A 57671-nucleotide genomic window follows, 5' to 3' on the forward strand; every position below is an offset into this window, starting at 1 on the left:
GTGGGCGGGCGAGCCGCCGAGGTCGAGGACACGCTGTCTGCAGCCAAGGAGGCGCTGCCCTGGGCCGTGACGTTGCTCGCCGCGGGGCTCGCACTCCTCCTGGCGCTGTTCACCCGCAGCGTCGTCGCTCCCCTCAAGGCGCTTGCCGTGGCCGTTGTCAGTCTCGGCGCGAGTCTGGGAGCGGTGGTCGCTGTCTTCCAGGAAGGGAAGGCTCGTGGCACCCTGGGCGGATTCACGGTCACGGGGACACTTGACATCTCGCTGCTGCTGTTCACCTTGGCCATCGCCCTGGCGCTGTCGGTGGACTACGAGGTCTTCCTGCTGGGGCGGATTCGCGAGGAGTACCAGCGCACTGCGGACAACCGGGCCGCCGTGGTGGAGGGCATCGCCCGCACGGGGCGACTCATGACGTCCGCCGCGCTGGCCGTGGCGATCTCCACGTCAGCCATGGTCGCCTCCTCCGTGTCCGTCATCAAGATGATCGGGGCAGGGGTGGCCCTTGCGGCACTTGTCGACGCAGTCTTGGTCCGGGGCGTTCTGGTACCGGCCGTGATGGCGGCACTCGGTCCTGCCAACTGGTGGCTTCCCGCGCGAGGACGTCGGTGCAGCCACCTGTCTGTCCGGTCGGAAGCAATCTGACCGGAGCGGGTTCTGGTGGTGGGCTTCCTGCCGAAGAGGCGGCTCAGCAGCGTTACCCGGTGTTCTGTATATGGAGGATGCAATGGGTGATGGCGGCCCGCGATGGTCTGCAGCATGTGCACGGATGCGCGATGGCCTTCTCGGCGATCAGACCGAGGCGTGCCCGCTCGTCGTGTCACATGAGAGCCGTGGCGATGGCGAGAGGTGCGCGGCAACCGCCTTCCGTCCTGCCCCGGGCAGGGTGAGCGTGGGCACCGCATGACAACGCACCCAGCTCCTGTCGCCGGGCCCGTGGACCGAGTCCTGTTGGGGACCGGCACAACTTGCGGCTACGTATTGGACTTCGAGGGGCGGGCCCCCCACCCCGAGAGGTTGGTCGAACGTGTGCTTCGGCGGGCGGCTTCGCTCACGTCGCTGCGACTGCTGCCTCCTTCTCCGGGTCGGCACCGGTGGAGGAGGCAGCCGGAGCCGTTGAGCGGGGATGCGCATGTGCGGACGCGTGTCTGTTGCCCGGAGCCGGGCGGACTGACCGAGGCGACCGACGCTCTGATGAACCAGGCGCTCGCTGGATACCCGCACCCGCCTTGGGACGTCTGGCTGCTGCATGCCCCCGGCCGGGAGACGTTCCGTATCGTCTACCGCGTCCACCATGCCCTCCAGGACGGTGCGAGTGCCGCGCATGTCATGCTCGACCTTCTGTCCGACCAGGTGACCGCTGGGCCACGGCCCCACCGGGCCGCGGTACCCACGGTGAGGGGTGCACTCCTCGCCGGACAGTCATTCCTGACCGCTCTGCGTTCCGACGGGACATGGCCGGTTCTGCGCGCGACGCCGGCTCACCGCACCCGCTGGATCCACACGGACGTGAGCGAAGTCCGTCTGCGTGAGCTGGCGGTTCGGCACGATGCCACCGTGAACGACGTGTGTCTGGCCGGACTGGCCTGTGCGCTCGGGCACTGGTACCGCACGGTGTCCGGCGCGCTGCCCGACCCTCGGGAACTGGCGGTGCTGGTACCCATGTCCGTCCGTCAGGACAGCGAGCGGTACGCGGTCGGTTCCCGGGTCACCGCCCACCATGTCGGACTTCCCCTTGGGCTGCCCGACCTGGGGCAGGCCGTCCACAGCGTCCGAGGGCAGACACAGGCCGTGCGCGCCCACCGGGTCCGGGACGCCTCGCGTCTCGCACTGGAACTCCTTCCGCCGGCACTCGGGCGCCGCATGACCGGCATGACCCTCGGCCGGACAGCGGCTCCCGTGCTGGCCAGCAGCATCACCCTGCCTTCTCGGTTCACCTGCTTCGATGGGCGGTTGAGCGCGGCGTCTCTGGTGTGCGACCTCTTCGGGGGTCGCCTGTGTTACGTCTCCTTCACCCGCGCTGCTGGAGTGCTGCGGTGCGGGATCGTCGCCGACGAGGCATTGCCCGAAGCCCAGGATCTACCCGGCCTGTGGCGCGATGCCGTCACCGCCGTGAACAGTCGATCAGATTCGTAATCATGTGACTACACACGGTTTTGACTCAATGTGCACCGATAGATCATGCTGAGCGTCGTGACGGTTCTGCTGACCGGCGCCACCGGGTACCTGGGATCCCGTGTCGCTCATGCCCTGCTCACCACTCGCGACGAACGAGTCATCGCCTTGGGCCGCGGTGCAACCGCGCTGCTACGTGGTCGCGTGCTCGACGCGTTGAGCACGCTCGGCGACGGGGCGGCCGGGGCGAGCCGTTCCGGTCGGCTGCGCTGCGTGAGTGGTGATGTCGCCGAACCGTGGCTGGGCCTCTCTCCGGCGCTTTACGCTCGTATCGCCCGGGAGGTGGACGCGGTGTGGCATTGCGCCGGGGACATCGCCCTCACCGGCGAGCGTGACCGGTTGTTCCGGGTCAACGTCCAGGGCACGGCGAGGATGCTGGAATTGATGGACCTGACGTCGGCCCACTGCCGGTTCGTCCACCTGAGCACCATGGCTGTGGCCGGGGCACGCCCCGACGGACGCGTCATGGAGGACGACCTGTCGGACGAGTACGGATTCGAGACGCACTACGACGCATCGAAGTTCGAAGCGGAAAGAGCAGTACGACAATGGGCCGACCGGCACGGGAGGTCGGCCGTGGTGCTGAGGCCAGGGATCGTCGCCACGGACCGACCGCAGCCGGGCGCCGCGGCCGGTCATCCACTGTCCGTGCTGGGCTCGATGATCGAGGCCGTGGCGCGCGGCGGCGCCCCCGGCATTCCAGCGCAGCGGTCCGACGGCCCGCCGGTGCACCTGCGCCTGGCCGCCTCGCCGACGGCGACGCTCAACATCGTTCCCGACCGTCATGCCACGGAGGCGATGATCCGGATCGGATACGACTCGCCTGACGAGGGAACGGGAGGCGTTCGGACATTCCACGTGGTGCACGGGCGCAACATCACGATCGAGGCCCTGTTCTCCGTACTGGAGCAGCAGTACTCGGGCCTGCGTATCGAGTGTGTCGGGGATGAGCCGCAGGGCGCCACGGAGGCCGAGCGGCACATCGCCACCCATCTCACCGGATTCCTCAGCTACTGCCGTCACCGGCGCACCTACGATCGCTCCCGCGCTCTCGCCGCCACACCCGGGCTGGACGAGCCGGGCCCCATCGACCCGGCGTTCCTCCGCGGGGCGCTCGGCTTCTCGCTGCCGGTCGTCGACTCCGTCTGACCGTACTTGCCCTCCCCGCCGACAGAACACCGTCGCTCCTTCCTGCCCCTGCACGTCTTCGGAGTCGTTTCGTGTCCTTGCACCTGCCCTTCTGGTCGGATGAAGCCGTGGCCGTCGTCGGAGCGGCGTGTCGGCTACCCGGTGGCATCCACACTCTCGACGATCTGTGGGCCGTGCTGTCCGCGGGCCGGGACGTCGTCGGCGAGGTACCCGCCGACCGCTTCCCCGCCGGTGACTTCGTGGATACCGCACGCCGGCCGGGATGGTCGTACACGGCCGCGGGCGGCTTCCTGGAGGACATCGCGGGCTTCGACACGTCGTACTTCCACGGTGTCTCCCCGCGGGAGGCCGCGCGGATGGACCCGCAGCAGCGGCTGCTGCTGGAGATGGCGGTGGAGGCTCTCGACGACGCGGCCGTGGACGCCGGCGAGCTGGAGGGCACCGACACCGCCGTGTTCATCGGCTGTTCCAGCCGGGACTACGGCGAACTCCAGTCCTGCGCACCCGAGTCGGGCAACGCCTACACGGTCACCGGGATGGCCGGTGCCATCGTCGCCAACCGGCTCTCGCACTTCTTCGACTGGCGCGGGCAGTCCGTCATGGTCGACACCGCCTGTTCCTCTGCCCTGACCGCCGTCCACCAGGCATGTGAACACCTGCGCGCCGGACGGGCCAGGACCGCCGTCGCCGGGGGCGTCAACGTCCTGCTCAACCCCCAAGGTTTCACCGGGTTCTCGGCGGCGTCCATGCTCTCGCCGACCGGCCGGTGCCGCGCGTTCTCGGCGCACGCCGACGGGTTCGTGCGTGCCGAGGGCGGGGGGCTGGTGCTGCTCAAGCGGCTGTCGGACGCCCGCGCGGACGGGGATCGCGTCCACGGGGTGATCGTGGCGAGCGGAACCAACAACGACGGCCGTACGCCCGGGCTCGCGCTGCCCAGCAGCGACGCCCAGGAGGCACTGCTGCGCGAGGTGTACGACCGGGCCGGGCTGGTCCCCGACGACCTGTCCTACCTGGAGGCGCACGGCACCGGCACCCCGGTCGGCGATCCTCTGGAAGCGCTGGCCATTGGCAGGGCTTTGGGCACCGGGCGCAGCCGGGGCGCGCTCCCCATCGGGTCGGTCAAGACCAACATCGGTCACCTGGAGGCCGCGTCCGGCATCGCGGGCCTGCTGAAGGCGCTCCTCGTGCTCCGTCACCGGGAGGTCCCCGCCCTGCTGCACGCGGGTGAACTCAATCCGGCCATCGACTTCGACGGGCTCAACCTGCGGCCCGTCACCCGCCCGCAGGCGTTGGGAGGCGGCGGTCTCCCCGTCGCGGGTGTGAACTCCTTCGGGTTCGGCGGGGCCAACGCGCACGTCGTGCTGGCGGCCCCGGACAACGACGGGCCCGGCCGGTCCGACCAGAATGGACACGGCGCGGAACGGCCGCTGCCCGTCGTCGTCTCGGCCCGAACGCCCGAGGCGCTGCGGGCGTCGTGCGAACGCTTCGCGCAACACCTGCAGTTCACCGAGGACGCGGACTTCCCCGATATCGCCCACACCGCCACGGGGCGGCGGCGCCGGCACGAACACCGCGCCGCCGTGCTGGCCACCACTCCCGGCGAAGCGGCGGACGCCCTCTTCGCCGTGGCCGCGGGGCGGGAGAGCGAGCGCGCGGTCATCGACGTGGCAGCTCGGCCGGGCAAGCTGGCCTTCGTGTTCAGCGGCAACGGTGCGCAATGGCCGGGCATGGCCGTGGACCTGCTGCGTGACGATCCCGTCTTCGCCGCGGCGGCACGCCACGTCGACGCGGAGATGGCACCGCTGCTGGGCTGGTCGGTCATCGACGAGCTCGCCGCCGGCGCGCCGCGGCTCCACCTCACCGAGGTCGCACAGCCCCTGCTCTTCACCGTGCAGATGGCACTGGTCCGGTTGCTGGCGTCGTACGGCGTCGAACCGGACGCCGTCACGGGCCACAGCGTCGGCGAGATCGCGGCGGCCTGCACGAGCGGATGCCTGGACCTGGCGCAGGCGTGCCGGGTCGTCGTGGCCCGCAGCACCGTTCAGGCGCTCACCAAGGGGACGGGACGCATGGCAGCCGTCGGCCTCGGTCCCGAGGCGGCACGGAAGGAACTGGCCTCCCGCAACGGACGCATCGAACTCGCCGGCGTCAACAGCGGTCACGACGTCACGCTCGCCGGTGATGCCGCGTCCCTGGCTGAACTGGGACGAGAACTCGCGCACCGCGAGGTCTTTTTCCGCGAACTCGACCTCGACTACGCCTTCCACAGCAGGAGCATGGACGCGGTGCGCCAGGAACTGGCCGACCGTCTCGGGCGGCTCCGTCCCGCCGCGCACCGGTGCGACTTCGTCTCCACCGTCACCGGCGGCCACGCGGAGGGCGAGCTGCTCGACGCCGGATACTGGTGGCGCAATGTGCGCGAGCCCGTGCTGTTCGCCGACGCCGTACGGACCCTGGCCGACTCCGGCTGCACCCGATTCGTGGAGATCGGGCCGCACGCCGTGCTCGCCGGTTACCTGCGCCGACTGGTGGGTGCCGATGCGACAGTGGCACTGTGCCGTCGTGACCAGGACGCCGTCGCTTCGGTGCGCCGTGGAGCGGCCCGTCTGATCGCCGCGGGCGACCGGTCCATGGGTTCCTTCCCCGCGGGCAGCCGCGTCGTGTCGCTGCCGCCCTACCCGTTCCAACGCGAGCGCTGCTACAACGGCAACCCCGACTGGTGGGTGTCCGTCCCCCAGGACAAGACTTTGGTGCACCCGCTGCTCGGCCGGCGTGCCGCGGTCGCCGAACCGTCCTGGCACCAGCACCTCGGCACCAGCCGCCTCGCCTGGCTGGCCGACCACGAGGTGGACGGCAGTGTCGTCCTGCCCGGTACCTGCTACCTGGAAGCGTTTCTCGCCGCAGGCCGCGCCGCCTGGGGCACCGGCTGCGAGGTAACGGACCTGACCATTCTGCGCCCGCTGACGCTTCCTGGTCCCGACGACCCGGGCACCGTCACCGTGCAGACGTCGCTGTCCCCGGATGACGGCATCGTCTGCTTCGCCTCGCGAAGGGGCGCCGCCGGGGACTGGACACCGCACGCCCGTGGGCGGGTCCGGCGCAGTCTGGCACCGGTTCCCACACCGCTCGACACCACCGCGGTGCGGGCACGCCTTTCCGGGCCGACCGTCGAGGCCGCCTCCCACTACGAGGGCACGCGACGAGCCGGACTTGCCTACGGCGCCGGGTTTCAGGTTCTCACCCATGCGTGCCTGGGCGATGCCGAGGTGCTCGGCGGACTCCGCCTGCCCCACATCGCCGACTGCTCTGCCTTCGAGGCACACCCGGTGATCCTCGACGGAGCGCTTCAGGCGCTGGCGCCCCTGCTCGCCGCAACGGCCGGCGAACGGATGTTCCTGCCGACCGGCTTCTCGACCGTCCGGGTGTGGCGGCAACCGCCCCCGGAAGGACTCGTGCACGCCCGGCTTCGCGAACTGGCCGGGCCGGACGCGGTGGCCGACATCAGCGTCACCACCGAGGACGGCACCCTCTGCGTCGAGCTGACAGGGTGCCGCCTGCGCGGGGTCGAGGCGGCAGCCGCGCACCCGGCCGGGCCGCAGGAGCTGACGCAGGTGTTGCGTGCCGCGGGCGGCCACCGCGGACCTGTCGGTGAGTGCTGTCCCTGGCCCGCGACGGGGGAGGTCCTGGCCGCCACCGAGGAGCAGCGGGCGCTGGCCGAGGCGGAGAACGCCGACGGCTATTCCGCCTTCGCCCCGCAGGTGAAGCACGCCGTGGGGCACTGGGCGGCGGAGGCCTTCGCACAACTGCTTCCGCACGGCGGGTCCTTCGGTGCCGACGAACTGCTGGCCGCCGGCGTGCGGCCCCACCACCTGCCGTACACCCGACTGCTGGCCGGACTGGCCGAGCGAGCCGGCCTGCTGGAACGGGTCGACGCGGCGGACCCGCGCGAGCCGCGGTGGCGGCCGGCCGGCCGGGCGGAACCCCAGGCGCTGACCCGGCGCCTGGCCGACCGGTTCCCCGACTGGATCACGGCCATCGCCGTCTACGTCCGGTGCGGCACCCACCTCACCGCCGTGCTCGCCGGACGCACCGACGCGCGCGAGTTGCTCTTCGGTGAAGCCGACCGTCACCTTGCGGAAGCCTTCTACACGGACAGTCCACAGCTGCGCCTGCACGGCCGCTTCGCCGCACTCCTGCTGGAACGCATGCTCCGCGACTGGCCCGAGGGACGGCCCCTGCGGATCCTGGAGGTCGGCGCGGGTACCGGTGGCCTGACCGGCCACCTGCTTCCGCTGCTGCCCGGCCACCTCACCGAGTACGTCTACACCGACGTCTCGGCCGGCTACTTCCCACGCGCCCAGGCCCGCTTCGCCGACCACGACTTCCTCACCTACCGCACCCTCGACCTCGACGCCGATCCGGCGGCCCAGGGGTTCGACACCGGCGGCTTCGACCTCGTGGTGGCCGCCAACGTGCTCCACGCCACCCGCGACGTACGTGCCGCGTGCAGCCGTATCGCCGGCCTTCTGGCACCTGGTGGGCACCTGATGGCCCTCGAAAGCCACGACGAGGACATCCTGGGCCCCTGTTTCGGTCTGCTGAAGGAGTTCTGGTCCTTCACAGACACCGACCTGCGCACGGGACCACTCCTGTCCCGGGACACCTGGCCCGGAGTGCTGGCGGGCTGCGGTTTCGAGGAGGTGAGCCGGACAGGTGCCGGGCAGGCCGAGGCCGATGAGGACTACTCCCTGTTCCTGGCCCGCCGTGCCGCCCCGGCGCAGGTCGCTTCCACGCGGCAGGCGGAGACGCCCGTGCCCGCCGGCGTCGGTACGGGGACCTGGCTGCTGGTGACCGACACCGGCGGACATCCGGTGGCCCACCACGTCCGTCAGGTGCTGGAAAGCTCGGGGGCCATGGCGCGCCTTGCGGAGGCCGGCCCGGAAACGTCTGTCCTGGACGCGCCCCAGGCCGCTCCCGGCCCGGCCCGCGCGGTCGTTTTCCTGCCGGAGCCCGCCAACGACGATGGGCAGGACTCCACCGACCGTATCGCCCGGTACGCAGACCTGATCAAGACGGCTGCCGGCCTGTGCACGCCGGCGCCCGACGGCACCTACGCCCTCTGGCTGGTCACCGGTCCCACCGGGCTCTTCCCGGCCCCCGAGACCAGCGCGCCGACCTCCCCCCTGCACGCCGCCGCCTGGGGCATCGGGCGCGTCCTCGCCAACGAGCGACCGCTCCTGACCGTACGTCGGATCGCCCTGCACGCGGCAGACACCCCTGCCGAGGATGCCGAACGCCTCACCAGCGAACTCCTCGCCTTCGCCGACGAGGACGAGGTGGTGCTCACGGCGCACGGTCGATTCGTGCCACGGGTGACCGCCTGCGCGCCACCGGAGTCCGCCGTCCGCCCGGAAGAGTGCTACCGCCTGCACCTCGAACGCCCCGGCCGCACACCGGTTCTGGCCTGGGTACCCACATCCGACCGCAGCCCCGGGGCGGGCGAGGTCGTGGTGCGTGTCCGGGCCGCCGCCCTGAACTACCGCGATGCGCTGCTCGCCCAGGGCCTGCTCCCGTCCGATGCCGAACCGGCTCATCCCGGTGGCCCGCGACTGGGCCTGGAGTGTGCTGGCGACGTCGTCGCGGTCGGCCCCGGAGTGACCTGCCCAGCCGTCGGCGACCGGGTCTACGCCTTCGGCCACGGCACCCTGGCCTCCCATGTCACCGTGGACGTGCGGCAGACCGGGCACGTTCCCGACACCATGGGGTACGCGCAGGCCGCGACGCTGCCCGCGGTCCACCTCACCGTCCAGCACTCCCTGCAGCGGTGCGCGCGCCTGACAGCGGGAGAGACCGTCCTGGTACACGGCGGAGCGGGCGGCATCGGACTGGCCGCACTGCAGCACGCCCGTCACATCGGCGCCCACGTCATCGCCACGGCGGGCAGCCCCGCCAAACGGGACCTCCTCCGTGCCCTGGGTGTCGAGCACGTCTTCGACTCGCGCAACCTCACCTTCGCGCACGACGTCGCCGCACACACGGACGGAGGCGTCGACGTCGTCCTCAACTCCCTCGCCGGTGAGGCCGTCAGCCGCAGCCTGGAGTGCCTGCGTCCCGGTGGCCGCTTCGTCGAACTAGGCAAACGCGACATCTACGGCAACAGCCCGCTGCTGCTCTCCCCGTTCCGCAACAACCTCGCCTACTTCGCCGTCGACATCACCCGCCTCATCGCGGACACCCCCGACACGGCGGCCGCCGCCTTCGCCGAGGTGACCGCACGTATCACGGACGGCGTCTACCGGCCACTGCCCCACCAGACCTACCCCGCCGGCCGCATCGGCGACGCCCTGTCCGCCCTGCGCCACTCCCGCCATCTGGGAAAGGTCGTCATCACCTTCCCGACGACGGAGCCGATCATGCTCACCCGTCCCGGTGGGGTACCGGAGCTCCAGCCGACGGCGACCTACCTGATCAGTGGCGGGCTGAGCGGACTGGGAGCGGCCACCGCCCGCCACCTCGCCTCGCGCGGCGCCCGGTCCCTGGCCCTCATCGGACGACGCGGGGCCGCCTCCCCCGAAGCCGCCCAACTGCTGGACGAACTACAGCAGCAGGGTGTGGATGTGACCGCGCACGCGGCCGACATCACCGACGGTGCCGCCGTCGCAGCCGTGTTCGACGAGGCCGAGAGGGAGGGACGGCCGGTGCGCGGCGTCGTGCACGCCGCCATGCAACTGGACGACGCCCCCCTGGACGAACTCGACACCCCCCGGGTACGCGCAGTGCTGGCGGCCAAGGTACGGGGCGCTGAGGTCCTGGACGAGCTCAGCCGTCACAGTGTGCTGGACTTCTTCGTCGCCTATTCCTCCGTCGCGGCTCTGATCGGAAACATGCACCAGGCGCCCTACGCCGGCGCCAACCTGCACCTCGAAAGCCTGATGCGTACGCGGCGAGAGCAGGGCCTGCCCGGGCTGGCCCTGGGCTGGGGCGGAATCAGTGACACCGGCTACGTCGCCCGGACCATGCTCGACGACACCATCGCCCGTTCCGGCATCGGGTTGATCAGCCCCCGGACCGCGATGGCCGCACTCGACCGGCACCTCGGCCGCGGCACGGAGGCGGCCGTCGCGATCGGCGTCATGGAATGGGCGCGCCTCGTCGGCATCCTCCCCTCACTGACCCGCCCCCGCTTCAGCACGCAGCTCCGGCGCACCGCCGGCGCAGCCGCTCCCGAAGCCTCCGCGGATCTGCGGCATCGACTCGCGGCGGCGGGCGACGACGCGGAGAGGCTCGCACTGATCACGGAGGCTCTGCGGAACATGACGGCCGCGACACTCCACACCACGCCCGATCGTGTGAACTGCTCGGCCGGACTCGCCGACCTGGGACTCGACTCACTCATGGCGGCCGAACTCAAGGTGCACCTCCAGCAGACCTTCGGCTGCGAGCTCGGGCTCATGGAGTTCATGGCCGCGGGCAACCTGAGCGGCGTCGCCGAACGCATCGACCGCGCCCTGCGCCGGTGACGCCCGGCGCCCACCAGGACGGTTGGACCAGGACATCCGGGGATACCGGGCAGCCCTGGCCGTCTCCTGCCCGGCCCTTGGAAAGCCCCGGCCAACGAACGGCTCCGGCTCACTTACAACATGAGGCCGGACCGGCGCCACCAGTGGTGTTGGCGGCCGGTGATGAGGCCGATCCCGGCCAGGAAGGGGATGAGGCTTTCCCCGAGCCTGGCCTGCGTCTCCTTGGCGTGACGGCTTTCACGCACCTGGCGAACGGCCTGAGCGGTGTCGAGTCCCACTTCCTCGTAGACCCGGGGACTGATGCGCGCCGGCGCGCCGAGGGCGGCGGCGAACCCGGTCAGTTCACGGTGAAAGGCGACGCGGGCGGCCGACGCCTCCCGGACGGCTTCGCGGAGTTCGGCCCGGGCGAAGCTCACGTGTCGAGCCTCCTCGGCCACGTGGATCGAGAACACCTGACGGACCAGAGGCTGCACGCGGTCGTCGCGAGCGCTGATGCGCTGTACCTGGTCGGCCGACTCCTCGAAGACAAGGGCGAGGGCGAAGGTGCTCACGTCCTGGAAGAGCAGTTCACCGACGGGAAACAAGCGACGCACCCTGGGCGGCGGCGGGTAGAACGGACACCCGCACACGTCGAGCAGCCGAGCGAACATGCGCATGTGCCGGGTTTCGTCACCGACTTCGGTGAGGGCGTAATGCGTGCGTGGATCCATGGGGTCGCGCCCGTTGAGGTAGCGGGAAAACATGCGCAGAATGGCGAGCTCCAGCCACCAGGCCGCGCTGAAGTAGCTGGCCATCTCGTGCCGGGAGAGCTCTCTGCGCTGGCCTTCGTCCATCTCCTGCCAGAGTGGCGTGCCGTAGAGAGAGACCAACTCCGGCGACAGGAACCAGAGCTCTTCATCGAGTGGCGCGGTCCAGTCGATGTCCTGGTCCGGGTCGTAGGAGTGGGTGGCGGACGAGCGCAGTAGGCGCCGCGCCACGGTCGCCGGCGGGAGTGTTCGAGACGAAGGCCGTTTGGGCTCCTGCACTCGGCTTGATGTCATGGGTGTGCTCCTGACAGTGGTACTTTCGCGTGCCCGTCTTCCGCGGTCCCACGGGCCCGGGCGGATCGTTCGCATCGCAGCGAGATCAACGAGTCGACGGTGCTGCGGATACGACCGCGACTGTTCGGGGGCGGGGCTCGGCGTACCTGAGAGCGCACTCCCGGTGTATCGAATGCTGTGGGTTCCTGCGGGTCGAGCCGGCGGTCCCACGCGCGCCTGCGGGAAGAACAGCTCCGCGGACGCGCCGCCAAACCCTGGACCACTCGCCCACACGGCTGACGCTACGCGGGGACCGGACGGCCCTGGACCAGCAGACCGCCTACAGCACCCAGTCACCTGCACGGGACAGACCCTCCGTGTGGGGCCGCCACCGTGCCACGGCCCATCCCCTCCCCGTCACCTCCGACCTCGATCTGCCCTCGTCACCCTGCATCCCTATCACGCTACTTCTCGAATTCCGGATGTTCGTATCGACGCCATATATGCCCCGTTCAAGCAGCTGGCCGGGTGGTCGCGCTACAACTCTCCACAGCACCCAGCACGGACGAGATCTCGACGAGGTAGGCGTTCGGCACCTGGCGAAACGCTGTCACACCCTGGTCGGCAAACCAGTTGAGCACGAATTCGAGCGCGGCATTGAACTCGTTGCGATCGTGGTGACCCAGGCCCTCGTGCCGTTGGCGCCGCGCACAGGAGGCGGGGCTGCAGACGTCATTTGACTTGGCGAGTCTGCGGTGACATTTGAGGGTTGCGGTGAAGGCGGTCGCGTCAAGCCGATGCCGACCAGCGCCCGAAGAGCTTCAGGAAGCCAGTTATCACCAGGACCGTCAGGAACCATGGCACTCTGTCGCGAGCGAGTTTCACCAACAATGGCGATACCGTCGACTGCGCGCCGAAAGTATTGCCCGTCGCCCAGACGAAACTGGGTACCGCGAACAAGCCCCCCTGCCGCAGCGGCTTGTCCGGCCCATCTCCTCCAGTGGAGGAAGACTGCTCGACGTGGGACGGGACGCACTGTCCCGTCCAGGAAACGCATGACCGACATGACTCGATCGTGGTCCGAATAGCGACGACGTGCGTCATCCGCATGGATAATCCACCTCCACCACGAGGGCTATCTCTCGGCGCCCGAAGTGTGAGCGGTCCGACGGACCTGAAACTGAGCCTTTTCCAACCTCAGGGTGAGGCGTGACGAGGGGCGGGGATGGTCTTCACGGTGGCGCTGACTCGGTTGGTGCTGCAGCGGAGTTCCCGGGGGAGGCACCAGCCCTTCAGGGCGGCCATGGCTTGCTCGCCGAGGCAGCTGATCCTGGCGTGGGTGCTGTTTCGCCGACGTCGCCGCAGCTTGAGATGCAGGTTGCGGAAGGGCCCCGGGGTGATGCTGTCGCCGCCTTGATACGCCTTGTCCGCCCAGCACTTCACCTCCGCGTCGCGGGGGCGTAGTCGCCGGCAGCCCCCTGTCGTGGCAAGCACCGGGAACGGTGGGTGAGGCCCACAGCAGTGGACCTGCCGCATCGGCGATGACCTGCCACTCGAGCCGGGCTCGTCGGACATGGCGGCGCCGACCGGGCTGAGAGCTGCCGCGGAGCTGCGCCCCGACCGGTGAGCGGACGGTGCGGGCCCGGTCTACCGGTTCGTGGCTTCGCGAGAGGCGATCGGGTTCGTGCGACCGACCGCGCGGCCCACCGCGTTGCGCGCCGCGAGGCCCGGCCGGGTGCGGGGCACCATGAGCCTGGAGAGCAGACCGACGCGTCGCTGCCGCGGACCTACCTCACGACGGAGCCGCGACTCGTAGGCGGCGAACGCGCGGGCGTGATCACCAGGGTGGGCGGCGAGCTCTTCTGCGAGGGTGTACGCGCCCGCCATCGCCATGCTGGACCCGTCACCCAGCAGGGCCGTCGCCGCCGCCGCGTCTCCGAGCAGTACGACCCGTCCGCGGGACCACGAGGGCACCCTGACGGTGGTCAAGGGGTCGAAGAACGGAGCCGGGTGGTCGAGGAAGGCTGCCACGAGTTCCGGTGCCCGCCACCGCACGTCGGCGTATGCGTCGGCCACGGTCTGCTTGTGAAGGGCGATGTTCTTGCGGTCGTGGGGCGCCGGCTGTGCGGTCCGGAAGGTGAAGATAGCGAGCGGGGTGGTGCGCGAGGGGTGGAGGACCAGCATCCGGTTCGGCACGGTCAGCATCGTCATCTCGGTCGGGTCCTCGATGGCGTCGGGTTCCAGCGGGACGGTCGCGCCGTACAGGCCCAGGTCGCTCGAGAACTGTCGCTCGGGGCCGAATACGAGGCGCCGTATGGTGGAGTGCATCCCGTCGGCTCCGACGACCAGGTCGAAGCGCCGTGGCGCGGACCGCCGGAAGGTGACGTCCACCCCGCCTTCATCCTGGTGGAGAGCGGTGACCGTGTCGTCGAACAAGAACTCGGCCTCGGTCTGCGCTGACCGGTGGAGCACCTCGGACAGGTCGGCTCGGGTCACCTCGACCGTCGGCGCCTTGTCCGAGGTGAGCGGGAGTTGCAGGATTCGTCTGCCGTCGGGGTCGAGCAGGGTCAGCGACCGATTGCGGGTGGCGAGTTCGCGGAGCTGCGGGAGGATGCCCATGCGGTCGGCGACCGGGATCGCGGGCCCCTTCACGACGATCGCGCTGCCACCGGAGCGCAGCTGCCGGGCGTGTTCGACGACCGTCGGCCGGTAGCCGTTCCGGGAGAGCCAGTACGCGAGTGCGGGCCCTGCGATTCCGGCACCGACTATCAGCACCTCGGGCTTCTTCATGACGATGACCTCTCGGAGTGTCGATGACCAGGTCCGCGGCGAGTGCCGGGTCGGGTCTGGGGGACGCGGCGGCACGGGGCGGTGCAACCGGATCCAGGTACGAAAAATTTCGTACCTTAGGGAAGCATGCCCTTCAGGTACGATGCAACTCGTACCTGAAGGAGGTGCCGCATGGCCGGGAGGAACCTGGACGGCCCGGAGGCCGATGCACTCGATCTGGGTGCGGTGTTCCGTGCCCTCGCCGACGAGCACCGTCGTTCGGTGATGACGGAGTTGGCCACCGACCGCAGCGACAGCGAGCGGGGCTGCAACTCGTTCGACCTTCCGATCTCGAAGCAGACCCAGACCCACCACTTCCGGGTCCTGCGCGAGGCAGGTCTCATTGACGAGATCGACTACGGCAACCGAAAGGGCGTCCGACTACGACGCGCGGACATCGAGAAGCGATTCCCCGGGCTCCTCGCGCTCCTGGGAGCAGGGCCCCCGGCCGATACCGCTCCCGCTGAGCACAACTGAGGGGGGTCCGATCCGGCCCTGAGCCGCAAGTTCGACCGAGTCCGGCTCGTGCCCGGCTCGCAGGTAGCCGGGCACGAGGCGGGCACGAAGGGGATCGGTGTCGCTTCGATCACCGCCCCGCGCTCGTGATCGGCGCCGAACACTTCCGCGCGCGCTCCCTCACGCCACCACCCACTGGGGTTTCCTCAACCTGCGTGCGGAGCGGGGCCACTGGGGTGAGGGCGGGGTCCGGGCGTAGAGAAGCTCCTGGTAGCCGGGTGCGTGTCGAGTCCAAGCCATCCTGCCAGGAGCTTTCCGCATGCTCGTCCACCCAGCCGGGGTCGATCTGTCCACCTCCGCTCTGCGCTTCCTCACCCGTGAGCTGACCGCACGTCGTCTTGCGCAAGTGACACGATGGCGCCGACTGGCCGCCGGACGGCAGGCGCTGCTCGTGCTGGCTCGTCTACGACGCGGCCATACACCTACGCCCAGCTCGCAGCCGGATTCGGCGTGGGCGCTACCACCGCCTAGCGGTACATCACCGAGGCCGTCGACATCCTGGCCGCTCTGGCTCCAACCCTCGCCGAGGCGGTGAGGACAGCCTCCGGCAAGCCGTTCCTGATCCTGGACGGTACGTTGCTTCCGATCGACCGGATCGCCGCCGACCGACCCGTCTAATCCGGGAAACACAAGAAGCACGGCATGAACGTGCAGGCGATTGCGGAACCGGCGGGACGGTTGCTGTGGCCTCGCCCGCGCTGCCCGGATCTGTCCACGACATCAAGGCCGCGCGAACTCACGGCATCATCGGTGCCCTGGCGGGGGCCCGGGGTGGAATGCTGGGCCGACAAGGGCTACCGGGGCGCCGACGGCACCGTGCGAGTTCCCTACTGAGGGCGCTGGGAGACTCTCTCCCCTGGTCAGCGGACCGTCAACTGCTCACACGCGAAGAGCCGTGCACGCGTCGAACAGGCCATGGCCCCCCTCAAAACCTGGCGGCTCATGCGCAAACTGCGATGCTCTACCAGCCGCATCACCAGCCTCGTCCACGCCGTCCTCACGCTGCACCTGACATGCTCAAACTGACGTTGGAAAAAACTCACTGAAGCGACGGGCGGCGAAGACGACCAGGCCCGTGCCCATCCCGCCTGTGGTGGTGCGCATGCTGCGTGAGCACATAGAGAGTTTCGGCGTTGCACCCGATGGGCGTCTGTTCCGCAATGGCGCGGGGAACTACGTCGATACCTCCGCGTACAACGTCACATGGGGGCGTGCGCGTGAGGCGGCATTGACTCTCGATGAACTTGTCCTTGAGTTGGCGATAGGCCCCTACGATCTTACGCCACGCAGGGACCTCGTTCTGGCTTGCCTCCGGTGTCGACCCCGCGGAGTGTGTGCGCCGCGCTGGGCAGAGCATCCAGGGTTCTCTTTCGCTGCTACGGCGAGTTTCTGGCCGCGGCGCGGAATCACGCCAGCAGTCTGTTCGAGGACTCGATGCGCAGGTGGGAGGGGCAGGACCGCAACGTAAAGAGCACATGAGCCGGGCCTTGGCCCGGAAATGCCCCGGAACAGCTGGTCAATGGCGAGATAGTAGTGGGAGATATCGGGAGTTACCTCGCGATCCCCCTCACGGCCTAAGGTGCGCCCAGGGAGGGCGCCTGACAGGTGAAACGCCTGGTCAGGCGCCCTTTTCTGCTGCCTAGAAGAATCCCAGTTTCTTCGGCGAATACGACACCAGAAGGTTCTTCGTCTGCTGATAATGCTCCAGCATCATCTTGTGCGTCTCGCGGCCGATACCGGACTGCTTGTAGCCCCCGAACGCCGCATGGGCCGGATACGCGTGGTAGCAGTTCGTCCACACGCGGCCCGCCTGGATCGAACGGCCCGCCCTGTACGCCGTGTTGATGTCACGCGTCCACACCCCGGCTCCCAGACCGTAGAGCGTGTCGTTGGCTATCTTGATGGCGTCGTCGAAGTCGTTGAAGGACGCGACCGAGACGACCGGACCGAAGATCTCCTCCTGGAACACCCGCATGCGGTTGTCGCCCTCGAAGATCGTGGGTTGGACGTAGTAACCACCGGCCAGCTCGCCGTCGTAATCCACGCGCTGACCTCCCGTCAGGATCTTTGCGCCTTCCTGCTGGCCGATGTCCAGGTAGGAGAGGATCTTCTCCAACTGGTCGTTGGAGGCCTGTGCGCCGATCATGGTGTCGGTGTCGAGCGGATGCCCGGCCTTGATCTGTTCGGTGCGCGCGATCGCCGCCTCCAGGAACTCGCCGTAGTGTCCGCGCTGCACCAACGCCCGCGACGGACAGGTGCACACCTCTCCCTGATTGAGGGCGAACATGGTGAAACCCTCGAGTGCCTTGTCCCGGAAGTCGTCGTTCGCGGCCCACACGTCGTCGAAGAAGATGTTCGGCGACTTGCCGCCCAGCTCCAACGTCACCGGCTTGATGTTCTCCGAGGCGTACTGCATGATCAACCGCCCCGTCGTCGTCTCCCCGGTGAACGCGACCTTGGCGACGCGCGGACTGGAGGCCAGTGGCTTGCCCGCCTCGACACCGAACCCGTTGACGATGTTGACGACCCCCGCCGGCAGCAGGTCGGCGACCAGGCTCATCCAGTAGTGGATGGAGGACGGCGTCTGTTCGGCCGGCTTGAGGACGACGGCGTTCCCAGCGGCCAGCGCCGGCGCCAGCTTCCACGTCGCCATGAGGATCGGGAAGTTCCACGGAATGATCTGCGCGACGACGCCGAGCGGTTCATGGAAGTGGTACGCGATGGTGTCCTCGTCGACCTCGCTCAGCGAACCTTCCTGCGCGCGGATGACCCCCGCGAAGTAGCGGAAGTGATCGATGGCAAGCGGAATGTCGGCTGCCAGGGTCTCGCGGATCGGTTTGCCGTTCTCCCAGCTTTCGGCGACCGCGAGCTGTTCGAGGTTGGCCTCCATCCGGTCGGCGATCTTCCGCAGTACGTCCGCGCGTTCGGTGACGGAGGTGCGCCCCCAGCCGGGCGCCGCCGCATGCGCCGCGTCGAGGGCGCGCTCTACGTCTTCTGCGGTGCCCCGGGCTATCTCGGTGAAGGGACGGCCGTTGACCGGGCTCGGGTTCTCGAAGTACTGGCCGCGAGCGGGCGCCACGTACTCGCCGCCGATGAAGTGGTCGTAACGCGACTGGTAGCCGACGATCGCGCCCTCGGCGCCGGGCGCTGCGTAACGGGTCATGGTGGCTGGCCTCCCGGAAAAGGCTGCCCGCCGTCGGACAGCTCTCGCCCGGAGGCTAGGAGCACGGAGGTTGCATCGACGTTGCAAGCATCCGCGGGGTGCGGGGTGCGGGGTGCGGGGTGCGGGGTGTTGGGTGGCGGGTGCGGCAGAGCCCTTTCCGATAGGCGGCGCGCCACGCGCGGCGCATCACGTGCGTGCTGTGCGCCGTCCCGGTGCCGGTGTATTTCGCTCACACGCCGCCACCATCCGCCCGTCGGCTACGCGAACCCGTGTCCCGGCGAGGCAAGTTCGGCGTCGAGCTCCCTCAGGCGGGCCAGTACCGGCGCGGTCGGACGCAGCGCGGCCAGCGCCCGCCACACCGTGAGATCGTCGTCCCCCCACGGTGTGCGCACCCAGTCAGCAAGCAGGTCCGGGTCATTCCGGTCGACGAGTGCCGCCCGCACCTGATCGGCCAGTCGTCGGCGCATCCGCACCAAGGCCGGGGCCTGCGAATGTGGAAGCAGCGGCCCCGCGTACGCAGCAGCAGCCGCCGTCACCGCTCCCGCTCCTAGGCGGCGCTCGACGACATCGACGTCACACTCGACGGGCGCCGCCAGTCGATACGGCCGTGAGCGCAACAACTCGGCCCCGAGGATCCGCCGCAGCCGGGCCATCTCGGCCCGCAACGTCACCTGCGACACAGACTCGTCCTCGTACAGCGCGCACAACAACTCGTCCCCGGTCAGCCCCTCAGGGTGACGGGCCAACAGCACGATGATTTCGCTGTGTCTCCGGCTGAGCCGAACCTTGCGCCCACCGGCGATCAACAGCGCCTCATCCCGGCCGAGGGCAACCAGCTCCACGGCCTCGTCGGCAGCCACCGGTGGTGCCAGCAGGGCAAGTTGCGACTCCGCGGAACGTGCGACAGCCTGCACGAACGCCAGGCTGTGCGGATGTGCCAGACCGTCCCCACCCGTGATGTCCACCGCGCCGACCAGCCGCCCCGTGCGCGGATCGTGTACGGGGGCCGCCGCGCACGTCCACGGCTGGACCTGCCGCGTAAAGTGCTCGGCGGTGAAGACCTGCACCGGTCGGTCGACGGCGACCGCCGTCCCCGGTGCGTTCGTCCCCATGGCGGACTCCGCCCACCGCGCTCCTGGCACGAAGTTCATCCTGCCGGCCCTTCGCCGCGTCAGCGCATGGCCCTCGACCCACAACAATCTGCCCTGCGCGTCACACACGGCGAGGAGGTGCTCTCCGTCAGCCGCGAAGGTACCTATCAGCTCACGGAACAGTGGCATTACCCGCGCCAGCGGATGCTCCGACCTATAGGTGCCGAGGTCACCGTCGGTCAGCTCCACCGGCGCGCCATCCGCCTCTGGGCTGACCCGAGCCCTGGCCGACCTGCGCCAGGAGTCGGCCACTACTGAACGCACCGGCAAGGAAATCGTCCCTGCCTCCGTGAACCTTGCATGCGCCCGACGAAGCATCCTCGTCCGCTCGGCCGGGTCAGCGCCCGCCTCCAAGGCCACCCACGGCTCGGTCAAAATGGCCTCCCGGGACGGCGATGCGGTGCTGCCATCGTCGCCCCGGAACCGTGAGCCGACAAGGATGCGGTACGCAGGTGGGCCAGTGGGCCCTGAGATCGACGAGCCACCGACTTCCCTACGCTGGCGGTCCCGCAGCCACCATCGTGATCAGGCGAAGTTGACGAGGCGTAGATAGCGCGTCCAGTCCCAGTAGGGGCCGGGGTCCGTGTGGTCCGCTCCGGGAACTTCACTGTGTCCGATGATGTGCTCGCGGTCCTTGGGGATGCCGTACTTCGCGCAGATGGCGGCGGTCAGCGCTGCGGACTGCTCGTACATCGCGTCGGTGAAGTACTCGGGTTTGTCGACCCACCCTTCGTGCTCGATGCCGATACTGCGTGTGTTGTAGGTCCAATTGCCCGCATGCCAGGCGACGTTGCGCTCCCGTACGCACTGGGCGATGTGGCCGTCCTTGGAACGCACCACGTAGTGGGCCGAGACCTGTTTTGCCGGGTTCTGGAAGATGCCGATGGCATCTGCGTACGTCTCCTGTGTGACGTGGATGACCACGTAGTCGACGGGATAAGTGCTGGGGCGACTGGCGGCTGTGTAGTTGGAGCTGCTCGCCGGCTTCCATTCGGCCAGGGGATAGTCGACCGCACGTGTCTGGGCGGTCGCGCGGACGGCGGGCAGGAGAGCCGCGGGCGCGGCGACGGCGGCCGCGCCCTGCAGCAGTCGACGTCGGGAGGGGAAGCGTCTTGCCTGGTCCATGACTTGCCTGCCTCTCGGTGGGGGGAACGGCTGGACTGGCGCTGTACTTGAGGGATCAACTGCACCGATGGCGCCCTGGTTCGGGTGGGCCATCACATCGCAGTAGCAGCAGCGCCGGACAGGGGGTGGGTAGGGTGTCGCCCCCGCCGAAAGGCGCTGGGTCTAGGACGTGTACGAGGTCGATCCAGGGGGCAGCGTGGCGGCCGATTCCCGCAGCTGCGCGTGCAGCCCCCGGTGAGTTTCCCGCTTCGGCAGCCATTCCTTGCGGATCTTGGCCACGCATGTGTAGTTGGTGTCGCAGACGTTGGCAACCGGGGACTCGACGGTCTGGGTTGCGAACTGATAGGCGTCCATCTCGCTGAAGCCGTAGTCACGGACCAGCCACTGCACCAGGTCGAGCTGGGATATGCGGAACGCGTCCTCGAGCGGCCGTGCCGACCCGGTCGAGATGATGTGGGTGTCGGACTCCAGTCGCGGCCAGGGTGTGGTCACCCCCTTGAGCAGCTCGACGATCACCACGGTGTTCATGGCGCACTCCACGGCGACCCCGCACGTCTCGCCCTCGCCCTGCCGGGCGTGCCCGTCGCCGAGACTCAGTAGCGCGCCTTCCACATTGACGCCGAGGTAGCAGGTCACGCCGGCGCGCATCTCGGGCGTGTCCATGTTGCCGCCGTGCGCGTCGGGCACGAGCGCCGAGCGCACCTCCAGGTTCGCGGGCGCGACGCCGACCGTCCCGTGCATGGGGTCCATGGGCAGGTCGATGTGAAAGTCCCCGTCCCTGGCACTGAACCGCGCCGTGCGACGGGCCCGGTCCAGCTGCCAGATCCAGACGGCTTCCGGCAGCGGAGCCTGGAGCGAAGCGGTGGAGTGGGTCGATGTGAGGGCGCCGAACAGAGGGACAGTCGTGGAAGCCGCCCAGTCGCGGGCAGGTTCGATGGACACGAAATGCACGGCGACGGTGTCGCCCGGCTCCGCTCCTTCCACGTAGAAGGGACCCGTCTGCGGATTCAGGAACGGAAACTCGCGGACTTCGGAGACCAGATCCTTCTCCGAGCGCACCCTCCCGGCGAAGCAATCCTCCGTGAACAGGTCGAGAATGGTGCCCGGAGCGATGCGGGCCACGGGCGGGGCGCCGCCGAAGGTCCAGGCGTACTCGCCCGGTTCGGGTCGCAGGGTCAGGACTCGGGGTTCGCTCATTTCGGTATTGCTCCACTCTGGCCGGTGGGCCATCCGCTCGGCCGATCGGGCCGTCGTGGTTGCACGTGTTCCTCGGGGTGCGAGGGCCGCTTGCGCCGGTGACGCCGTCTCAGCTTCGGTGGCGGGGACGGCTGGCCTCACGTGAATTACGGTACGTCGCTTGCCGGTTGAGGCGGAAGGCGGTGGTTCTGATCTGTGTATAGCCGCGTGGTTGTGGATATCTCCGCCACCCGATCGGGGGAGGGGTGGCCAGCCCCGCCCCCACAGCTGGCGTGGGTCAGGCCCCGCAATACCGACCGACCAACGGTTATCGACAACCGCCGACTATCGACCTGTCCCCGCGCTCGGCCCCGCCCCGGCACCCGCGCTCACGCCCACCGGATCGTCGAGCACCGCTCGCGCCACCGAGTGCGCCGCGCCCAGCAGCGGGCCATCCGAGCCAAGACCGGAGACCGTAACTCCGCAAGCCCGGCCTGCCGTGCGGTCCGTCAATTCGTGCTGCAGAGCGGGCAACAGCCACGGCGCAAGGCGCGACAGCGCCCCGCCGAGCACCACGGCCCGCGGGTCCAGCAGGTTCACGGCACCGGTGAGAGCGATGCCCAGGGCCTCCCCGCCTCTGCGCAGCGCTCGGTGTACCGCAGCGTCGCCTGCGGCAGCACGCTCGGCGAGCAGTTCACTCCGCTCGGCACCAGGGTCCAGGCCCGCCGCTCGCAACACGGCTTCCTCACCTGCGTACTGCTCCAGACAGCCATGCCCCCCACAGGGGCAGGCCGGACCGTCCGGCCGTACGGGCACATGTCCCAGCTCGCCGGCGAAGCCGTGTGTACCTCGCAGCACCTGCCCGTCGACCACGAGCGCGGCACCGATGCCGATCTCCGCCGAGACATGGAGGAAGTCGTCGGGGGTCCCTTCGCCGAGCCACAGTTCCGCGAGCGCGCCGAAATTGGCTTCGTTGTCCACCGTCAGCGGCATCTCGGTGGAGACGAGCTGGCCCAGATCGATGCCGTGCCAGCCCAGGTTGGGTGCGCGAACGACTGTCCGTGTGCCGCGGGCCACAAGCCCCGGGACCGCCACCGCGAGCCCCGCGGGAGTCATGCCGGCCGCTCGGGCCTCAGCGCTCACCTGCTCCACCAGGAGCATGAGTTCTTCCAGCACCGGTAGGGGCGACCGCCCGCGGTTGAGGGCGGGGCGCACGACACGGGCGCGAACTTCTCCGCGCAGATCGACTGCGCATGCCGCGAGATGGTCGACACCCACTTCCGCGCCGATGCCGACCGGCCCCCGCGCGCTCACGGCGAGGGCGGACCCGGGGCGCCCCACTCGCCCGGGGCGCTCCGGACCCAGCTCGTCCAGCAACCCCGAGCGGATCAGTTCGTCCACCAGCGTGGAGACCGCAGCACGCGTCAGCCCGATGTGCGAGGCCACGGCGGCACGGGACAGGGGCCCGTGTGCGGCCACGGTGTGCATCACCCGGGAGAGGTTGCGCCGACGCATCCCCTGCTGGGTGTCCGGCAGCCGCGCACCGGAGGATGTCCGGCGCTCGTCGTGCAGCGGTGCGGTCATGCCTCGGTCAGCCCTCACTCCCACGGGGCGCCCGGTCCAGGAGCGGCGCCGCGTCGGAGAGTACCCCGGAGATCCGGGCCAGCGTTGCCTCGTCCCGTTCCATGGGGTCGAGCACGGGACCTCGGGCCGTGTCCCAGCGTCGCGCGACCGCGCTCGGATCCTCGCCGGTCAGCACGCCCGCTGCCTGTGCAGCCGCGCCGAGCGCGACCAGCTCCTGGGCCTCCGGGATCTGCACGGGGCGCCCGGAGAGCCGTCGTACTGTCTGCTGCCAGGCAGCGCCGCGTGCTCCGCCTCCGATGAGCAGCAGCGGTGACGACCGGTCGGCGTCCGGGTCGAGGACCCGGTCCAGCGCGCCGAGCAGTGAGTGCACCGCTCCGTCGTACGCGGCCTGCAGCAACTGCCCTGGTGTCGTGTCGTGCCGCAAGCCGTGCAGGAGACCGGAGGAGTGGGGCAAGTTCGGGGTGCGTTCGCCGTCGAGGTAGGGCAGGAGCGTGACCGAGTTGCCCGGCTCGACCGCCTCGCGCTCCAGGTGGAGCAGTTCGGCCACACGGTCGACGGCGAGCGTGCAGTTGAGGGTGCAAGCCAGTGGCAGCCAGGCGCCGCGCGCGTCGGCAAATCCCGCGACGGTTCCGCTCGGGTCCGCCGGACGGTGCTCCGAGACCGCGTAGACGGTGCCCGATGTGCCGAGACTCAGCACGGGCGTGCCGGGGCGCAGTCCGAGTCCGAGGGCGGCGGCCGCGTTGTCACCCGTGCCGGGGGCGATCAGCGTGCCCTTGGAGAAGGGCAGTTCGCCGTCGCCCCGCACTGTTCCGACGACCTCGCCCGGCCGCGCGACACGCGGTAGAAGGGCCGGGTCGAGGCCCACCATGTCGAGGATGCCCTCGTCGTACTGCTCCGTCCCTGACGCCCACCAACCCGTTCCCGAGACGTCGCCGCGGTCAGTCGTGCCGAGCCCGGAGAGCCGTTCCGTGAGGTAGTCGTGGGGCAGACGGACAGCAGCTGTGGCGCGAGCGGCGGCGGGTTCGTACTCGGTGAGCCAAGCCCATTTCGTCACGGTGAAGGACGGCCCCGGCACGCTGCCCACCCTGTCGGCCCACACCTTGGTACCGCCCAGACGGTCGACCAGACTCCGCGCTTGCGGTGCCGACCGCACGTCGTTCCAGAGGAGGGCAGGCCGCACCGGCACTCCTTCCTTGTCCAGCGTCACGAGTCCGTGCTGCTGACCACCGATCGACACCGCGGCGGCCTCGTGTGCGGCGGTTCCACACTGTCGGAGTGCGGAGCACAGTGCGTCCCACCACTCCCGAGGGTCGCTCTCGCGGTGTTCACCGGTGCTGACCCGGTGCGGAGCCTGACCGCTCGCGACGACCCGGCCGGTGGCGGCGTCGACGACCAGGGCCTTGGTGGACTGGGTGGAGCTGTCCACACCCACGACGAGCGGGCCCTGGGCTGTGGGCGCTGATGACATGACGGTCTCCGTTCCTGGGGTCCTTCCGGGTATGCCCCGGAGTTCCTTCCTCTTCCCAGCGGCGCCCTCGGATACTAATTTGTAAACGGCCATGACGAAATAGGTGAGGGAGCCGCACATGAACTATCAGCCCACTCCTGAGGACAAGTTCAGCTTCGGCCTGTGGACCGTCGGGTGGCAGGGGAGGGACCCGTTCGGGGACGCGACCCGGGCGGCGCTCGATCCTGCCGACTCCGTGCGGCACCTCGCCGAACTGGGCGCCTACGGAGTGACGTTCCACGACGACGACTTGATCCCGTTCGGGGCCTCCGAATCGGAACGCGAGGGGCACCTCAAGCGTTTCCGGCAGGCGCTGGACGCGACAGGTCTCGTCGTGCCGATGGCCACCACGAACCTCTTCACTCACCCCGTCTTCAAGGACGGCGGGTTCACGGCCAACGACCGTGACGTGCGCCGGTACGCACTGCGCAAGACGATCCGCAACATCGACCTCGCGGCCGAACTGGGGGCGCGCACCTATGTCGCGTGGGGTGGCCGGGAAGGGGCAGAATCAGGCGCCGCGAAGGATGTGGGCGACGCCCTCGACCGTATGAAGGAGGCCTTCGACCTGCTCGGCGAGTACGTCACCACCCAGGGCTACGACCTCCGGTTCGCGATCGAGCCGAAGCCGAACGAGCCGCGCGGCGACATCCTGCTGCCCACCGTGGGCCACGCCCTTGCCTTCATCGAGCGCCTGGAGCGGCCCGAACTGTTCGGCGTCAACCCTGAAGTGGGCCACGAACAGATGGCGGGTCTGAACTTCCCGCACTCCATAGCCCAGGCGCTGTGGGCGGACAAGCTGTTCCACATCGACCTCAACGGCCAGACCGGCATCAAGTACGACCAGGATCTGCGGTTCGGCGCGGGGGATCTGCGCAGCGCGTTCTGGTTGGTGGACCTCCTGGAGAGGGGCGGCTACGACGGTCCCCGGCACTTCGACTTCAAGCCGCCGCGCACAGAGGATCACGACGGCGTCTGGGCCTCGGCCGCCGGCTGCATGCGCAACTACCTGATCCTGCGGGAGCGAGCGGCGGCCTTCCGGGCCGACCCCGAGGTGCGTGAGGCGTTGCGTGCCGCGCGTCTGGACGAACTGGCGGTGCCCACAGCCGACGACGGTCTCTCCGGCCTGCTCGCGGACAGGAGCGCCTTCGAGGCCTTCGACGTCGAGGGGGCCGCGGCACGTGGTATGGCCTTCGAGCACCTCGACCAGTTGGCCATGGACCATCTCTTGGCGGCCCGCCCCTGAAGGCCTGTCACCCGGTTCCTGGGGGCACCGGCTGTTGAAGCTGCTCGACGTACGTGCTGCAGCCAACAGCGCGGCGGATGCCGACGCACGGGCGGCGCCTCCCGCGAGGGGCAGGAGGCGCCGCCGGCAATCATCGGGCCGATCAGCATCCGAGGGACGCGGTGCCCGGAACAAACCCCCTTCATATAGGTCACGCTGACGGAGCTGCCATGCCCGATCCCCACTGAGAGGGCCTTGGTGGGCCCTTGCGGTCAGACCTCCCTGATCCGACGGGATCCACGCTCGCCGATGGGATGGGCGCGCTCAATCGCTGACCGGAGGGAGCGCGTGCGTCGGTGTTCCCGGCGCACGGACCGCAACCGAGAACACGCCGGTGGGCGCCGCGCGTGTTTCGGCCATCTGCCACCATTCGCGCCTGCATTGCCCGGTGGGCGCCGCGTGCGGTGTCCTCGTTACTCGGCTCCAGTAGCCACTGCCAGCGCCGTCGCGGGGTCAGGGGCCGCCGACCCGACCGGCGCCCACCGGCCGTGTTCCCTGCGGTACGGCCACCACCGACCGTCGCGCCCATGGCGTAGCTGCACATCGGTGCCGGCCACGGTCCAGCGGTTGTTCGCCGCGTGCAGGCGAGGCCGCTCCTCGTCGTCCCACGCGGCGTCCAGGGCGGCACGCGCGCGTGCCAATGTCTCGTCCTTCGGCGTCCACTCTGATTCGAGTATGTAGAGCGCGGCGCGGCCCCCGTATCTCCAGGCCCGCACGGCGAGAGCGAGACCGTCCTGACCTCGCTCCGATACCGCCGCGAGCCGCGCCTCGACCGCAGCGAGAGGCTGTCCGGCGGCCAGGCGCACGGCGTCCTCGCTGTCGGTCAACTCGTCCTCGACCGGCAGGTCTGCGTGGCCGGGAGCGAGCGCCTCCGCCAGCATCCTGTGGGCCTCGGCGGCCGCTCGCGCGGCCAGGAACTCGATCGCCGTCACGTCGAGACCGGACGCGGGCTCGGTCTCCGTGTCCAGCGTCGGGGGCGTACCCGGCTCCGTGGGCAGCTGAGGCAGTGCCGGGAGCGGCGGGAGGATGCCACCGTCCGCATAGGCCTCCGCGGCGCTGACGCCCTCTGGAGCGGCCTCCTGGGCCTCTTCCTGGAGTTCCTGCGACCCAGCCGCCGTACTGACGCTCCGCACCTGCAGTTCGTCGAGGAGCGCCCGCTCCCCACGTCCCCGCATCAGCAGCAGGACGAAAGGGTCCTCGTCGAGCAGGCGAGCCACCTGGTAACAGAGCGCGGTCGTGTGTCCGCAGTGATCCCACGCGTCGCAGTCGCACTCGGGCTCCAGGTCGCCGATGCCCGGCAGGAGTTCGACACCTGCCGCCGCGGAGTCCTCCACCAGATGCGGCGGCATCTCGCGGTCGAGGAGCGCCGCGATGTGCCCGGATCGTTCGACCGTCATGCCCAGGAAGCGGTCCCACGCCTCCGGGCTCAGTTCCTGCAGCAGGACATCGGAACGGTGCGGGGTGCCGTCGCGATCTTTGACGATTGCGGTGATCCGGCCCGGCCGCACCGAGACCGCCCCCACGGCGCCCGCGCGCGCGAGCCTGCGCCCCACCTTGAGCTGCTGGAGGTCGAGCGCCGTGTCCTCGAGCGCCTTCATCCAGGCCTGACCCCACCAACTCTGCGCGAAGCCACGGCCGTGCGCCGGTGGCAGCGGCGCGAACGTGCGCTCTTCGGGCTGCGTCCCCGTGTGCGGACGGTCGTCCCCGGCACCGAACACCTCGTCGTGGATCTCACTCATCGCGTGCCCCCTCGCAGCTCCACCAGATTCGACAACTCGGCGTCGGTCAACTCGGTCAGAGCGGACTCGCCGGAACCGAGGACGGCGTCCGCCAACTCCCGTTTGCGCAGCAGCATGTCGGCGATGCGGTCCTCGATCGTGCCTTCCGCGATCAGCCGGTGCACTTGCACCGGCTGCGTCTGCCCGATGCGGTACGCCCTGTCGGTGGCCTGGGCCTCGACGGCGGGGTTCCACCAGCGGTCGTAGTGCACGACGTGCTCGGCCCGGGTGAGGTTCAGGCCTGTTCCCGCCGCCTTCAGCGACAGCAGGAAGACCGGTACGTCACCGTCCTGGAAGCGCTGCACCATGGCCTCCCGCGCCGCGACAGGCGTACCACCGTGCAGGAACTGCGAGGCGATGCCGCGGGTCGCCAGATGCCGCTCGATCAGCCGAGCCATCTGCACGTACTGGGTGAAGACGAGCACACTCGCGCCCTCGGCGAGGATCGTGTCCAGCAACTCGTCCAGGAGTTCCAGCTTTCCCGAACGCCCAAGGATGCGAGGCTCGTCCTCCTTGAGGTACTGCGCGGGGTGGTTGCAGATCTGCTTGAGCCCCGTGAGGAGTTTGACGATCAACCCCCTGCGGGCGATGCCGTCGGCACCGGCGATTTCCGCGAGCGTTTCCCGCACCACGGCTTCGTAGAGGCCCGCTTGCTCCGTGCTGAGCGAGACCGCGCGGTCGGTCTCCGTCTTCGGTGGCAGCTCGGGCGCGATGCCCGGATCGGACTTGCGGCGGCGCAGCAGGAACGGACGCACGAGCTGCCCGAGCCGTTCGGCGGCGCCGGGATCGGTGCCGCCCTCCACGGCCTGGGCGTAGCGCGTACGGAAGGTGCTGAGCCTGCCCAGGAGGCCAGGTGTGGTCCAGTCGAGGATGGCCCACAGCTCGGAGAGGTTGTTCTCCACCGGAGTGCCGGTCAGCGCCACGCGCGCGCGTGCGGGGATGGTCCTGAGCTGCTTCGCGGTGGCCGAGTACGGGTTCTTCACGTGCTGGGCCTCGTCGGCGACGACCATGCCCCAGGAGGCCTGTCCGAGCTTCTCCGTGTCGAGTCGCATCGTGCCGTACGTCGTCAGCACGAACTCGCCCTCCTCCAGGCCGTCGAGGCTGCGCCGGGCACCATGGAAGCGACGGACGGGGGTGCCGGGAGCGAATCTCTCGATCTCGCGCTGCCAATTGCCCATGAGCGACGTCGGGCAGACCACCAGTGTGGGCCCCGCTGTCTCCGGCTGTGTCTGACGGTGCAGATGCAGCGCGATCAACGTGATCGTCTTGCCGAGGCCCATGTCGTCCGCGAGGCAGGCGCCGAGGCCGAGCGAGGTCATGCGCGCCAGCCAGTTCAGCCCGCGCAACTGGTAGTCGCGCAAGGAGGCGGCGAGTGCTTCGGGTTGGCCGACGGGCTCCATGCCCTCGGGGTCCGCGAGGCGCTCACGGAGGGCGGCGAGCCAGCCTGTCGGCTGCACGTCGACGCGTTCTCCCCCGACCTCCGCCGTGCCGGTCAGCGCGGCGCTGAGCGCATCGATGGGAGTGACCTTGTGATCATGCCGGTCGCGGACGCGGCGGGCCTCATCAGGGTCGATGAGGACCCACTGATCACGCAGGCGCACCAAGGGACGGTTGGCCTCGGCCAACTGCTCCAGTTCCGCGCGGGTGAGCTGCTGGTCTCCCACCGCGAAACGCCAGTTGAAGGCGAGAAGCGCGTCGGCCGACAGGAAGGACGGCGTATCCGATGCGAGTTTGTCGGGCCCCTTGTGGTGACCGTCGCCGTCTTCGTCGGGAGGACCGACGACCGCACGAGCGGTGAGGCTGCGAGCCAACTCCTTGGGCCAGTGCACGTCGACGCCCGCGACGGCCAACATGCGGGCACCTTCGCCCAGGAGGGAGCTGACATCCTCATCGGCCAGCTCTACGGCATCGGGAACCGAGGCGGAGAGCAACGGGGCAAGCGGCGGCCACGCGCGCGTGGCACGACGGAGCGCGAGCAGGACGTCCATCCGCGCGCGCGGCCCGAACGCCCGCTCCGAGAGCGTGGTCTCCGCCCACACTTCCGCCGCGTCCGCGACGAAGGAGGGGTCGCTGACACTGTGCACCTGCAGGACCGCGCGGAAGGGCAGCCGGGTGCCGTCCTCGACCACCGAGGTGAGTCCGGGGATCTCCAGCCGCAGCGAGATCCGGACACCGGCGTCATGCCCGGCCGCCACGTCCAGGGCCCAGGCGCGCTGTTCGGGGATGTCCTGGGGCTCCGGCGCGGCGAAGACGGGCCCACCCGCTGCCAGAGGCGCCGCGGGGGAGCGAGGGAGCGTGTCGGCCACGGCGTCGAGGAACTGGCGCAGCAGGCGCTCCGGTTCGGGCAGTCGCAACGGATCGCCGTGGTCCAACGGCAGGGCATGAGCGGCCGGCGGCATCGCGGCGGCCAGATCGCGCAGCCGTTGCACGTCCTCGGTACCCAGCGGCCCGGCACGCCACGCGTCATGGTCATCGGCGGTCAGCCCCGGCAGCAGTAGCCCCCGAGCCGCCAACTGCAGTGCCAGCACGCCTGCCGTGCCCCAGAAGGCACCGGTCGGGTGCGTCGCCGTGGCGGCACGCGCGCGCGTGAGTACGGGCAGCGCGGCACGTACAGGAAGCAGTACGGCGGGAATGTCGGCCAGCTCGACGCCGTCGTCACGCGGCACGGCGAGGGCCAGCTCCTCGTAGGTGCCGGAGGTGACGGCCGGAGGCTGGGTGCCGTCGGCGCACCAGAAAGCCACGCGGCCGGTGCGTGGAGGGTCGCACGGCACGAAGAGCACGGAACAGCGGGACAGTTCGGAGATCTCGGAGGGGGACACGACAGGGGGCCTGTGCACAGCGATGACGCATTCCTCAAATTTGACTACTGACACCGGAGCGGCCGAGAGTACAGCACGAAAAGGCAGTGGGGGAGTGAGAGCCGAGTGATTCAGGTCACTTCTCGCGGAGGGTGTAGCCAGCCCCCCTGTCGAGCGGTGCTGACCCCCGACCGCACACGGGTGGTGCCGCCATGGCCGCCCTGGGTCACCGATCCGTACGTTCTATGAGGTCAAGCCACTCACGAGCACCGGAGACCCACCATGCCCCAGGCTGCCGCAGTCGCGGAACGCTCCCCAGTTGCCCTCGGAGGACCGGCCCCCGGAAGCGACTTCGCGCCCCTCCTGCGCACGGTCAAGGAGAGGGGGCTCCTGAACCGACGCATTGGTTGGTACGCGCGCACGATCGCGGTCAATGCCCTCGCGCTGGTCGCCGTCGGTACCGGGATGTTCCTCATCGGGACCTCGTGGTGGGTGCTGTTGCTCGCCCCCGTGCTGTCCGTCCTGTGCGCCCGCACGGCGTTCATCGGCCACGACGCGGGCCACTCCCAGATATCCGGAAACCGGTCCGTCAGCCGGGCCATCGGTCTGGTGCACGGCAACCTCCTGCTCGGGATGAGCTCGGCCTGGTGGAACGACAAGCACAACCGGCACCACGCCAACCCCAACCACATCGAGAAGGACCCTGATGTCGCCGCCGACGTCCTCGTGTGGACCAGCAAGCAGGCCAAGGTCCGCGTGGGCTTTAGGCGCTGGCTCACCCGCAACCAGGCCTGGCTCTTCTTCCCGTTGACGCTTCTCCAGGGCATCGCGATGAAGATCTACGGCTTTCAGGACCTGCGTCGGCAGGGGCAGCGCGAGCGCAGGGTGGAAGGGCTTCTGCTCGTCGCTCACCTCGCCGGCTACGTCTCGCTGCTCCTCCTTGCCATGCCCGTCGGTCATGCCATCGCCTTCGCCGCGATCCACCAGGCCCTCTTCGGGCTGCACCTCGGACTGGCCTTCGCGCCCAACCACAAGGGCATGGAGATGCCCGACCCGAACGGCGAGCGGTGGGGGCACCTGCGACGCCAGGTGCTCACCTCCCGGAACATTCGTGGCGGTCCGGCAACCGACTGGTTCCTCGGTGGCCTCAACTATCAGATCGAGCACCACCTGTTTCCCAGCATGCCGCGTCCGCACCTCCGGCTGGCGCAGCCTCTCGTACGGGCCCATTGCGCCGAGGTAGGCATGTCCTACACGGAGGCAGGGTTCGTGGACTCCTATCGCCAGGTGTTGCGCCACATGTACGAGGTCGGCGAGCCGCTCCGGGTCGAGTAGGGCCGGAGTGGGTGACCGGTGGGGCGGGGCCGGACCCGTGGTTCGGACCGGTGTTCCAGCCCAGTAGGGGTGAGTCTCAGGGCTCTATCAGGGTCGAGCCCAGGAACCGTAGGGCGCCGGGTTCCGTTCCCAAGACAGAGAGCGGCAGAAGCCGTGAAGGAGGCGATGAACATGTCGAAAAGCGCGAAGATCGCCGCAGGTGGTGTGGCGGCCGGCATCATCCTGTTGATCTGGCTGCCATGGTGGGCCGCACTTCTGATCGTGCTCGGCGTCCCTGCGGCGGCGTATCTGACCCTCGATCCCAGTCAGCGACGCAGGCTGCGCCGGACCTCCCGCAGGGAGATAGGCCGCTGAGACGAGGTGTGCCGTACCGATGCGGCACGTGGTTGATCAACGTCCCCCCTCAGGAGGGGCGGACCGCCATCTTGTCCAGAGCCTCCAGGAGAGCGGGGAGCGCTGGTCCACGACCCACCGGCAGTACCTCTCCCGGTTCCTCGTCCAGCAGGACGAACGCGATGTCATCGGTCCTGGCCACCATGGACCAGCCCGGACCGTCGGCTCGCACGGTGCGAGCGTCACCCGAGGCGAAGGACGACCGCACCCGGCCCATCGGTGGGGGAGTGTCCACGTACGCGCGGGCCTCCGCCAGGACCCGACGTACACCGGCCAGGGGCTCCTCCTCTACGCGGTCCGAGGAGACGGCCGCGGGGGCGTCCGTCGCGAAATCGGCGTCATCGATCTGGGCACGCCAGACGGCCCACTGCAGCGCTATCTCGTCCGCTCCGAGCCGCCGCTGAGCTGGGCCCCATGTGTCCGATGCCGGTGGTGCGAGCGGCGGTCGGACACTCTCCTCCGAGTCGGGCCCGGGCTCGGGGTCGTGCGGGGCCGGCACGCCGGGGGCTGCCACGGCGACGGCGAGCGGCCAGCCCGGCAGCGCGGTGACCACGGTGCGCTCGTCGGGGGACAGGTCGTACTCCATGCCACAGTCCCAAGAAGCGATCGCCACGGCCACAAGGGAGACGTCATCCACCACAACCGTCCAACGGGCGCCGTCCCTGTCCTGGCCGAGCACCAGTCCGTACCCCGCGGCGAGCGGCGCGAGACCGAGCGCCGCGCATGCCTCCGGATAGTCGTCGCCCAACACGCTGGGGAACTTCGCGGGTGTCAACAGCACCGCAGTCAGCACGTACAGCGCGTCGTCCTCGGCGGCGACAGCGTCGTCCGTCCCGGCCATGCCAGCCTCCCCATCGTTCATCTGTCGGCGCACCCTAACCATTGGCCACAGAGATCGTCGAGAGGTGGGTGACCAGGAATTTCAGCGGCGGACCGCCTTGTTCGAGGTGCCGATGCGCGTCGTGGTCTCAAGCGGCGGGCAGTCCCAGGAGAGAACGGGCCACGTCGCGCGGCGACTCGTCGCGTTCGCGTGCGAGAGCAATCACGGCCCGACAGGCGAGCTCGCTGACGCCGAACGACAACGCCTCCGGTGAGACCCAGCCGGCGGCTTCGTCCATCTCGTCCTGATCGTCCTCAGCGCACGCCGACACATAGACGGCAGCTGCTTCGAAGAGGTTGTGTGTTCGCTTCGGGCTGCCCTGACCTTGCGCGCGCTGGGCTTCGCGCCGCGCCGACTTGTCGGTGCCCCAGAACTTGCGGAGTGCATCGAACATGCGGTCCACCTTCCCCCGGGTATGGCTGCCACCGTAGACCGCTCAGTTGTCGGCTCCCAACGTAGAGTTAGGGGCTCCGCTGCAGAAGGGAGAGCATGCGTTGAAGCGTTTCGCGCGGCTCGAGCAGATCCGGCGCCTCGATCCGGAGCAGGACTTCCTCGCGATCTACCGGCTCACCACGACATTCGAATTTCCGTGGGACTACACACGCGCACTCGAACTCGCGCTCTACCGCACCTACGCGGTTCCCAGCATCGGTCGACTGCTCGCGCAGACCGCCGAACTGACGGAACGTACGCAGAAGAGATACGACGACACCGCGCTCCTCCTGGACGCCATCGTGGAGCACGGTTTCACCGGTGAACGCGGCCGCACGGCCATCCGCCGGATCAATCAGATGCACCGCAGCTACGACATCAGCAACGACGACATGCGGTACGTGCTGTGCACCTTCGTGGTGGTGCCGAAACGGTGGATCGATGCCTACGGCTGGCGCAGGCTCTCCCGACACGAGGCGGCCGCCGCGGCTGCGTACTACCGCACGCTCGGCCGGCACCTGGGCATCAAGGACATCCCGCGCTCCTACGAGGAGTTCGAGAAGTGCCTCGACGACTACGAAGACGCCAACTTCGGCTGGGACCAAGGGGCGCGCGAGGTGTCGGACGCGACGCTGGACCTGATGGCGTCGTGGTATCCGCGCCCCCTGGCCCCCATGCTGCGGAACGTGACCCTCGCGCTGCTCGACGGCCCGCTCCTGCGGGCATTCAGGTACGAACGGCCGGGCGCGGTCACTCGTTCCCTGGTGAGGCGGGCCGTGCGGATGAGAGGCCGCGCGGTGCGCCTGATGCCGCCGCGCCGTAAGCCGCACTACGCCCGACAGAATCGGGAGATCAAGGGCTATCCCCACGGGTACGAGGTCGCCGAGCTCGGATCGTTCCCCGTGGCGGTCATTCGTGGATGCCCGGCCCCGCACCAGGGTGACTCAACCGCCGCTCCCCTCGAGTGATGCCAGCGTGTCGCGCAGCCAGGTGAGTTCGGCTCGGCTCGTCGCGCGGGCGATCGTGAGGATGCCGCGCCGGAATGGGTCGTCGAGCTCTTCGGCTGACAGAGGGCGCTCGCCGTCGTAGAAGAAGCTGGCGGGCTCCTCCAGGAAGGCGAGCCGGCGCCGCAGCACCGCGGCCTGAGCTCCCTCGTCGTCCAAATGACGGAGGAAGGCGAGGAGCGTGAACCAGCGGTTCTCGTCGGAGATGTCGCCGCGCGCCGGCTCCGCGAGTCGCCTGCGCAGTTCCCGCTTGCCGTCGGACGTCAGGGTCAGGACGTGGCGTGGCGCTGCCACGGCGCCGGGCTGCGTCTCGCGGGCGAGCAGGCCGGCCTTCTCCAGGCGCTTGATGGCGGGGTAGAGCGTGCTTTCGGCGACCGGCCTGACGTGCCCGGTGAGCGCGGTGATGCGCTTGCGCAACTCGTAGCCGTGCAGGGCGGTGTCATAGAGAAATCCGAGGATGGCCAGTTCAAGCATGCCTGCATTCTGCCGTACCGACTACGTCGCGGGCGTACCTCTGCTGCGCAATACATCGGGGCCGATGTATTGTCTGCGTACCGGCAACGCGAGCAGACCAGCAGGCGACACCCTGCGGGGCGACAAGGGGAGCGGAGAGATGACGATGCGCGAGGTGCGGTTCGATGCGCGGGGAAGTCGCGTGCGGTGGACCGAGGTGGAGGGCGCCGAACCTGCCCGGGTATACGTCCACGGCCTCGGCGCGAATTCCACTGCCTATCACGCGCATATCGCCGCACGGCCCGAACTGGCGGGACGGCGTTCGCTGTTCGTGGACCTCCCCGGGCACGGCCTCAGCGACCGTCCGGCGGACTTCGGCTACACACTGGAGGACCATGCCGGAGCGCTGGCCTCCGTCCTTGATCAGGCTCGGCGGACCGGCGTGGAGGTCGTGGCCCACAGCATGGGCGGGGCTGTGGCCATCGTGCTCGCGCACCGTCGCCCCGACCTGGTGTCGCGGTTGGTCCTGACGGAGGCCAACCTCGACCCGCACCCTCCTGCGACAGCGGGCAGCAGCGGCATCGCCACATATACCGAGGAGGAGTTCGTCAGGGGCGGCGGCTTCGCACGCGTGCTGGAGCAGGTCGGCACGGAGTGGAGCGCCACCATGCGTCTCACGGACCCGCTGGCGCTCCATCGCAGCGCCACCGGTCTCGTCGCGGGCACGCATCCCACGATGCGTCGGATGCTGCTGGGGCTCACCACCGAACGTGTCTACGTGCAGGGAGAACTGAGCGGTGAGCTCGCCGGGGAGAGTGAGCTGACGGCATCCGGCGTGCGGGTGGTGACCGTGCCGGATGCGGGGCACAACGTCATGTTCGACGACGCGGAAGCGTTCGCCGGCGTGGTCGCCGGGCGCCTCTGACCGACAATGGTCGGAGCTCGGTCGGCTCAGCCCTCGCGGGTTGCCATGGCCAGAAAGCGGTCGTCCTCGTCGACGTAGGACGTCATGAGCCAGCCTGAACCGGCCAGCAGCGGGCCGAGGTTGGCCTCCGCCCGGGGGTCGTCGGGTGTGATCTGCCGCCCTTGCCGTGCCGCGAGTGCCGCCCTGCCGATGGGGTGGAAGAGAGCGAGCAGCCCTCCCGGGCGAACCACCCGCCGCAACTCCCGGAGGTTGTCCTCCGGGTTGGACAGGTGGCTGATCAGCCCGGCGCCGAAAACCGCGTCGAGCGTACGGGCGCGCAGGGGCAGGCGTGCAACGTCGGCGAGCAGCAGATGCCCGTCGTGATGCCTGCCCGCGCGCGTGGCGGCCTCCAGCATGGCCGGCGTCAGATCGGCGCCGAGAACCATGCCCGAGGGCCCTACGGCCTCTCTGAGCGCCGGCAGCGCCCGTCCCGTCCCGCATCCGGCGTCGAGCACGGACGAACCCGGGCGGAGCGCGAGCTCGGCGACGGCGGCCCGGTAGGCGGGCCCGTCGTCGGGGAAGCGGGTGTCCCAGTCGGCCGCGCGGGCGGTGAAGAACTCTTGGACCTTCGTGTGGTCGTGGCTCATACGAGCCATGATCCCGCACGGAGTCGCACGTGCGTTGGGCGCACTCGTTCGAGCGTGACGCGGTCGTTCAGAGCCGTCTCTCTGTCATATTCCATCAGCTTTCGAAATGCGCCCCCCTCATGCGCCCCGTGCCGGGCTAGCGTCCCGAGGCCATGGGACACCTGGACCACGCCACCTTCGGCTGGCTGACCCCCGTGCTGTCGTACGCGATGGCTTGCATCGGCGCCGCCCTCGGGCTGCGCTGCACCGTTCGTGCGCTGGGCGCCACGGGCCGCTCGCGCAGGAACTGGCTCATCACCGGTGCCTCCGCCATCGGAACGGGCATCTGGACGATGCACTTCGTCGCCATGCTCGGCTTCGGAGTCACCGGAACGGAGATCCACTACAACGTGCCTCTCACCATCCTGAGCCTTGTGGTGGCGATGGTGGTCGTGGGCACCGGTGTCTTCGCCGTCGGATACGGACGGGACCGCGGACGCGCCCTGGCCCTTGGCGGCCTCACCACAGGGCTGGGCGTCGCGAGCATGCACTACCTGGGTATGGCCGCGCTGCGACTCCATGGCGAGGTGCGGTACGACCCGGTGCTCGTCGGGCTCTCCGTAGTCATCGCTGTCGTCGCCGCGACCGCAGCCCTGTGGGCCGGTCTCAACATCCGGTCGCCGCTCGCCGTGGCCGGAGCGTCGCTTGTCATGGGCGGGGCGGTGAGCAGCATGCACTACACCGGCATGCTCGCGGTGAGCGTACGGGTGGCCCCCTCCGAAGCCGCCCTGCCCGGGGCAACGACGATGCAGTTCATCTTCCCCCTCACCGTCGGCCTCGGGTCCTACCTCTTCCTGACCTCGGCCTTCGTCGCACTGTCCCCGACCTCGGGCGAACGCGAGGCCTCCGTGTCGGCACAGCGGCCGGTCGAGGACGCCGCCACCCCGTGACCAGGAGCCGTAGGGCGACACGACCGCACCCACCCCCGGCGAGGAGGCCATGGACACTCCCCGAAGCACCACCGAATCGTTCACAGGTACAGCACCGGATCCTCCGGAACGCTCGGCGCGCGGCCGCAGGGCCCACGCAGGTGCACCCGCCGACGAGCACGCAGACGGAGAAGGCACGTTCAGCGCTTCTCCTGCCACCAGGCCTCCTGGACGCGCGGGGTGGTGGCGCGTTCGCCCACGCACCGTGCGCGCGAAGATCGTGTGTCTGCTGATGGTGCCCGTGGTATCACTGCTCGCCCTGTGGGGATACGCGACCGTCAGCACGGCGCAGGACGTGGCGCATCTGCGACAAGTGCAGCAGGCCGACACCTACGTGCGCACGCCCGTCGAGGCGGCTGTCGACGCCCTCCAGGCCGAACGGGTCGCCGCAGTGCGCTATGCGGCCGAGCCCAGTGCCGAGCGGCGTGGCGCAGTGCAGACGCAGGCCAGGCGGACCGACCGTGCGGTGGGCGCGTTGCGCCTGGGCGGCCATCGGACGGTCGCCGACGGAGCGGGACTGCCCGAAGGTGTCGCAGCCCGGCTCAGGACCTTCGTTTCCGGTGCCGCGGGCCTGCGCTCCTTGCGTACGCACGTGCTGGACCGCCGCACGGGATGGGACTCGGCGTACGGCCAGTACACGAAGACGATCTCTCAGGGGTTCGCGGTGAGCGGTGCGCTCACCGGCATGCAGGACACCGCGCGTGGGTCCCACGCGCGCGTGCTACTCGAATTCTCCAGGGCAGGGGAGATGCTGGCCCGCGAGGACGCCCTGCTCGCCGCGGCCCGGCTGGACGGAACGCTGCAAGGCGAGCGGCTCAGGCTGTTCACCGGAGCCGTCGACACCCGCCGGACCCTGACGGAATCGGCGGTCCCGGATCTGCGTGGACCCGAGCAGTCCGCCTGGCACGGCCTCGAGAGCGGTCGAGCCTACGAAGTCGTGCGCACCGCCGAGGACAAGGTGTTGCTGGCCGAGCCCGGCCGCAAGGCCCTTGCCGCGGCTCCCTCGGGCGCCTGGGACAAGGCGTACAAGGACGTCAGGGACGGACTCCACGCGATCAAGGAAGGAGCCGACCGCAGCGCCGCTGACCGCGCCGATCCGCTCACCCACGGGGTGCTCACGCCGGCGGGAGCCGCGGTTCTTCTCGGACTGGTCGCCGTCGCCGCGTCACTGATCATCTCTGTCCGCATCGGCCGAGGGCTCGTGGTAGAGCTCGTCAGCCTGCGCAACGGCGCCCTGGAGATCGCCCGTCGCAAGCTGCCGCACGCCATGCGGAGGCTGCGAGCCGGTGAGGAAATCGACATCCGCGCGGAGGCGCCCTCCGGACCACCAGCGGAGGACGAGACCGGGCAGGTCTCCGAAGCGCTCGACACGGTCCACCGGGCGGCGCTGCGTGCGGCGATCGACCGCGCGGAACTCGCCAGCGGCATCTCCGGAGTGTTCGTCAACCTGGCTCGCAGGACCCAGGTGCTGGTCCACCGGCAGCTCAGCCTTCTCGACAGCATGGAACGGCGGGCGGAGGACCCGAACGAGCTCAGTGACCTCTTCCGGCTCGACCATCTGACGACCCGGATGAGACGGCATGCGGAAAGCCTGATCATCCTCTCCGGTGCCGCCCCCGGGCGGGCCTGGCGTCTGCCCGTATCCCTCACGAACGTGGTGCGCGCCGCGGTGTCCGAAGTCGAGGACTACGCGCGCGTGGAGGTACGGCAACTCCCGGCAGCCTCGGTCGTCGGAACAGCCGTGGCCGACCTCACCCACCTCGTGGCCGAACTGGTCGAGAACGCCGCGCAGTTCTCTCCGCCGCACACCAAGGTGCGGGTCAGCGGTGAACCGGTGGGAAACGGTTACGCGCTGGAAATCGAGGACCGTGGACTGGGCATGGGCAAGGAGACGCTCGCCGAAGCCAACCGTCGCGTCGAGCAGTCGGAAGCGCTCGATCTGTTCGACAGCGACCAACTCGGTCTCTTCGTGGTCAGCAGGCTCGCGGCCCACCACAGCATCAAAGTGCACCTGCGCACGTCCCCCTACGGCGGGACCACCGCGGTCGTACTGCTGCCCACCGCGCTCCTGCACAGCGGGCCGGCGGAAGGTATGGACACGCAGGGGACGGAACCGCACCCTGGCGGTCGCCGGCCCGAGGAGCACGCGCGCGTGCAGGACACAGCGCACCACCGTGCACACGCCAACTCGGTGCCGGCTTCCGCGTCGCGCCGCGCGCTGGCGGCATCGACGGAAACACCCTCACAGTCGGGCGTCACCCTGCGCCTGCACCATGGCCGGGACACGCACCCCGGTATGTCGGCAGGCCTGCCCGGCCCCGGCCCCCGCCCTCTCCACGACACCGGAGCTCCGGGTCTCGGCGTCCACGACGACCGTCCCAGTGCCGCCGACGCACTGGATGTCGCGGGCGCCGACGCGCAGGCAACCACGGACACAAGAGGAGCCCCGGCCGCCCAGAACACCCCGGTCGACCAGGACGCCTCGGCCAAACTTCCCCGCCGCGTCCGGCAGGCGAGCCTCGCCCCTCAACTGCGCGAGCACCGCCCCGCGGACCAAGTGGGCGCGGCTGGACCGAGGCGGCAGGACGAACGCAGCCCGGAGCTGGTACGCGACCGCATGACCGCCTACCGCGAAGGCTGGGCACGCGGGGGCGGCCCGCTCCCCGGCACCGGCGGCACGCCCCCGGCAGGCTCGGGGTCAGTACCGGGCAGAGACAGCAGCAAAGGAGACCCCGCATGATCCGCGACCAGAGCATTCCCGCCGGTAGAACCGGAGAACTCGACTGGCTGCTGGACGACTTGGTGCTGCGCGTCGGCGAGGTGCGGCACGCGGTGGTGCTGTCCAACGACGGACTGCCGGTCGGCGCTTCCACCGGGCTCGGCCGCGAGGACGCCGAACACCTCGCCGCGGTGGCCTCGGGCTTCCACAGTCTCGCCAAGGGGGCGGGGCGGCACTTCAGGGCCGGCGGTGTGCGCCAGACCATGGTCGAAATGGACGACGCCTTCCTCTTCGTGGCTGCCGCCGGGGACGGCTCCTGCCTCGCGGTTCTCACGTCCGTGACGGCCGACATCGGACTCGTCGCGTACGAGATGGCGCGCATGGTCAAGCGCGTGGGAGAGCACCTCGACACCCCCGCGCGCTTCGCGGAACAGCCCCCGGCCGCCGGATGACCGCGGGCAGCCAGAACCCCTGACCGAGGACGGTCGAAGCGCATGACCGAGGACTTGAGCAGCTTCCCGGACGCACCGGGAAATCTCCCCGGCCCGCCGGGCAGCCAGTGGTACGACAACGAAGCCGGGCCGCTGGTCCGGCCCTACGCGATGACGGGCGGCCGCACCAGGCCGGGACCGCGCGGTGTCCGCTTCGACCTGATCGCCTTGGTGACGCTGGACACCAACGCGCCGGGGCCTGGTGACCGCTCCGCGCTCGGCCCGGAACACCGAGCGCTGATCGAACTGTGCCGCACGGAGACGCAGTCCGTCGCCGAGCTGGCCGCCGGAGCCGATCTGCCCGTGGGCGTGGTCAGAGTGCTCCTCGGTGACCTGCTGGAGATGGGCGGCGTCAAGATCAGTCGACCGGTGCCGCCCGCTCGGCTTCCCGACGAAAAGATTCTCCGAGAGGTGATCGATGGGCTCCGAGCGCTCTGACGCCATGGCGGCCGAGACCGCCGCCATGGCGCTGAAGATTCTGGTCGCGGGTGGCTTCGGGGTGGGCAAGACCACCCTGGTGGGGGCGGTCAGCGAGATTCGTCCGCTGCGCACCGAGGAACTGCTGAGCGAGGCGGGCCAGTCGGTGGACGACACCGAAGGCGTCGGCCGGAAGACCACGACGACCGTGGCCATGGACTTCGGCCGCATCACCATCAGGTCCGGGCTGTCGCTGTACCTGTTCGGCACACCGGGGCAGGACCGGTTCTGGTTCCTGTGGGACGAGTTGTCACAGGGGGCTCTCGGCGCCGTGGTGCTCGCGGACACCCGGCGCCTCGAGGACTGCTTCCCTGCCGTGGACTACTTCGAACACCGGCGTATCCCGTTCGTCGTGGCCGTCAACTGCTTCGCCAACACCCGTACGTTCGGCGCGAGTGACGTGTCGCGCGCCTTGGACCTGGACCGCGGAACGCCGGTGGTGCTGTGCGACGCCCGGGACCGCGATTCGGGGAAGGAGGTGCTGATTCGGCTCGTCGAGTACGCCGGGCGGGTCCACACCGCCCGCATGCTCGACTCCGTGGGCTGATTCCGGCGAGTCGGACGCGGTGTCAGTCAGCGATGCCGGTGTACCCCGACACCTTCTCGATCCGCATGCGGACCAACAGCTCCCCGGGGACGCCGTTGCGCTTCCCGAACTCCTCCGCCCGACTCTCACCCATGTAACGAGCACCGATGCGGGCCGCCCAGTGCTGGAGGTCGTCGAGGTCCTCGCTCACTTCGACGCGGCCCTGCAGGATGACGTAGGAGAACGGCGGTTGGTCGTCGTCGACGCACAGGGCCGCGCGCCCGTCCCGGGCGAGGTTGCGGCCTTTGACGGTTCCCCTTCCCGTGTTGAACACCACTTCGTCACCGTCGACCAGAAACCAGATCGGCGCGACGTGCGGGCTGCCGTCCGCCCTCACGGTCGAGAGCTTGGCGGTTCGTGTGCCATGCGAGACGAAGGCCCGCCATTCGTCCTCGGTCATCTTCTGTGCCATGTCCCCATCATGCTTGCCCGAGCCTCGGTCGTGGGGAAGGCTGGCAGGTCAGATCCTCCAGCCAGGGGGAGCGGACACGGGGAGACGAAACATGGGGCAGGGAACGGGGCTCGGCTGGCTCTTGGACGACCTGACGCAACGAATGGAACACGTACGCCACGCGCTCGTGCTGTCCAACGACGGACTGGTCACCGCCGCCAGCACGGATCTGCAACGGGAGGACGCCGAACATCTGGCCGCGGTCGCATCGGGGCTGCACAGCCTGGCCAAGGGCTCGGGGCGGCACTTTCATGCCGGGAACGTGCGTCAGACGATGATCGAGTTCGATGACGCGGTCCTCTTCGTCACGGCGGCGGGGGACGGAAGTTGCCTGTGCGTCCTGAGCTCGGCAGAGGCCGACATCGGCCAGGTCGCCTACGAGATGACGTTGCTCGTGAACCGGGTCGGCGAACACCTGGGAGTAGGCGCCCGGCAACCGGAACGCACGCCCACGGTCGACCTCTGACCTGCGCTGACAGCGTCCTATCAAGAGTTATCCACAGGCTCAGCGAGGATCGCGGTGATCGGGCTACGGTTTTTCCCGAAAGCAACCACATCTCACGGGGGAGAACCACCATGACCGGTGGCACCATCACGCAATCCGTCCACACCACGGCCCTTCCGCCGACCGTCACACCAAGCCGGGCCGCCAGGGAACTGGAGTTGAAACGGGGCGAGTTCGATCTGGCGGTGATGCTGGGGCGCGTCCGCACCATCGGGGAAGTGTCGAGCGGTCAGCGGCGGGTCAGCCGCGAGGAGATCGAGCGCGTCCGTGGGGCGGAAGGATTTCCTGAGTCCCTGAGGGAGAGTGTCAGGGCCGTGGGGACCACGGAGGGCGCGGCCCTCATGGAGATCGCCCCGGCCCGTCTCACTCGCCTCGCCCGCCTGGGCGTCGTGACGCCCGTCAAGGTCTACCTGAATCGGTACCGCGCGGTCGTCTGGCTCTATCTCGCCGAAGAGCTGCGACATTTCGCCGAGTCCGAGGTCAACCGCACCTTGCTCACGGGACGCCTGCCGGAGTCGATGCGCCGTCGGCTCGACGAGGGCCAAGACCTTCGGGCCCGCAACTGGCGGGGGCGGTACGCAGGGTTTCTGCTGCGCCAGGCCGACGACGCCTGGGAGCGCGCCGCCGCCATGACGTCACTGCTCGACCCGGTACAGATCGCGGAGATCGTCAAGGACCCCTACGAACGCGCCTACCTCAACCGGCTCAAGCCCACACCGCGTACGCACGGATCACCTGACTCGCCCGGTTCGCAGCTTCTGCAGAAGATCATGACCGCGGACGACCCCGACGAGATCCGATGGCTGCGTTCCAGCCTGCTGATCGGTCTCGTCCAGGCCCGAGCCCAGCGGCCGGCACCGAGGCCCGGACAGCAGTGGGTCGCACCCGAGCCGACCCTGCCCGCTGCGAAAGCCGATCCGATGGGGGAGGACGACACGGTCCCTCCGGGCGGCACACCTCCGCAGGAACCGGGAGGCTTGATGAGGTGGCTGCGTCGTAGAAGGGCCTGAGGCGCAGGGCCGCATCGCGCGGGAGCGACCCGTCCTTACATCGTTGCGTCCAGGTCTTTGGCGTACTCCTCGATGGCGGGACGGTAGCCAGTGATCTCCGGATCGCTGCTCGTGGCGGCCAGCAGCCTCAGCAGCATCTCCATCGCGTCGTGCGTCCGGCCGGTGTTGTACAAGGCCATGGCCAGGAACGTCTTGAGCGCGTTGTCCTCGGGGAATTCGGCTGCCGCGCCTCCCAGTGTGGCGACGGCTTCTTCGTAACGCCCCAAAATCCGGTACGTGCTGCCGAGGCCCAGGAGAGCTCCTCTGCGATCGGTGGCCGACAGACCGGGCTGATTGAGGGCGCGCTCGTAGTGGGGCACTGCCTCGGCTTCGAGGCCGAGCGTGTCGTGAACCCAAGCCGTCTGGTACGCCACCTCCGCGTCGTGGGGGAGCGCCGCCGAGAGCGCGACGAGGCGCTCCTTGGCCTCCTCGCCTCGGCCCGCCTCGCGCATTCGCACTGCTTCCGCCAGCAGGCGATCTCTGTCCCCGTCAAGATTCGTGCGCACGTTCCCGTCCCCTTCGCAGCCCACTCGTCGCGCCGTCAGTCAGGCCCGACCACGTCGTCGATCACTCACTATGCCGAACGGAGGGTATGCATGCTCATGGGTTATCAGAGTCGGCGCATTCCGTGGCCGTCACCCGGAGGCCAGTTCGTCCTCGAGCCATGTGCGTCCACGGGTGCGTGGCGTGAGCCGTACGCCGGCCAGGCGCGAGGTGAGCCGCTCGGCCTCAGTCTGCACCGCACCCCTGGCGTCGGCACCGACGTCCTCCAGGAACCTGCACACGACGTCGCCGTTGCCGTCCTGCGCCCAGCCACCGACGATGCGTCCGTTCCACCACAGAGAGGGGCCGATATTGCCGTTCCTGTCGAAGAGACGCGGGCCGTGCTCCCCGAGGAACCAGCCGCGGTGCTGCCAGCCCATCGGAGAGGAGTCGAGTGCGGGCAGCAGGGCGGCCCAGGGCTCGGGAGGGGGAGTCTCCTCGATGTCGTCCGGGAGCAGCAGTCCGGCTGTTCCCGCCAAGTCGACCTCAACGGGACGCAGTTCGGTCAGCGCCCGCTTGGTCTGAGTCTTGGTCCACCCGGTCCACCAGCGCAGGTCGTCCGCGGTGGCCGGGCCGAACGCCCGCAGCCAGCGCCGGGCGAGCTCAGTTTCGGCCTTCTGCGTGTCCCAGTCGGCGAGGCCACCGGGCAACCAGTCCGACAGAGGCGCCCATCGGTACTGATGGGAGGTCCACGTGCCGCGTGGCCTGCCCCGAACCACGTGCCCCTCAGCAGCGAGCAACAGAAGAAGCCGACTGGCCAGCTTCTGTCGTCCCTCGTAACTCTTGCCGCGAGCCATGACGAGTTCCGTGCTCAACCGGGGGTCGTCGACGGCGAGTTCAGCCGCCGTCGCCTCACCTCGTTCCTCAAGGGCTCGCAGGGCCGCCCCTTCGGCTTCTGCCAGCCATGCCTTCACACCCGCCTCGTCGTCGGCGACCCCGGACTCGGTGAGCATGCGCAGGACGAGACGGCGCTCCCGCGCGGCGACCGCCCGCGAACAGGCGGCCTGCAGCACCGGAGCCACGTCCAGAGAGGTCACGAAAACGGTGCGCCGCATTCCCAGCAGCCGGATCAGCGACCGATCCTCGTACAGGGCGCGCTGCACGTCCGCCACGTCGCCGTTCCGCATGCGCGCCCAGGCGCCCACATATACGGACGACGGATCCGTGCCGTGCAGGGCCAGCAGGGAACGCGCAACCTCGACGGGGTCGTCCGACTTGGTGCTCGTCGTCAGCCGGTGCCGCAGCGCCAGTCGTGCCCGCCGTTCCGCCACATCGATGCGTCGCACCACGCCCCCTGCCCGTCCTTCTCGTGGATCACGCGCCCGCCGTCGGACTGTCCATGTGACGCTCCCCGTACGGACGGAACAGCCCTTCCTGCACGACCGACACCAACATGCGGCCCTCGGTGTCATAGATCCGGCCGCGAGCGAGACCGCGGCCCCCCGTGATGATGGGGGACTCCTGGTCGTAGAGGAACCACTCGTCGGCACGGAAGGGGCGGTGGAACCACATGGCGTGGTCGAGGGAGGCCATGTCGAACCCGCGCGGCCCCCAGAGCGGCTCCACCGGGATGCGGACGGCGTCAAGGAGCGTCATGTCGCTCGCATACGTGAGCGCGCACGTGTGCACGAGGGGGTCGTCGCCCAGCGGGCCGACGGCGCGCATCCACACGGCACTGCGCGGCTCGGCGTCCTTGATCTCCTCGGGGGTCCAGCGCAGCCGGTCCACGTAGCGGATGTCGAAGGGCTGGCGCCGGGCCATGCGTTCCAGTTGCTCGGGAAGGGCGCCGAGGTGCTCCCTGATCTCCTCCGCGACCGTGGGCAGCGACTCCGGGTCGGGGGCCGTCAATCGCGGCGGAAGTTGGTGTTCGAAGGCGCCCTGTTCGGGCTGATGGAAGGAGGCGGTGAGATTGAAGATCGTGCGACCCTGCTGGACCGCAGTGACGCGGCGCGTGGTGAAGGAGCGCCCGTCCCGGACTCGTTCGACCTGGTACACGATGGGGACGCCGGGGCGGCCCGGACGCAGGAAGTACGCGTGGAGCGAGTGCACCGGCCGGTCGCCTTCGGTGGTGCGGCCGGCCGCCACCAGGGCCTGCCCGGCGACCTGGCCGCCGAAGACACGCTGCAGGGACTCGTTCGGACTGCGGCCCCGGAAGATGTTGACCTCGATCTGCTCCAGGTCCAGCAGGTCGACCAGCCGGTCGGCGGGGTTGTTCATGACCGTTCTTCGACTCCTGTCCGGGGTGCGTGGATCTTGGGGGTGGTCAGAGCTGGCCGACGTCCGTGATCCGGACGATGGCACGGCCCTCCTCGTCGGAAGCCGCGAGGTCGACCTCCGCGCTGATGCCCCAGTCATGGTCGCCGTTCGGGTCGGCGAACGTCTGGCGGACGCGCCACAGACCGTGCTCGGGATCCTCCTCGATGAGCAACAGCTTGGGGCCGCGGGCGTCGGGACCGGTGCCGAGATCCTCGTACTCGTCCCAGTACTTGTCCATGGCTTCGCCCCAGGCGTCCGCGTCCCAGCCGGCGTCGGCGTCCAGCTCGCCCAGCTCCTCGACGTGGTCGAGGGCGGCCAGCTCGACCCTGCGGAACATGGCGTTGCGCACCAGGACACGGAAGGCGCGAGCGTTGGCCGTGACCGGCTTGACCTGGTCGGCCTTCTCCTGGGCCTCCTCGGCCGTCATGACCTCGGGGTTGGCCAGCTGCTCCCATTCGTCGAGGAGGCTGGAGTCGACCTGGCGCACCAGCTCGCCGAGCCAGGCGATCAGATCCTCCAGGTCCTCGGACTTCAGATCGTCCGGGATGGTGTGCTCCAGCGCCTTGTACGCGCTCGCGAGGTAGCGCAGCACGATGCCCTCGGTGCGGGCGAGCTCGTAGAAGGACGTGAATTCCGTGAAGGTCAGCGCCCGTTCGTACATGTCCCGGATGACGGACTTCGGGGACAGCGGATGGTCGCCCACCCACGGGTGGCTGGTGCGGTACGTGTTGTAGGCGTGGAAGAGGAGCTCCTCCAGAGGCTTCGGGTACGTGATGTCCTGGAGCCGCTCCATCCGCTCCTCGTACTCGACACCGTCCGCCTTCATGAGCGCCACGGCCTCGCCGCGGGCCTTGTTCTGCTGGGCCGCGAGGATCTGACGCGGGTCGTCGAGGGTGGACTCGACGACGGACACCATGTCCAGGGCGTACGAGGGCGACTCGGGGTCGAGGACCTCGAAGGCGGCGAGGGCGAAGGTCGACAGCGGCTGGTTCAGGGCGAAGTCCTGCTGGAGGTCGACCGTCAGACGCACGATGCGGCCGGTGGCGTCCGGTTCGTCGAGCTTCTCGACGACGCCGCCGGCGAGCAGCGAGCGGTAGATCGCGATGGCCCTGCGGATGTGCCGCAGCTGCTGCTTGCGCGGCTCGTGGTTGTCCTCGAGGAGGTGACGCATCGCTTCGAAGGCGTTGCCGGGCCGGGCGATGACGGACAGCAGCATGGTGTGCGTGACCCGGAAGCGGGAGGTCAGCGGCTCGGGGTCGGAGGCGATGAGCTTCTCGAAGGTGCTCTCCGACCAGGCGACGAACCCTTCGGGTGCCTTCTTGCGGACCACCTTGCGGCGCTTCTTGGCGTCGTCACCTGCTTTGGCGAGCGCCTTCTCGTTCTCGATGACGTGTTCGGGCGCCTGGGCGACCACAAGGCCCGCCGTGTCGAAGCCCGCACGGCCGGCGCGTCCGGCGATCTGATGGAACTCCCGGGCGCGCAGGGTGCGGACGCGGCTGCCGTCGTACTTGGTGAGGGCCGTGAAGAGCACTGTGCGGATCGGGACGTTGACGCCGACGCCCAGGGTGTCCGTGCCGCAGATGACCTTGAGCAGCCCCGCCTGCGCGAGCTTCTCCACCAGGCGGCGGTACTTGGGCAGCATGCCGGCGTGGTGCACGCCGATACCGTGGCGCACGTAGCGCGAGAGGTTGCGGCCGAACTTGGTGGTGAAGCGGAAGTTGCCGATCAGGTCGGCGATCTTGTCCTTCTCCTCGCGCGTGCACATGTTGATGCTCATCAGCGACTGCGCCCGCTCGACCGCCTGGGCCTGGGTGAAGTGCACGATGTAGACCGGCGCCTGCTTGGTCTCGAGGAGCTCGGTGAGCGTCTCGGTGATGGGCGTCAGGCGGTACTCGTAGGACAGCGGAACGGGCCGGGTGGCGGAACGGACGACCGAGGTCGGGCGGCCGGTGCGGCGCGTCAGATCCTTTTCGAACATGCTGACGTCGCCGAGCGTGGCCGACATGAGGATGAACTGCGTCTGCGGAAGTTCGAGCAGCGGAATCTGCCACGCCCAGCCACGGTCCGGCTCGGCGTAGAAGTGGAACTCGTCCATCACGACCTGGCCGATGTCGGCGTGCTTGCCGTCCCGCAGCGCGATGGAGGCGAGGACCTCGGCCGTGCAGCAGATGACGGGGGCGTCGGCGTTGACCGACGCGTCACCGGTCAGCATGCCGACGTTCTCCGTGCCGAAGAGCTTGCACAGATCGAAGAACTTCTCCGACACCAGAGCCTTGATCGGTGCTGTGTAGAAGGTGACCTTGTCCTGGGCGAGGGCAGTGAAGTGGGCGCCCGCGGCGACCAGGCTCTTGCCGGAGCCGGTCGGCGTGGACAAGATCACGTTCGCCCCGGAGACCACCTCGATCAGCGCCTCCTCCTGGGCCGGGTAGAGAGTGATGCCCTGGTCCTCGGCCCACGACGAGAAGGCTTCAAAGAGGGCATCGGGGTCGGCATCCGGCGGCAGCTGATCGATAAGGGTCACACCCCCATCTTGCCTTCCTTCTCACCCGATGAGGGAACCGGAGGGCCCCACGAAGATCACGAACGCTACGCTGTGTCGCCAACGGGGCGTCAGAACAATGGAAATGGGGCGGGCAACAGCAATGATGGGACCGGCACACTCGCTGTCGGGGGCGGCAGCCTGGCTGGGGGTCGGCGCCGCTGCGGCGGCCGCGGGGCACACGATGCCCTGGCCGGTCCTCCTCGTGGGGGCTCTGATCTGCGCGGGAGCGGCGCTCGCGCCCGATCTCGACCACAAGTCGGCGACCATCTCGCGAGCCTTCGGGCCGCTCTCCCGGGGCGTGTGCGAGATTGTCGACAAACTCTCGTACGCGGTCTACAAAGCGACACGCAAGCAGGGGGACCCCCGCCGCTCGGGCGGGCACCGCACGCTCACGCACACCTGGCTGTGGGCCGTGCTGATCGGAGCCGGAGCCTCGGCCCTGGCGATCTTCGGCGGCCGCTGGGCGGTCCTCGGGATTCTCTTCGTCCATATGGTGCTCGCCATCGAGGGCCTGCTGTGGCGGGCGGCCCGCGGCTCGAGCAGCGACGTGCTGGTGTGGCTGCTGGCCGCGACGAGCGCCTGGATCCTCGCCGGTGTCCTGGACAAGCCCGGCAACGGCGCGGACTGGCTGTTCACGGCGCCCGGCCAGGAGTATCTGTGGCTGGGACTTCCGATCGTGCTCGGTGCGCTGGTGCACGATGTCGGCGACGCGCTGACCGTCTCGGGATGCCCGATCCTGTGGCCCATCCCCATCGGACGCAAGCGTTGGTATCCGATCGGACCGCCGAAAGTGATGCGGTTCCGGGCCGGCAGCTGGATCGAGCTCAAGGTGCTCATGCCGGTGTTCATGCTGCTCGGGGGAGTGGGCGGCGCGGCCGCACTCAACTTCATCTGAACCATCACTCCCCCAGGGGCTACGTCCCTCGCGGGGGCGACGCCAGCTCAGGTGGTGTTCGGCGGCTGCCCGTGCCAGGAGCGCCAGAGCGCCGCGTAGGCGCCGTCGGCCGCCACGAGGTCGTCGTGGGGGCCGAGCTCGGTGATCCGGCCCTCCTCCATGACCGCCACCCGGTCCGCGTCGTGGGCCGTCTGCAGACGGTGGGCGATGGCGATGACGGTGCGCCCGCGCAGGACGGCGGCCACAGCGCGTTCGGTATGCCGTGCAGTCGTCGGATCCAGGAGCGCCGTGGCCTCATCGAGGATCAAGGTGTGAGGGTCGGCGAGGAGGACGCGGGCCAGTGCCAGTTGCTGGGCCTGGGCGCCCTGCAACCGGTGGCCTCCAGGGCCAATCTCCGTGTCGAGTCCGTGCGGCAGGCCGTCGTACCAGTCCGCGCCGACCGCCGCCAGGGCTCCTTCGAGATCGGTGTCGGGGGCGGACTCCGCCGCGATGCGCAGGTTGTCCCGGACAGTGCCGAGGAAGACGTGGTGCTCCTGGGTGACGAGGACGACCTGACGGCGCAGCCGGTCGTGCGCCAGCTCGGCGATCGGCACGCCGCCGACGGTGACGGCACCCGAGGTCGGAGCGTCGATGCCGGCGAGCAGACGGCTCAGTGTGCTCTTGCCGGCACCGGAGGGCCCGACAATGGCCAGACGCTCGCCGGGCCGTACGGACATGTCGACACCGCGCAGAACCTCGGCCCCGCTGCCGTAGGCGAAACGCACGCCACGCAACTCGATGCGGTCGTCCTCGGGCGCACCGCCTGGGGCGGGGACGAACAAGGCAGCAGCCGGTGCGGAGGCGTCGGCCACGGCGGGAGCGTCGGCGGGGCCTGTCGGCGCGGCGGCCAGGCCCTCGACCCGGGCGAAGGAGGCGCCACTGCTCTGCACCTGTTCGACCTGCTGCAGGATCGTGTCGAGGGGCTGGGAGAGCTGGCGCAGATACAGCGCCGAAGCGACCACCGTGCCCAGGCTCACGGAGCCCTCTCCGTGCAGAGCTCCACCGACGAGCAGCACGGCGACGACCGGTACGGCGTACGAGGCGTCGATGGCAGGGAAGAGCACGCTGCGCAGGAAGAGCGTCCGGTCATGGGCGGCGACGCACCGTTCGATCTCCCTCTCGCCGTCGGCGATGCGGCGCTCGCGCAGACCGAAGGCCTCGACGGTGCGGGCCCCGGACGCGGTGGCGGCCAGGACCTCCGCCAGCGCGGAGTGCGCCGCTCCCTGCTCGAGGTAGGCGGAGTGCGCCCGGCGCAGGTACCAGCGGGTGGCGAACCAGATGCCGGTGAGACCGAGCACACCGCAGACGCCGAGCAGAGGGTCGAGGAGGAAGACCGCGCCGAGGATGAACAGGGCCTGCACGGCTGCGACGAAGACGTCGGGGCCCGTATCGCGCAGCGCCTGCCCGGCCGTGGCCACGTCGGTCGTGCCGCGGGCAGTCAGGTCCCCGGCACCGGCGCGCTCCACGACCGAGGCGGGCAGCGCGAGTGCCCGGTCGACGAACCCCTCGCGGATCCGGGCGAGGGTCCGCTCACCGAACCGGTGGGCGAGGTAGCGGGCGTGGCGTGCCAGGAGAAGCTGGGCGATGGCTCCGGCGAGGATGCCGAGCGCGAGGCCGTCGACGGCGGCGACGCCCCCGCCGTCCTTGACCGTGTTGATGATGCGTCCCAAGAGCCAGGGGCCGACCAGGCCGGCGGCCGCGGCGAGGGCGTTGAAGACGATCATCGTGGTGAAGGCGGTGGTGTCCTTACGTATCAGACCCACGGCGGCCCGACGGACCTGGCGGCGGTCGGCCACGGGCAGGAGTCCGGGAGCGGCATCGGAGGCGTCACGATGTCCGGGCGGTATGGCATGCGTCATCGGAGTGCCTCATGACCCGGTTCGGCGGCGGAGTGTCGCGATGGCGCGTGACGGGGTGGTGTGGGCGGCTTCTCCGTCTCGTCACCGTTCTCGTCGCCGGGCGACACCAGGCGCCGGTAGTCGGGGCGCTCGGTCAGGAGATCGCGATGGCGGCCGACGGCGGTCACTCGTCCGTCGACCAGGTAGTACACGGTGTCGGCCTGGTCGAGGACGAGCGGCGACGTACTCGTCACCAGGGTCGTACGGCCCTGGCGCGCGGCGCGCAGCCGGGCCGCCATGGTCGCCGCTGTGTGGGCGTCGACCGCCGACGTGGGGTCGACCGCCAGGAGGATTTCGGGGTCGGCGAGGAGCGCGCGGGCCAGGCGGATGCGTTGGCGTTGCCCGCCGGAGAGGTTGTGGCCGTGGGCTTCGAGCAGCGCGTCGAGGCCGTCCGGCAGGCCGAGCAGGATGTCGCGTGCCGCAGCGTCCTCGACCGCGCGTGCAAGTGCGTCCTCCTGCGGAGACCACCGTCCGGAGATCGCCGCGCGCAGCGTGCCGGCGAAGAGGTCGGCTTCGTTGTCCGCCACCAGAATCCGGGAACGGACTTCGTCGAGCGCCATGGCGTCGAGTCGGACCGAGCCCCAGGTGGCGGGGGAGGGGGCGAAGCGGCCGAGACGATCGACGACGTCGGCGCCGTCCGACGAGTGACGGGTGGCGAGCGCGGTGAGGACACCGGGCGCGACCTCTACACCGGATTGCGGGTCCCGCAGCGCGGACGGCGCCTGAGGACCGCGTACCGGGCGCGCACCGGGGCCCGTCCCGCCAGGCGACACACCCGAGCGCTGTCTTCGGCCCGCTGCCCCGGCCGCTACCTTCGCCAAGCCCCCTTCCGCCAAGCCCCCTTCCGCCAAGCCCTCTTCCGACATCCCCAGTTCGGCCAAGCCTCGTCCTGCCGAACCCCGTCCCGTCGCCTCCTGTTCGGGCGACCCTCGCTCGGCCAAAGGCTCCGCCAGGGCGCCGTTCAGACTTTCCGGTTCCAGGTTCAGGAAGTTCACGACCCGTCGCGCGGCGACCAGGCCCCGGCCGATGTCGTAGCCCGCCTCGAAGAAGAAGGTCACCGGTACCACGAGCACGGCGACGTAACCGTAGACGGCCACCAACTCGCCCACTGTTATGGATCCCTGAGCGGCCATGCGTGCGGCGAGCCACGTCACGGCCGCCAGGAACAAGGCGGGCAGGCCGAGGCCGAAGGCCTGGATCCAGCTCATGCTCGATCCGACGCGGTATCCCTCGTCCTGGAGCCGACGAGAGCCGTCCCGGTAACGGGCCGCGAACACAGCTTTGCCGCCCAGGCCGTTGAGGACGCGCAGCCCGCCGGCGAGGTCGCCGAGGGTCGCCGCGAGAGCGCCCTGGCGTTCCCGGTAATCCGTCTCCGCTCCTTGCAGCCGACTGAGAAACGGTCCGACGAGCATGGCGAGCAGTGGCACGCCGACCAATACCACCACGGCAAGCAGAGCGGAGACGGAGAAGAGGAGTGCGGCCACTACGACGTAGGAGAGCACCGCGCCCACGCCGGGCCCCGTCACGGTGAGGGTCTGGCTGATCACGCCCACGTCGGAGTGGCCGATCGTCACGACGTCACTCGCGGAGAGTCGACGCGGCAGCGTGGCGCCGAGCCGGGTCGCGTGGTCGATCACGACGCGCACGGTGCGAAAGTAGGCGTCGAGACGGACACGCGTCATCGTGCGATGCCGCATGATCGCCAGCCAGGCGTTCAACACGCCGATGCCGAACAGAACCGCGGACCAGGTGAGCAGGGCGGACCGGTCGCCGGGCCGCAGTCCGTCATCGATCGCGTGCGACAGGACGTACGGGGGAAGCGTGAGGCAGATCATCCACGCGCTGCCCAACAGGGCGCCCAGGGCCACACGTCGGGGCTGGCAGACGGTCACCCACCAGAGGTAGCGGGCCGGCCCGCGGTGGTCGGGGGTGCCGGGATCCGTGGGAGATACGGCCATCTCCGAACCCTAACTACCTCTGCTCGCAGCCTGACAGGGCGCCTTGCGTCCACCCCGACCACCCACCCGAGCGCCGCGTGCGAGTTCAACAGGCCTGCCAAGCAGACGAGTTCGCGTCCGGCCCCGCCACCCCTACCCGTGCCAGGACCGCCACAGGGCTGCGTACGCGCCGTTCGCCGTCACCAGTTGGTCGTGGGTGCCCAGTTCGCTGATCCGCCCTTCCTCTACCACCGCGATCACGTCCGCGTCGTGTGCCGTGTGCAACCGGTGGGCGATGGCCACGACCGTGCGGCCGTCGAGGACTCTGGCGAGGGAGCATTCCAGGTGCCGGGCCGCACGCGGGTCGAGGAGGGAGGTCGCCTCGTCCAGGACCAGGGTGTGCGGGTCGGCGAGGACCAGGCGGGCCAGGGCGATCTGCTGCGCCTGTGCCGGCGTCAGTGCGAAGCCGCCGGAGCCGACCTCGGTGTCGAGGCCGTCTTCCAGGCTCTGAGCCCAGTCGGCAGCGTCCACCGCGCCGAGTGCGGCCCAGAGTTCGGCGTCCCGCGCGCCGGTGCGTGCCAGCAGGAGGTTGTCGCGCAGGGACCCCACGAAGACGTGGTGTTCCTGGTTGACCAGGGCCACATGGGCGCGCACCTCCTCCGCGGGCATGGCCGTCAACGCCGCACCGCCCAGAGTGACATGGCCGGTGCGCGGCCCGTAGATGCCCGCGAGAAGCCGTCCGAGTGTGGACTTGCCCGCGCCCGACGGGCCGACCAGGGCGACGCGAGAGCCGGGTTCCACGGCCAGGGACACCTCGCGGAGCACGTCCACGCCCGCGCGGTATCCGAAGTGCACGTCGTCGGCGAGGACACGGCGGCCCTCCGGAATGACGGACGAGTCGCCGGCGTCCGGCTCGATGTCGCGTACGCCGACGAGCCGGGCCAGCGAGACCTGCGCGACCTGAAGCTCGTCGTACCAGCGCAGGATGATCCCCAGCGGATCCACGAGCATCTGCGCGATCAGCACGCCGGTCGTCAGTTGCCCCACGCCGATCCACCCCTGGAGGACGAAGACGCCGCCCATCATCAGCGTCGAACAGAGGACCGTCACATGGGTGAAACTGATCACCGGGAAGAGGACCGACCGCAGGTAGAGGGTGTAGCGCTCCCAGGCGGTCCACTCCTTGATGCGACGTTCGGACATCTCGATGCGGCGGGGGCCGAGGCGATGGGCCTCCACGGTGCGTCCCGCGTCGACGGTCTCGGTGAGGGCGGCCGCGACGGCGGCGTATCCGGCGGCCTCCGAACGGTAGGCGGCAGGCGCCCGCTTGAAGTACCAGCGGCAGCCCACGACGAGGAGGGGTACGGCGATGAGTACGGCGGGCGCCAGCGGTGGCGCGGTCACCGCGAGTCCGCCGAGCAGCAGGACGACCCAGACCACGCCGATGGCGAGCTGCGGCACCGCTTCGCGCATGGCGTTGGCGAGTCGGTCGATGTCCGTGGTGATGCGCGAGAGCAGGTCGCCGGTGCCGGCGCGCTCCAGGACACCGGGCGGCAGCCCGACGGAGCGTACGAGGAAGTCCTCGCGCAGGTCCGCCAGCATCTGTTCGCCGAGCATCGCACCACGCAGCCGTACCTCGCGCACGAAGTAGGCCTGGACGAGCAGAGCGAGGGCGAACATCCCGATGGTGAGTTCCAGATGGAGGGCGCGGGCGTCGTCCGAGACCTTCTCGACCAGGTTGCCGAGCAGATAGGGGCCGGCCATCGAGGCGACGACGGCGAGCGTGTTGACCAGGATGAGGAGGAGGAAGGGGCGACGGTGACGTCGGAAGAGTTCGCGTACGTAGGTGCGTACGGTCGCGGCCGACCCGACGGGCAGGGTCTCCGTCGTCGTGGGGGCCGCCGGATCGTACTCCGGGGGCGCCAGGCCGATCATGCCGTCTCCTCGATGTCGAAGTCCGTTGTGAAGTCTGGGTCGAACTCTGTCCGTGCGTCCCGTGCGTCCCGTGCGTCTCGTGCGTCCCGTGCGTGCTGTGGGTCCCGTGCGTGCTGTGGGTCCCGTGGGTCCGCGGCGACGCGCTCGGCGTCGGTCTCGCGGGTGACGACCGCGCGGTACCGCGGTTCGCTGTGCATCAGTTCACGGTGTTCGCCCACGGCCGCGACTTCGCCGTCGGCCAGGAACACGACGCGCTCGGCGCGGTCCAGGAGCAGCGGCGAGGAGGTGAGCACCACGGTGGTGCGTCCCCGGCGCAGTTGCCGGATGCCGTCGGCGACGCGGGCCTCGGTGTGCGAGTCGACGGCGGAGGTCGGTTCGTCGAGCACCAGCGCCCCCGGGTCCGTGACCAGCGAGCGGGCCAGGGCGAGGCGTTGGCGTTGGCCGCCCGAGAGGGAGCGGCCGCGTTCCGTGAGGTGGGCGGTCATCGGGTCGTCGTCGACGGATGCCTGGGCCAGTGCGTCGAGGACGTCGGCGCACTGGGCGGCGGTGAGGGCCGCTTCCGGGCTGACGGCTCCCGACCTCGGAACGTCGAGCAGGGTGCGGAGCGTCCCGGAGAGCAGAACAGGATCCTTGTCTTGCACGAGGACCGCGGTGCGGGCGGTGTCCAGGGGCACATCGTCCAGGGGCACGTCACCCAGCCGTACGGAGGGCAGGTTCACGGCGTCCTCGAAAGCGGGGTGGCCGCCGAGACGTTCGGCGAGCCGTCCCGCCTCGTCCGGGTCGCCGCAGACCACGGCGGTGAGTCGGCCGGCCGGGGCGAGCAGGCCGGTCGCCGGGTCGTACAGGTCGCCGCCAGGTCCGGCGGGGGTCTCCACCGATTCCACCGATACGGACTCCACCGGCAGGTGCGCGCGGACACCTCCGGGAGGGCCTGCCTCGGCCCCAGCCCCAGCCCCAGCCTCGGCCTCGGCCTCGGCCTCGGCCCCGGACCCGGCATCGGCATCGGCATCGGCATCGGCCTTCCGCTTCTCCGCCATCCGACTCAGAGAGAGGACGCGGGCCGCCCGCTTCGCGGAGGGGCGTGAGAACGAGTACGCCATGGCGACCTCTTCGAAGTGCCGCAGCGGGTAGTTGAGCATCATGATCGCGCTGTAGACGGTGACGAGTTCGCCCACCGTGATGCGGCCCTCGCGGGCGAGGTGGACGCCGTACCAGACGACGGCGATCAGCAGCAGGCCGGGCATCAGGACCTGGATCGCCGAGATCACCGCCCACATCCTGGCGCTGCGCACCGCTGCGGTGCGGACCTCCTGCGACGCGCGGCGGTAGCGGTCGAGGAAGAGCTCCTCACCGCCGATGCCGCGCAGCACCCGCAGTCCGGCGACGGTGTCCGACGCCAGCTCGGTGGCCCGCCCCGCCTTCTCCCGCTGGAAGTCCGCCCGGCGCGTGGCGCGGGGCAGCAGCGGGAGCACGGCGAGCGCGAGCATCGGGATGCCTACGGCGACCACGGCGCCGAGGGCGGGCTGGTAGACGACGAGCCCGACGCAGACCAGGACGACCGTG

General features: G+C 69.7%; 41 protein-coding genes and 1 pseudogene (2 of these 42 running past the window's edge). 19 read left to right on the forward strand and 23 right to left on the reverse strand.

The features are described 5' to 3' along the window. From ACZ6CV_RS24365 to ACZ6CV_RS24380, 4 genes are all read left to right on the forward strand, one after another. Positions 1 to 639, forward strand: partial view of an MMPL family transporter gene (locus ACZ6CV_RS24365; protein ID WP_469252836.1) — the 3' portion only. 1467 nt of this gene lie to the left of the window's left edge; the window shows 639 of its 2106 coding nt (coding positions 1468-2106); the start codon falls outside the window, past its left edge; its stop codon occupies positions 637 to 639. Positions 640 to 897: 258 nt separating this feature from the next. Then, entirely contained in the window at positions 898 to 2130 is a 1233-nt protein-coding gene (locus ACZ6CV_RS24370; RefSeq protein WP_469252837.1) for a wax ester/triacylglycerol synthase domain-containing protein, read from the forward strand. 45 nt (positions 2131 to 2175) lie between these two features. Beyond that, positions 2176 to 3318 (forward strand): SDR family oxidoreductase, encoded by a 1143-nt coding sequence (locus ACZ6CV_RS24375; RefSeq protein ID WP_469252838.1) that lies wholly within the window; start codon positions 2176 to 2178, stop codon positions 3316 to 3318. Between the two features lie 71 nt (positions 3319 to 3389). Beyond that, positions 3390 to 10838 (forward strand): SDR family NAD(P)-dependent oxidoreductase, encoded by a 7449-nt coding sequence (locus tag ACZ6CV_RS24380; RefSeq protein ID WP_469252839.1) that lies wholly within the window; start codon positions 3390 to 3392, stop codon positions 10836 to 10838. Positions 10839 to 10951: 113 nt separating this feature from the next. Here the strand turns inward: ACZ6CV_RS24380 and ACZ6CV_RS24385 are convergent, their stop codons facing one another. Together ACZ6CV_RS24385 and ACZ6CV_RS24390 are read right to left on the reverse strand one after the other, a co-directional pair. After that, complete coding sequence (locus ACZ6CV_RS24385; protein ID WP_469252840.1) at positions 10952 to 11878, reverse strand: AurF N-oxygenase family protein; 927 nt, start codon at positions 11876 to 11878, stop codon at positions 10952 to 10954. Between the two features lie 1626 nt (positions 11879 to 13504). Continuing rightward, on the reverse strand, positions 13505 to 14647 hold the full coding sequence (locus ACZ6CV_RS24390) for an FAD-dependent monooxygenase (protein WP_469252841.1): 1143 nt from the start codon (positions 14645 to 14647) through the stop codon (positions 13505 to 13507). 171 nt (positions 14648 to 14818) lie between these two features. Here ACZ6CV_RS24390 and ACZ6CV_RS24395 point away from each other — a divergent pair, with 171 nt between their 5' ends. Together ACZ6CV_RS24395 and ACZ6CV_RS24400 are read left to right on the forward strand one after the other, a co-directional pair. Continuing rightward, complete coding sequence (locus ACZ6CV_RS24395) at positions 14819 to 15163, forward strand: ArsR/SmtB family transcription factor (protein ID WP_469252842.1); 345 nt, start codon at positions 14819 to 14821, stop codon at positions 15161 to 15163. 298 nt (positions 15164 to 15461) lie between these two features. Continuing rightward, positions 15462 to 16228 (forward strand): annotated as a pseudogene (locus tag ACZ6CV_RS24400) (transposase family protein). Positions 16229 to 16841: 613 nt separating this feature from the next. Here ACZ6CV_RS24400 and exaC read toward each other — a convergent pair. From exaC to xylB, 6 genes are all read right to left on the reverse strand, one after another. Further along, positions 16842 to 18365 carry an acetaldehyde dehydrogenase ExaC gene (gene exaC / locus ACZ6CV_RS24405; protein WP_469252843.1) on the reverse strand — a complete coding sequence of 508 codons (1524 nt, stop codon included), beginning with the start codon at positions 18363 to 18365 and terminating at the stop codon, positions 16842 to 16844. Positions 18366 to 18622: 257 nt separating this feature from the next. Then, entirely contained in the window at positions 18623 to 19891 is a 1269-nt protein-coding gene (locus tag ACZ6CV_RS24410) for a GAF domain-containing protein (RefSeq protein WP_469252844.1), read from the reverse strand. A gap of 150 nt (positions 19892 to 20041) precedes the next feature. Beyond that, entirely contained in the window at positions 20042 to 20641 is a 600-nt protein-coding gene (locus tag ACZ6CV_RS24415) for an N-acetylmuramoyl-L-alanine amidase (protein WP_469252845.1), read from the reverse strand. A gap of 162 nt (positions 20642 to 20803) precedes the next feature. Then, on the reverse strand, positions 20804 to 21838 hold the full coding sequence (locus ACZ6CV_RS24420; protein ID WP_469252846.1) for an acetamidase/formamidase family protein: 1035 nt from the start codon (positions 21836 to 21838) through the stop codon (positions 20804 to 20806). A 324-nt stretch (positions 21839 to 22162) separates the two neighbouring features. Further along, on the reverse strand, positions 22163 to 23401 hold the full coding sequence (locus tag ACZ6CV_RS24425) for an ROK family protein (RefSeq protein WP_469252847.1): 1239 nt from the start codon (positions 23399 to 23401) through the stop codon (positions 22163 to 22165). 7 nt (positions 23402 to 23408) lie between these two features. Continuing rightward, entirely contained in the window at positions 23409 to 24869 is a 1461-nt protein-coding gene (gene xylB / locus ACZ6CV_RS24430; protein ID WP_469252848.1) for a xylulokinase, read from the reverse strand. A gap of 118 nt (positions 24870 to 24987) precedes the next feature. Between xylB and xylA the strand changes: the two genes are divergently transcribed. Continuing rightward, the gene (xylA, locus tag ACZ6CV_RS24435; protein ID WP_469252849.1) at positions 24988 to 26154 is read left to right on the forward strand and encodes a xylose isomerase; all 1167 of its coding nucleotides are present in this window, start codon (positions 24988 to 24990) and stop codon (positions 26152 to 26154) included. Positions 26155 to 26606: 452 nt separating this feature from the next. Here xylA and ACZ6CV_RS24440 read toward each other — a convergent pair whose 3' ends face one another. Both ACZ6CV_RS24440 and ACZ6CV_RS24445 read right to left on the reverse strand, forming a co-directional pair. Beyond that, the gene (locus ACZ6CV_RS24440; protein WP_469252850.1) at positions 26607 to 27932 is read right to left on the reverse strand and encodes an SWIM zinc finger family protein; all 1326 of its coding nucleotides are present in this window, start codon (positions 27930 to 27932) and stop codon (positions 26607 to 26609) included. After that, the gene (locus tag ACZ6CV_RS24445; protein ID WP_469252851.1) at positions 27929 to 30808 is read right to left on the reverse strand and encodes a DEAD/DEAH box helicase; all 2880 of its coding nucleotides are present in this window, start codon (positions 30806 to 30808) and stop codon (positions 27929 to 27931) included. Before ACZ6CV_RS24445 ends, ACZ6CV_RS24440 begins: the two co-directional genes overlap by 4 nt. A 243-nt stretch (positions 30809 to 31051) precedes the next feature. On the opposite strand from ACZ6CV_RS24445, the gene ACZ6CV_RS24450 reads away from it, so the two are divergent. Together ACZ6CV_RS24450 and ACZ6CV_RS24455 are read left to right on the forward strand one after the other, a co-directional pair. Beyond that, the gene (locus ACZ6CV_RS24450) at positions 31052 to 32104 is read left to right on the forward strand and encodes a fatty acid desaturase family protein (RefSeq protein ID WP_469252852.1); all 1053 of its coding nucleotides are present in this window, start codon (positions 31052 to 31054) and stop codon (positions 32102 to 32104) included. A 171-nt stretch (positions 32105 to 32275) separates the two neighbouring features. After that, the gene (locus tag ACZ6CV_RS24455) at positions 32276 to 32458 is read left to right on the forward strand and encodes a hypothetical protein (RefSeq protein WP_469252853.1); all 183 of its coding nucleotides are present in this window, start codon (positions 32276 to 32278) and stop codon (positions 32456 to 32458) included. Positions 32459 to 32507: 49 nt separating this feature from the next. Here ACZ6CV_RS24455 and ACZ6CV_RS24460 read toward each other — a convergent pair whose 3' ends face one another. Together ACZ6CV_RS24460 and ACZ6CV_RS24465 are read right to left on the reverse strand one after the other, a co-directional pair. Next, positions 32508 to 33338: a hypothetical protein gene (locus tag ACZ6CV_RS24460; protein ID WP_469252854.1), complete on the reverse strand. Its 831-nt coding sequence runs from the start codon at positions 33336 to 33338 to the stop codon at positions 32508 to 32510. Between the two features lie 127 nt (positions 33339 to 33465). Further along, positions 33466 to 33771, reverse strand: coding sequence for a hypothetical protein (locus tag ACZ6CV_RS24465; protein WP_469252855.1), 306 nt, complete (start codon positions 33769 to 33771; stop codon positions 33466 to 33468). A gap of 100 nt (positions 33772 to 33871) precedes the next feature. Here ACZ6CV_RS24465 and ACZ6CV_RS24470 point away from each other — a divergent pair, with 100 nt between their 5' ends. Further along, on the forward strand, positions 33872 to 34777 hold the full coding sequence (locus ACZ6CV_RS24470) for an oxygenase MpaB family protein (RefSeq protein ID WP_469252856.1): 906 nt from the start codon (positions 33872 to 33874) through the stop codon (positions 34775 to 34777). On the opposite strand, the gene ACZ6CV_RS24475 is transcribed toward ACZ6CV_RS24470, so the two are convergent. Next, the gene (locus ACZ6CV_RS24475; RefSeq protein ID WP_469252857.1) at positions 34754 to 35287 is read right to left on the reverse strand and encodes a PadR family transcriptional regulator; all 534 of its coding nucleotides are present in this window, start codon (positions 35285 to 35287) and stop codon (positions 34754 to 34756) included. The two genes, ACZ6CV_RS24470 and ACZ6CV_RS24475, sit on opposite strands and share 24 nt — an antisense overlap. A gap of 145 nt (positions 35288 to 35432) precedes the next feature. Between ACZ6CV_RS24475 and ACZ6CV_RS24480 the strand changes: the two genes are divergently transcribed. After that, positions 35433 to 36191 (forward strand): alpha/beta fold hydrolase, encoded by a 759-nt coding sequence (locus ACZ6CV_RS24480; RefSeq protein WP_469253021.1) that lies wholly within the window; start codon positions 35433 to 35435, stop codon positions 36189 to 36191. Positions 36192 to 36217: 26 nt separating this feature from the next. Here the strand turns inward: ACZ6CV_RS24480 and ACZ6CV_RS24485 are convergent, their stop codons facing one another. Further along, entirely contained in the window at positions 36218 to 36817 is a 600-nt protein-coding gene (locus ACZ6CV_RS24485; RefSeq protein ID WP_469252858.1) for a class I SAM-dependent methyltransferase, read from the reverse strand. A 152-nt stretch (positions 36818 to 36969) separates the two neighbouring features. Between ACZ6CV_RS24485 and ACZ6CV_RS24490 the strand changes: the two genes are divergently transcribed. The 5 genes from ACZ6CV_RS24490 to ACZ6CV_RS24510 are packed head-to-tail and all read left to right on the forward strand — an operon-like array spanning position 36970 to position 42019. Next, on the forward strand, positions 36970 to 37746 hold the full coding sequence (locus ACZ6CV_RS24490; RefSeq protein WP_469252859.1) for an MHYT domain-containing protein: 777 nt from the start codon (positions 36970 to 36972) through the stop codon (positions 37744 to 37746). A gap of 49 nt (positions 37747 to 37795) precedes the next feature. Then, positions 37796 to 40525, forward strand: a complete 2730-nt coding sequence (locus ACZ6CV_RS24495) for a sensor histidine kinase (RefSeq protein WP_469252860.1) — start codon at positions 37796 to 37798, stop codon at positions 40523 to 40525. Further along, a complete protein-coding gene (locus tag ACZ6CV_RS24500) occupies positions 40522 to 40956 on the forward strand; it encodes a roadblock/LC7 domain-containing protein (RefSeq protein ID WP_362373480.1) in 435 nt (144 codons plus the stop codon). The genes ACZ6CV_RS24495 and ACZ6CV_RS24500 overlap by 4 nt, the downstream gene beginning before the upstream one ends. Positions 40957 to 40998: 42 nt before the next feature. Further along, positions 40999 to 41433 carry a DUF742 domain-containing protein gene (locus ACZ6CV_RS24505; protein ID WP_469252861.1) on the forward strand — a complete coding sequence of 145 codons (435 nt, stop codon included), beginning with the start codon at positions 40999 to 41001 and terminating at the stop codon, positions 41431 to 41433. Then, positions 41414 to 42019 carry a GTP-binding protein gene (locus ACZ6CV_RS24510; protein WP_362373476.1) on the forward strand — a complete coding sequence of 202 codons (606 nt, stop codon included), beginning with the start codon at positions 41414 to 41416 and terminating at the stop codon, positions 42017 to 42019. The genes ACZ6CV_RS24505 and ACZ6CV_RS24510 overlap by 20 nt, the downstream gene beginning before the upstream one ends. A gap of 22 nt (positions 42020 to 42041) precedes the next feature. Here ACZ6CV_RS24510 and ACZ6CV_RS24515 read toward each other — a convergent pair whose 3' ends face one another. Then, positions 42042 to 42470 carry a PPOX class F420-dependent oxidoreductase gene (locus tag ACZ6CV_RS24515; protein WP_469252862.1) on the reverse strand — a complete coding sequence of 143 codons (429 nt, stop codon included), beginning with the start codon at positions 42468 to 42470 and terminating at the stop codon, positions 42042 to 42044. A gap of 91 nt (positions 42471 to 42561) precedes the next feature. Between ACZ6CV_RS24515 and ACZ6CV_RS24520 the strand changes: the two genes are divergently transcribed. Then, complete coding sequence (locus ACZ6CV_RS24520; RefSeq protein ID WP_355809535.1) at positions 42562 to 42975, forward strand: roadblock/LC7 domain-containing protein; 414 nt, start codon at positions 42562 to 42564, stop codon at positions 42973 to 42975. Between the two features lie 110 nt (positions 42976 to 43085). Then, positions 43086 to 44024, forward strand: coding sequence for a DUF6397 family protein (locus ACZ6CV_RS24525; RefSeq protein WP_469252863.1), 939 nt, complete (start codon positions 43086 to 43088; stop codon positions 44022 to 44024). A gap of 35 nt (positions 44025 to 44059) precedes the next feature. Here ACZ6CV_RS24525 and ACZ6CV_RS24530 read toward each other — a convergent pair whose 3' ends face one another. The 4 genes from ACZ6CV_RS24530 to ACZ6CV_RS24545 all read right to left on the reverse strand — a co-directional run bounded on the left by ACZ6CV_RS24530 (position 44060) and on the right by ACZ6CV_RS24545 (position 49383). After that, positions 44060 to 44515: a tetratricopeptide repeat protein gene (locus tag ACZ6CV_RS24530; RefSeq protein WP_469253022.1), complete on the reverse strand. Its 456-nt coding sequence runs from the start codon at positions 44513 to 44515 to the stop codon at positions 44060 to 44062. Positions 44516 to 44698: 183 nt separating this feature from the next. Continuing rightward, the gene (locus ACZ6CV_RS24535; protein ID WP_469252864.1) at positions 44699 to 45895 is read right to left on the reverse strand and encodes a winged helix DNA-binding domain-containing protein; all 1197 of its coding nucleotides are present in this window, start codon (positions 45893 to 45895) and stop codon (positions 44699 to 44701) included. Positions 45896 to 45920: 25 nt separating this feature from the next. Continuing rightward, the gene (locus tag ACZ6CV_RS24540; protein ID WP_469252865.1) at positions 45921 to 46823 is read right to left on the reverse strand and encodes an acyl-CoA thioesterase; all 903 of its coding nucleotides are present in this window, start codon (positions 46821 to 46823) and stop codon (positions 45921 to 45923) included. 46 nt (positions 46824 to 46869) lie between these two features. Next, entirely contained in the window at positions 46870 to 49383 is a 2514-nt protein-coding gene (locus ACZ6CV_RS24545) for a DEAD/DEAH box helicase (RefSeq protein WP_469252866.1), read from the reverse strand. 121 nt (positions 49384 to 49504) lie between these two features. Between ACZ6CV_RS24545 and ACZ6CV_RS24550 the strand changes: the two genes are divergently transcribed. Beyond that, the gene (locus ACZ6CV_RS24550; RefSeq protein WP_362373466.1) at positions 49505 to 50299 is read left to right on the forward strand and encodes a metal-dependent hydrolase; all 795 of its coding nucleotides are present in this window, start codon (positions 49505 to 49507) and stop codon (positions 50297 to 50299) included. 47 nt (positions 50300 to 50346) lie between these two features. On the opposite strand, the gene ACZ6CV_RS24555 is transcribed toward ACZ6CV_RS24550, so the two are convergent. The 4 genes from ACZ6CV_RS24555 to ACZ6CV_RS24570 all read right to left on the reverse strand — a co-directional run. Further along, on the reverse strand, positions 50347 to 52197 hold the full coding sequence (locus ACZ6CV_RS24555) for an ABC transporter ATP-binding protein (protein ID WP_469252867.1): 1851 nt from the start codon (positions 52195 to 52197) through the stop codon (positions 50347 to 50349). Then, positions 52194 to 54194, reverse strand: coding sequence for an ABC transporter transmembrane domain-containing protein (locus ACZ6CV_RS24560; RefSeq protein ID WP_469252868.1), 2001 nt, complete (start codon positions 54192 to 54194; stop codon positions 52194 to 52196). Before ACZ6CV_RS24560 ends, ACZ6CV_RS24555 begins: the two co-directional genes overlap by 4 nt. A 132-nt stretch (positions 54195 to 54326) precedes the next feature. After that, entirely contained in the window at positions 54327 to 56108 is a 1782-nt protein-coding gene (locus tag ACZ6CV_RS24565) for an ABC transporter ATP-binding protein (protein ID WP_469252869.1), read from the reverse strand. Then, positions 56105 to 57671, reverse strand: partial view of an ABC transporter transmembrane domain-containing protein gene (locus ACZ6CV_RS24570; RefSeq protein WP_469253023.1) — the 3' portion only. It continues 467 nt past the right edge of the window; only the last 1567 of its 2034 coding nucleotides appear in the window; its start codon lies off the right edge, out of view; the stop codon is at positions 56105 to 56107. The genes ACZ6CV_RS24565 and ACZ6CV_RS24570 overlap by 4 nt, the downstream gene beginning before the upstream one ends.

This window comes from Streptomyces sp. NPDC041713 (assembly GCF_055591085.1).

Coding starts and splice junctions, on each gene's coding strand:
- ACZ6CV_RS24370 (WP_469252837.1), top strand. CDS start 898: ATGACAACGCACCCAGCTCCTGTCGCCGGGCCCGTGGACCGAGTCCTG.
- ACZ6CV_RS24375 (WP_469252838.1), top strand. CDS start 2,176: ATGCTGAGCGTCGTGACGGTTCTGCTGACCGGCGCCACCGGGTACCTG.
- ACZ6CV_RS24385 (WP_469252840.1), bottom strand. CDS start 11,878: ATGACATCAAGCCGAGTGCAGGAGCCCAAACGGCCTTCGTCTCGAACA.
- ACZ6CV_RS24390 (WP_469252841.1), bottom strand. CDS start 14,647: ATGAAGAAGCCCGAGGTGCTGATAGTCGGTGCCGGAATCGCAGGGCCC.
- ACZ6CV_RS24395 (WP_469252842.1), top strand. CDS start 14,819: ATGGCCGGGAGGAACCTGGACGGCCCGGAGGCCGATGCACTCGATCTG.
- exaC (WP_469252843.1), bottom strand. CDS start 18,365: ATGACCCGTTACGCAGCGCCCGGCGCCGAGGGCGCGATCGTCGGCTAC.
- ACZ6CV_RS24415 (WP_469252845.1), bottom strand. CDS start 20,641: ATGGACCAGGCAAGACGCTTCCCCTCCCGACGTCGACTGCTGCAGGGC.
- ACZ6CV_RS24420 (WP_469252846.1), bottom strand. CDS start 21,838: ATGAGCGAACCCCGAGTCCTGACCCTGCGACCCGAACCGGGCGAGTAC.
- ACZ6CV_RS24425 (WP_469252847.1), bottom strand. CDS start 23,401: ATGACCGCACCGCTGCACGACGAGCGCCGGACATCCTCCGGTGCGCGG.
- xylB (WP_469252848.1), bottom strand. CDS start 24,869: ATGTCATCAGCGCCCACAGCCCAGGGCCCGCTCGTCGTGGGTGTGGAC.
- xylA (WP_469252849.1), top strand. CDS start 24,988: ATGAACTATCAGCCCACTCCTGAGGACAAGTTCAGCTTCGGCCTGTGG.
- ACZ6CV_RS24440 (WP_469252850.1), bottom strand. CDS start 27,932: ATGAGTGAGATCCACGACGAGGTGTTCGGTGCCGGGGACGACCGTCCG.
- ACZ6CV_RS24450 (WP_469252852.1), top strand. CDS start 31,052: ATGCCCCAGGCTGCCGCAGTCGCGGAACGCTCCCCAGTTGCCCTCGGA.
- ACZ6CV_RS24455 (WP_469252853.1), top strand. CDS start 32,276: ATGTCGAAAAGCGCGAAGATCGCCGCAGGTGGTGTGGCGGCCGGCATC.
- ACZ6CV_RS24460 (WP_469252854.1), bottom strand. CDS start 33,338: ATGGCCGGGACGGACGACGCTGTCGCCGCCGAGGACGACGCGCTGTAC.
- ACZ6CV_RS24465 (WP_469252855.1), bottom strand. CDS start 33,771: ATGTTCGATGCACTCCGCAAGTTCTGGGGCACCGACAAGTCGGCGCGG.
- ACZ6CV_RS24475 (WP_469252857.1), bottom strand. CDS start 35,287: ATGCTTGAACTGGCCATCCTCGGATTTCTCTATGACACCGCCCTGCAC.
- ACZ6CV_RS24480 (WP_469253021.1), top strand. CDS start 35,433: ATGCGCGAGGTGCGGTTCGATGCGCGGGGAAGTCGCGTGCGGTGGACC.
- ACZ6CV_RS24485 (WP_469252858.1), bottom strand. CDS start 36,817: ATGAGCCACGACCACACGAAGGTCCAAGAGTTCTTCACCGCCCGCGCG.
- ACZ6CV_RS24490 (WP_469252859.1), top strand. CDS start 36,970: ATGGGACACCTGGACCACGCCACCTTCGGCTGGCTGACCCCCGTGCTG.
- ACZ6CV_RS24495 (WP_469252860.1), top strand. CDS start 37,796: ATGGACACTCCCCGAAGCACCACCGAATCGTTCACAGGTACAGCACCG.
- ACZ6CV_RS24500 (WP_362373480.1), top strand. CDS start 40,522: ATGATCCGCGACCAGAGCATTCCCGCCGGTAGAACCGGAGAACTCGAC.
- ACZ6CV_RS24505 (WP_469252861.1), top strand. CDS start 40,999: ATGACCGAGGACTTGAGCAGCTTCCCGGACGCACCGGGAAATCTCCCC.
- ACZ6CV_RS24510 (WP_362373476.1), top strand. CDS start 41,414: ATGGGCTCCGAGCGCTCTGACGCCATGGCGGCCGAGACCGCCGCCATG.
- ACZ6CV_RS24515 (WP_469252862.1), bottom strand. CDS start 42,470: ATGGCACAGAAGATGACCGAGGACGAATGGCGGGCCTTCGTCTCGCAT.
- ACZ6CV_RS24520 (WP_355809535.1), top strand. CDS start 42,562: ATGGGGCAGGGAACGGGGCTCGGCTGGCTCTTGGACGACCTGACGCAA.
- ACZ6CV_RS24525 (WP_469252863.1), top strand. CDS start 43,086: ATGACCGGTGGCACCATCACGCAATCCGTCCACACCACGGCCCTTCCG.
- ACZ6CV_RS24530 (WP_469253022.1), bottom strand. CDS start 44,515: ATGCGCGAGGCGGGCCGAGGCGAGGAGGCCAAGGAGCGCCTCGTCGCG.
- ACZ6CV_RS24540 (WP_469252865.1), bottom strand. CDS start 46,823: ATGAACAACCCCGCCGACCGGCTGGTCGACCTGCTGGACCTGGAGCAG.
- ACZ6CV_RS24550 (WP_362373466.1), top strand. CDS start 49,505: ATGATGGGACCGGCACACTCGCTGTCGGGGGCGGCAGCCTGGCTGGGG.
- ACZ6CV_RS24555 (WP_469252867.1), bottom strand. CDS start 52,197: ATGACGCATGCCATACCGCCCGGACATCGTGACGCCTCCGATGCCGCT.
- ACZ6CV_RS24560 (WP_469252868.1), bottom strand. CDS start 54,194: ATGGCCGTATCTCCCACGGATCCCGGCACCCCCGACCACCGCGGGCCG.
- ACZ6CV_RS24565 (WP_469252869.1), bottom strand. CDS start 56,108: ATGATCGGCCTGGCGCCCCCGGAGTACGATCCGGCGGCCCCCACGACG.